The sequence below is a fragment of the Microbulbifer maximicatervae (SeqCode) genome, assembly GCF_052467955.1.
Map to the genome: position 1 here is coordinate 1,840,172 of NZ_CP174329.1, position 57,223 is coordinate 1,897,394.

The 57,223-nt window shown below is 52.1% G+C and carries 56 protein-coding genes and 1 pseudogene (2 of these 57 cut by a window edge); 33 read left to right on the forward strand and 24 right to left on the reverse strand.

Annotation, left to right across the window (positions count from 1 at the left end; all coding sequences use genetic code 11):
• On the forward strand, window positions 1-47 hold the 3' end of the coding sequence (gene guaB, locus ACJJI5_RS07765; protein WP_282933710.1) for an IMP dehydrogenase. The gene continues 1,441 nt to the left of window position 1, outside the view; 47 of the gene's 1,488 nt are visible here — the last part of the coding sequence; the start codon falls outside the window, past its left edge; its stop codon occupies window positions 45-47.
• Window positions 48-331: 284 nt separating this feature from the next.
• A complete protein-coding gene (guaA, locus tag ACJJI5_RS07770) occupies window positions 332-1,909 on the forward strand; it encodes a glutamine-hydrolyzing GMP synthase (protein ID WP_445355942.1) in 1,578 nt (525 codons plus the stop codon).
• 356 nt (window positions 1,910-2,265) lie between these two features.
• Here guaA and rlmB read toward each other — a convergent pair whose 3' ends face one another.
• The 7 genes from rlmB to ACJJI5_RS07805 all read right to left on the reverse strand — a co-directional run bounded on the left by rlmB (window position 2,266) and on the right by ACJJI5_RS07805 (window position 7,188).
• On the reverse strand, window positions 2,266-3,048 hold the full coding sequence (rlmB, locus tag ACJJI5_RS07775; protein WP_445355943.1) for a 23S rRNA (guanosine(2251)-2'-O)-methyltransferase RlmB: 783 nt from the start codon (window positions 3,046-3,048) through the stop codon (window positions 2,266-2,268).
• Entirely contained in the window at window positions 3,045-3,914 is an 870-nt protein-coding gene (locus ACJJI5_RS07780; RefSeq protein WP_445355944.1) for a Rossmann-like and DUF2520 domain-containing protein, read from the reverse strand. Before ACJJI5_RS07780 ends, rlmB begins: the two co-directional genes overlap by 4 nt.
• The gene (locus tag ACJJI5_RS07785) at window positions 3,914-4,672 is read right to left on the reverse strand and encodes a pyridoxine 5'-phosphate synthase (protein ID WP_445355945.1); all 759 of its coding nucleotides are present in this window, start codon (window positions 4,670-4,672) and stop codon (window positions 3,914-3,916) included. The genes ACJJI5_RS07780 and ACJJI5_RS07785 overlap by 1 nt, the downstream gene beginning before the upstream one ends.
• A 3-nt stretch (window positions 4,673-4,675) precedes the next feature.
• Window positions 4,676-5,266, reverse strand: coding sequence for a peptidylprolyl isomerase (locus ACJJI5_RS07790; RefSeq protein ID WP_445355946.1), 591 nt, complete (start codon window positions 5,264-5,266; stop codon window positions 4,676-4,678).
• A gap of 157 nt (window positions 5,267-5,423) precedes the next feature.
• Window positions 5,424-6,104: a TIGR04211 family SH3 domain-containing protein gene (locus tag ACJJI5_RS07795; RefSeq protein ID WP_282933705.1), complete on the reverse strand. Its 681-nt coding sequence runs from the start codon at window positions 6,102-6,104 to the stop codon at window positions 5,424-5,426.
• Between the two features lie 30 nt (window positions 6,105-6,134).
• Window positions 6,135-6,434, reverse strand: coding sequence for a YciI family protein (locus ACJJI5_RS07800; protein ID WP_108734042.1), 300 nt, complete (start codon window positions 6,432-6,434; stop codon window positions 6,135-6,137).
• Between the two features lie 34 nt (window positions 6,435-6,468).
• Complete coding sequence (locus ACJJI5_RS07805; protein ID WP_282933704.1) at window positions 6,469-7,188, reverse strand: VC0807 family protein; 720 nt, start codon at window positions 7,186-7,188, stop codon at window positions 6,469-6,471.
• A 196-nt stretch (window positions 7,189-7,384) separates the two neighbouring features.
• On the opposite strand from ACJJI5_RS07805, the gene ACJJI5_RS07810 reads away from it, so the two are divergent.
• The 5 genes from ACJJI5_RS07810 to rluB all read left to right on the forward strand — a co-directional run bounded on the left by ACJJI5_RS07810 (window position 7,385) and on the right by rluB (window position 12,164).
• Entirely contained in the window at window positions 7,385-8,341 is a 957-nt protein-coding gene (locus ACJJI5_RS07810; protein ID WP_445355947.1) for a PHP domain-containing protein, read from the forward strand.
• A 92-nt stretch (window positions 8,342-8,433) separates the two neighbouring features.
• Window positions 8,434-9,057, forward strand: coding sequence for an L-threonylcarbamoyladenylate synthase (locus ACJJI5_RS07815; protein ID WP_282933701.1), 624 nt, complete (start codon window positions 8,434-8,436; stop codon window positions 9,055-9,057).
• Window positions 9,058-9,110: 53 nt separating this feature from the next.
• Window positions 9,111-10,133 carry a segregation and condensation protein A gene (locus ACJJI5_RS07820; RefSeq protein ID WP_445355948.1) on the forward strand — a complete coding sequence of 341 codons (1,023 nt, stop codon included), beginning with the start codon at window positions 9,111-9,113 and terminating at the stop codon, window positions 10,131-10,133.
• A gap of 10 nt (window positions 10,134-10,143) precedes the next feature.
• Window positions 10,144-11,301 carry an SMC-Scp complex subunit ScpB gene (gene scpB, locus ACJJI5_RS07825; protein ID WP_445355949.1) on the forward strand — a complete coding sequence of 386 codons (1,158 nt, stop codon included), beginning with the start codon at window positions 10,144-10,146 and terminating at the stop codon, window positions 11,299-11,301.
• Window positions 11,298-12,164, forward strand: a complete 867-nt coding sequence (rluB, locus tag ACJJI5_RS07830) for a 23S rRNA pseudouridine(2605) synthase RluB (RefSeq protein ID WP_444907630.1) — start codon at window positions 11,298-11,300, stop codon at window positions 12,162-12,164. Before scpB ends, rluB begins: the two co-directional genes overlap by 4 nt.
• Window positions 12,165-12,231: 67 nt before the next feature.
• Here the strand turns inward: rluB and ACJJI5_RS07835 are convergent, their stop codons facing one another.
• From ACJJI5_RS07835 to ACJJI5_RS07845, 3 genes are all read right to left on the reverse strand, one after another.
• Window positions 12,232-12,909, reverse strand: a complete 678-nt coding sequence (locus ACJJI5_RS07835) for an SRPBCC family protein (protein WP_444933844.1) — start codon at window positions 12,907-12,909, stop codon at window positions 12,232-12,234.
• An 88-nt stretch (window positions 12,910-12,997) separates the two neighbouring features.
• The gene (locus ACJJI5_RS07840) at window positions 12,998-14,374 is read right to left on the reverse strand and encodes an ATP-binding protein (RefSeq protein WP_445355950.1); all 1,377 of its coding nucleotides are present in this window, start codon (window positions 14,372-14,374) and stop codon (window positions 12,998-13,000) included.
• Between the two features lie 10 nt (window positions 14,375-14,384).
• Complete coding sequence (locus ACJJI5_RS07845; RefSeq protein WP_413662835.1) at window positions 14,385-15,089, reverse strand: response regulator; 705 nt, start codon at window positions 15,087-15,089, stop codon at window positions 14,385-14,387.
• Between the two features lie 168 nt (window positions 15,090-15,257).
• Here ACJJI5_RS07845 and ACJJI5_RS07850 point away from each other — a divergent pair, with 168 nt between their 5' ends.
• The 4 genes from ACJJI5_RS07850 (at window position 15,258) to ACJJI5_RS07865 (ending at window position 17,589) form a co-directional block, all read left to right on the forward strand.
• Window positions 15,258-15,722, forward strand: a complete 465-nt coding sequence (locus ACJJI5_RS07850) for a Spy/CpxP family protein refolding chaperone (RefSeq protein WP_444907633.1) — start codon at window positions 15,258-15,260, stop codon at window positions 15,720-15,722.
• A 221-nt stretch (window positions 15,723-15,943) separates the two neighbouring features.
• Window positions 15,944-16,486, forward strand: a complete 543-nt coding sequence (locus ACJJI5_RS07855; RefSeq protein ID WP_445355951.1) for a flavodoxin — start codon at window positions 15,944-15,946, stop codon at window positions 16,484-16,486.
• 6 nt (window positions 16,487-16,492) lie between these two features.
• Window positions 16,493-16,861: a hypothetical protein gene (locus ACJJI5_RS07860; RefSeq protein ID WP_444907635.1), complete on the forward strand. Its 369-nt coding sequence runs from the start codon at window positions 16,493-16,495 to the stop codon at window positions 16,859-16,861.
• Between the two features lie 266 nt (window positions 16,862-17,127).
• Window positions 17,128-17,589: a Spy/CpxP family protein refolding chaperone gene (locus tag ACJJI5_RS07865; RefSeq protein ID WP_444914382.1), complete on the forward strand. Its 462-nt coding sequence runs from the start codon at window positions 17,128-17,130 to the stop codon at window positions 17,587-17,589.
• Between the two features lie 96 nt (window positions 17,590-17,685).
• Here the strand turns inward: ACJJI5_RS07865 and ACJJI5_RS07870 are convergent, their stop codons facing one another.
• The 5 genes from ACJJI5_RS07870 to ACJJI5_RS07890 form a co-directional block, all read right to left on the reverse strand.
• Window positions 17,686-19,626, reverse strand: coding sequence for an alpha/beta hydrolase family protein (locus ACJJI5_RS07870; RefSeq protein ID WP_445355952.1), 1,941 nt, complete (start codon window positions 19,624-19,626; stop codon window positions 17,686-17,688).
• 126 nt (window positions 19,627-19,752) lie between these two features.
• Window positions 19,753-21,807, reverse strand: coding sequence for a S9 family peptidase (locus tag ACJJI5_RS07875; RefSeq protein WP_445355953.1), 2,055 nt, complete (start codon window positions 21,805-21,807; stop codon window positions 19,753-19,755).
• 166 nt (window positions 21,808-21,973) lie between these two features.
• Entirely contained in the window at window positions 21,974-24,049 is a 2,076-nt protein-coding gene (locus ACJJI5_RS07880) for a S9 family peptidase (protein ID WP_445355954.1), read from the reverse strand.
• 471 nt (window positions 24,050-24,520) lie between these two features.
• Entirely contained in the window at window positions 24,521-25,387 is an 867-nt protein-coding gene (locus ACJJI5_RS07885) for an SDR family oxidoreductase (protein WP_445355955.1), read from the reverse strand.
• A gap of 19 nt (window positions 25,388-25,406) precedes the next feature.
• Window positions 25,407-26,138, reverse strand: a complete 732-nt coding sequence (locus ACJJI5_RS07890) for a cupin domain-containing protein (RefSeq protein ID WP_444896528.1) — start codon at window positions 26,136-26,138, stop codon at window positions 25,407-25,409.
• A 157-nt stretch (window positions 26,139-26,295) separates the two neighbouring features.
• Between ACJJI5_RS07890 and ACJJI5_RS07895 the strand changes: the two genes are divergently transcribed.
• Entirely contained in the window at window positions 26,296-26,439 is a 144-nt protein-coding gene (locus ACJJI5_RS07895; protein WP_413662825.1) for a hypothetical protein, read from the forward strand.
• 70 nt (window positions 26,440-26,509) lie between these two features.
• Here ACJJI5_RS07895 and dapE read toward each other — a convergent pair whose 3' ends face one another.
• The 7 genes from dapE to map form a co-directional block, all read right to left on the reverse strand.
• A complete protein-coding gene (gene dapE, locus ACJJI5_RS07900; RefSeq protein ID WP_445355956.1) occupies window positions 26,510-27,643 on the reverse strand; it encodes a succinyl-diaminopimelate desuccinylase in 1,134 nt (377 codons plus the stop codon).
• A gap of 94 nt (window positions 27,644-27,737) precedes the next feature.
• Window positions 27,738-28,769 carry a 2,3,4,5-tetrahydropyridine-2,6-dicarboxylate N-succinyltransferase gene (gene dapD / locus ACJJI5_RS07905; RefSeq protein ID WP_445355957.1) on the reverse strand — a complete coding sequence of 344 codons (1,032 nt, stop codon included), beginning with the start codon at window positions 28,767-28,769 and terminating at the stop codon, window positions 27,738-27,740.
• A gap of 21 nt (window positions 28,770-28,790) precedes the next feature.
• Window positions 28,791-29,135, reverse strand: coding sequence for an ArsC family reductase (locus ACJJI5_RS07910; protein ID WP_108734022.1), 345 nt, complete (start codon window positions 29,133-29,135; stop codon window positions 28,791-28,793).
• A gap of 2 nt (window positions 29,136-29,137) precedes the next feature.
• The gene (gene nth, locus ACJJI5_RS07915; RefSeq protein ID WP_413662821.1) at window positions 29,138-29,806 is read right to left on the reverse strand and encodes an endonuclease III; all 669 of its coding nucleotides are present in this window, start codon (window positions 29,804-29,806) and stop codon (window positions 29,138-29,140) included.
• A gap of 74 nt (window positions 29,807-29,880) precedes the next feature.
• Complete coding sequence (gene dapC / locus ACJJI5_RS07920; protein WP_445355958.1) at window positions 29,881-31,053, reverse strand: succinyldiaminopimelate transaminase; 1,173 nt, start codon at window positions 31,051-31,053, stop codon at window positions 29,881-29,883.
• 31 nt (window positions 31,054-31,084) lie between these two features.
• The gene (locus ACJJI5_RS07925; protein ID WP_445355959.1) at window positions 31,085-33,790 is read right to left on the reverse strand and encodes a [protein-PII] uridylyltransferase; all 2,706 of its coding nucleotides are present in this window, start codon (window positions 33,788-33,790) and stop codon (window positions 31,085-31,087) included.
• A 122-nt stretch (window positions 33,791-33,912) separates the two neighbouring features.
• On the reverse strand, window positions 33,913-34,683 hold the full coding sequence (gene map, locus ACJJI5_RS07930; protein WP_445355960.1) for a type I methionyl aminopeptidase: 771 nt from the start codon (window positions 34,681-34,683) through the stop codon (window positions 33,913-33,915).
• A 325-nt stretch (window positions 34,684-35,008) separates the two neighbouring features.
• Here map and rpsB point away from each other — a divergent pair, with 325 nt between their 5' ends.
• The 16 genes and pseudogenes from rpsB to rnhB all read left to right on the forward strand — a co-directional run bounded on the left by rpsB (window position 35,009) and on the right by rnhB (window position 51,616).
• Window positions 35,009-35,755 (forward strand): 30S ribosomal protein S2, encoded by a 747-nt coding sequence (rpsB, locus tag ACJJI5_RS07935; RefSeq protein ID WP_282933677.1) that lies wholly within the window; start codon window positions 35,009-35,011, stop codon window positions 35,753-35,755.
• A gap of 113 nt (window positions 35,756-35,868) precedes the next feature.
• On the forward strand, window positions 35,869-36,732 hold the full coding sequence (gene tsf, locus ACJJI5_RS07940; RefSeq protein WP_282933676.1) for a translation elongation factor Ts: 864 nt from the start codon (window positions 35,869-35,871) through the stop codon (window positions 36,730-36,732).
• 162 nt (window positions 36,733-36,894) lie between these two features.
• Complete coding sequence (gene pyrH / locus ACJJI5_RS07945) at window positions 36,895-37,632, forward strand: UMP kinase (RefSeq protein WP_282933675.1); 738 nt, start codon at window positions 36,895-36,897, stop codon at window positions 37,630-37,632.
• Window positions 37,629-38,186: a ribosome recycling factor gene (gene frr / locus ACJJI5_RS07950; protein WP_282933674.1), complete on the forward strand. Its 558-nt coding sequence runs from the start codon at window positions 37,629-37,631 to the stop codon at window positions 38,184-38,186. Before pyrH ends, frr begins: the two co-directional genes overlap by 4 nt.
• Entirely contained in the window at window positions 38,186-38,941 is a 756-nt protein-coding gene (gene uppS, locus ACJJI5_RS07955; protein WP_445355961.1) for a polyprenyl diphosphate synthase, read from the forward strand. Before frr ends, uppS begins: the two co-directional genes overlap by 1 nt.
• A gap of 122 nt (window positions 38,942-39,063) precedes the next feature.
• On the forward strand, window positions 39,064-39,909 hold the full coding sequence (locus ACJJI5_RS07960; RefSeq protein WP_444896535.1) for a phosphatidate cytidylyltransferase: 846 nt from the start codon (window positions 39,064-39,066) through the stop codon (window positions 39,907-39,909).
• Between the two features lie 109 nt (window positions 39,910-40,018).
• Window positions 40,019-41,203, forward strand: a complete 1,185-nt coding sequence (ispC, locus tag ACJJI5_RS07965; protein ID WP_445355962.1) for a 1-deoxy-D-xylulose-5-phosphate reductoisomerase — start codon at window positions 40,019-40,021, stop codon at window positions 41,201-41,203.
• Between the two features lie 60 nt (window positions 41,204-41,263).
• Entirely contained in the window at window positions 41,264-42,619 is a 1,356-nt protein-coding gene (gene rseP, locus ACJJI5_RS07970; RefSeq protein ID WP_445355963.1) for an RIP metalloprotease RseP, read from the forward strand.
• 112 nt (window positions 42,620-42,731) lie between these two features.
• A pseudogene (gene bamA, locus ACJJI5_RS07975) lies at window positions 42,732-44,009 on the forward strand (outer membrane protein assembly factor BamA); the annotation flags it as partial.
• Between the two features lie 61 nt (window positions 44,010-44,070).
• Entirely contained in the window at window positions 44,071-46,650 is a 2,580-nt protein-coding gene (gene bamA / locus ACJJI5_RS07980; RefSeq protein WP_445355964.1) for an outer membrane protein assembly factor BamA, read from the forward strand.
• Between the two features lie 68 nt (window positions 46,651-46,718).
• Window positions 46,719-47,234, forward strand: a complete 516-nt coding sequence (locus ACJJI5_RS07985) for an OmpH/Skp family outer membrane protein (protein ID WP_413662813.1) — start codon at window positions 46,719-46,721, stop codon at window positions 47,232-47,234.
• A gap of 14 nt (window positions 47,235-47,248) precedes the next feature.
• Entirely contained in the window at window positions 47,249-48,310 is a 1,062-nt protein-coding gene (gene lpxD / locus ACJJI5_RS07990; RefSeq protein ID WP_444896538.1) for a UDP-3-O-(3-hydroxymyristoyl)glucosamine N-acyltransferase, read from the forward strand.
• A 78-nt stretch (window positions 48,311-48,388) separates the two neighbouring features.
• Window positions 48,389-48,829 (forward strand): 3-hydroxyacyl-ACP dehydratase FabZ, encoded by a 441-nt coding sequence (gene fabZ / locus ACJJI5_RS07995; RefSeq protein WP_108734005.1) that lies wholly within the window; start codon window positions 48,389-48,391, stop codon window positions 48,827-48,829.
• Window positions 48,830-48,935: 106 nt separating this feature from the next.
• Window positions 48,936-49,715 (forward strand): acyl-ACP--UDP-N-acetylglucosamine O-acyltransferase, encoded by a 780-nt coding sequence (gene lpxA / locus ACJJI5_RS08000; RefSeq protein ID WP_444896539.1) that lies wholly within the window; start codon window positions 48,936-48,938, stop codon window positions 49,713-49,715.
• Window positions 49,716-49,816: 101 nt separating this feature from the next.
• On the forward strand, window positions 49,817-50,986 hold the full coding sequence (lpxB, locus tag ACJJI5_RS08005; protein ID WP_445355965.1) for a lipid-A-disaccharide synthase: 1,170 nt from the start codon (window positions 49,817-49,819) through the stop codon (window positions 50,984-50,986).
• A 9-nt stretch (window positions 50,987-50,995) separates the two neighbouring features.
• On the forward strand, window positions 50,996-51,616 hold the full coding sequence (rnhB, locus tag ACJJI5_RS08010; protein ID WP_444896541.1) for a ribonuclease HII: 621 nt from the start codon (window positions 50,996-50,998) through the stop codon (window positions 51,614-51,616).
• 12 nt (window positions 51,617-51,628) lie between these two features.
• Here rnhB and ACJJI5_RS08015 read toward each other — a convergent pair whose 3' ends face one another.
• Window positions 51,629-52,891, reverse strand: a complete 1,263-nt coding sequence (locus tag ACJJI5_RS08015; protein ID WP_444896542.1) for an HlyC/CorC family transporter — start codon at window positions 52,889-52,891, stop codon at window positions 51,629-51,631.
• A gap of 79 nt (window positions 52,892-52,970) precedes the next feature.
• Complete coding sequence (locus ACJJI5_RS08020; RefSeq protein WP_445355966.1) at window positions 52,971-53,771, reverse strand: cytochrome C assembly family protein; 801 nt, start codon at window positions 53,769-53,771, stop codon at window positions 52,971-52,973.
• Between the two features lie 205 nt (window positions 53,772-53,976).
• Between ACJJI5_RS08020 and ffh the strand changes: the two genes are divergently transcribed.
• The 5 genes from ffh to rplS all read left to right on the forward strand — a co-directional run.
• A complete protein-coding gene (gene ffh, locus ACJJI5_RS08025) occupies window positions 53,977-55,389 on the forward strand; it encodes a signal recognition particle protein (RefSeq protein WP_444893186.1) in 1,413 nt (470 codons plus the stop codon).
• 155 nt (window positions 55,390-55,544) lie between these two features.
• Window positions 55,545-55,784: a 30S ribosomal protein S16 gene (gene rpsP / locus ACJJI5_RS08030; RefSeq protein WP_108733998.1), complete on the forward strand. Its 240-nt coding sequence runs from the start codon at window positions 55,545-55,547 to the stop codon at window positions 55,782-55,784.
• A 22-nt stretch (window positions 55,785-55,806) separates the two neighbouring features.
• The gene (gene rimM, locus ACJJI5_RS08035) at window positions 55,807-56,346 is read left to right on the forward strand and encodes a ribosome maturation factor RimM (protein WP_108735295.1); all 540 of its coding nucleotides are present in this window, start codon (window positions 55,807-55,809) and stop codon (window positions 56,344-56,346) included.
• A gap of 12 nt (window positions 56,347-56,358) precedes the next feature.
• Window positions 56,359-57,123, forward strand: coding sequence for a tRNA (guanosine(37)-N1)-methyltransferase TrmD (trmD, locus tag ACJJI5_RS08040; protein ID WP_445355967.1), 765 nt, complete (start codon window positions 56,359-56,361; stop codon window positions 57,121-57,123).
• Window positions 57,124-57,196: 73 nt separating this feature from the next.
• A protein-coding gene (gene rplS, locus ACJJI5_RS08045) for a 50S ribosomal protein L19 (protein ID WP_282934563.1) crosses the window boundary here: on the forward strand, window positions 57,197-57,223 show its start. Its footprint extends 330 nt past the window's final position; the window shows 27 of its 357 coding nt (coding positions 1-27); the start codon lies at window positions 57,197-57,199; the stop codon falls past the right edge of the window.

A 57,223-nucleotide genomic window follows, 5' to 3' on the forward strand; every position in this document is an offset into this window, starting at 1 on the left:
TTCAAATTACCAAAGAAGCCCCCAACTACCCGGTGGGCCGACGCTAAGCCTTCGACCTTCTCCAGGTGAAAAACTAGGGAGCCTCTGAATAACTCCGTAATGCCTCTGCAGCCTTCAAGGACCGCCCTTCGGGGCTTGCAGAGCGATTCACACTCCGCGTTGCGACTTCTTGAAAGGTCTAGACATTCCTGCGAAGCCGCGCCTTGATTGTGAACCGCTCTGCATGCCAGAGGTATCACGGAGTTATTGAGAGGCTCCCTAAGACGGAACAAGCAGCAAGCGGACCTTTAAGGTCCGTTTGCCGTTATTTAATCCAGTTATCGAGTAAGTCATGAGCCAAGATATCCATTCCAGCCGAATACTCATTCTCGACTTCGGGTCCCAGTACACACAATTGATTGCCCGCCGTGTTCGCGAGCTGGGCGTATTTTCTGAAATTCGCGCTTTCGATATGACCGAAGAGGAAATTCGTGAGTATCAGCCCAAAGGCATTATTCTCGCCGGTGGCCCCGAGTCGGTACCGGAAGAGGGCTCCCCGCGTGCGCCGGAAGCGGTTTATAACCTGGGCGTGCCGGTACTGGGCATTTGCTATGGCATGCAGACCATGGCCCATCAGCTTGGAGGTACCGTACAGGGTAGCGATATTCGCGAATTCGGCTATGCCCAGGTAAAAGCTGAAGGCCAATCCAACCTGTTGAGCGATATCAAAGATCATATCGCTGATGATGGCAGTGCCCTACTGGATGTTTGGATGAGTCACGGCGACAAGGTAGTGGCGATGCCTGAGGGCTTTGAACTGCTGGCTTCCACTGATTCCTGCCCAATTGCCGGTATGTACCACGCTGAGAAGAATTTCTTCGGTGTACAGTTCCACCCGGAAGTGACTCATACCCTGCAAGGCATGCGTATTTATGAGCACTTTGTGATTGATATTTGCGGGTGTGAGAAACTCTGGACTCCCGCGAACATTATTGAAGACTCTATTGCTAAAGTCCGCGATCAGGTGGGCGAGGGCAAGGTGCTGCTCGGTTTATCCGGTGGTGTCGACAGCTCTGTGGTAGCCGCTTTGCTGCACAAGGCTATTGGCGATCAGCTGACCTGCGTATTTGTAGATAATGGCCTTCTGCGTAAAAACGAAGGCGACCAGGTAATGCAGATGTTCGCCGACAATATGGGCGTTCGCGTTATCCGTTCTGATGCGGAAGAGGATTTCCTTGGGCGTCTTCAAGGTGAAAAAGACCCTGAGGCCAAGCGCAAAATCATTGGTAATACCTTTATTGAGATTTTTGATCGCGAAGCTTCCAAGTTACAGGACGTGAAATTCCTGGCTCAGGGCACTATTTACCCAGACGTTATTGAGTCCGCCGCCGCAAAAACCGGCAAGGCACATGTGATTAAGTCTCACCACAATGTGGGCGGCTTACCGGAGGATATGCAGTTTGAGCTGGTAGAGCCCCTGCGTGAACTGTTCAAAGACGAGGTTCGTAAGATTGGTCTGGAGCTGGGCCTGCCTTACGATATGGTTTACCGTCACCCCTTCCCGGGACCGGGTCTGGGGGTGCGGATTCTCGGTGAGGTAAAGCGGGAATATGCCGATATTCTGAGAGAGGCGGATGCGATCTTTATCGAGGAGTTGCACAACGCCGATTGGTATCACAAAACCAGCCAGGCCTTTGCCGTATTCCTTCCGGTAAAATCTGTGGGTGTTGTCGGTGATGGCCGTCGATATGAATACGTGGTTGCTCTTCGCGCGGTAGAGACTGTGGACTTTATGACAGCGCGCTGGGCGCATCTCCCCTATGAGCTGATTGAGAAGGTTTCGAACCGCATTATCAATGAGATAGAGCATATCTCTCGTGTGGTCTACGACGTTTCCAGCAAGCCTCCTGCGACAATTGAGTGGGAGTAACTGCAGAATCGAGAGGGGGTGCTTAGCACCCCTTTCTTTTTTTGTTTTGGGCTTCGCGTCTCATTTTCCACAGCGGCCCCTTCTCTCTATTCGATCTTTAATTGGTACGGATTGTCGCTAAACGCTTAGCTAAGTTTTCTCTAACTCGTTGATTTTTTGAGCGTTTCCCGGGTTGTTTATTTTTTCTTCATATTGTCACAAAGACCAAATGGCGGGCCTTTGCGGCCTACTACTCTAAGTTAGTCACAGAGATATCCACAGAATCTGTGGGTAGTGGATAATCCTGGATAGACTGGGGTTGAACTCGTGGGATAAGTTGAGGGAGTGGGAGGCGGGTACCTCCCACAGGGGCAGAGTTAGATTTCTCGACGGAAGCTAATTAGTGCGGCCGTGACCGCCACATTCAAGCTTTCCACATCGTTTTGCATGGGGATACGCACCAGTTCATTGCACTGAGCTGCGACGGCATCGCTAACACCGTGGGTTTCATTGCCCAGCACAAAAATTGTGGAGACTTTACTGGAGACCTCTTTCAAGGTGGTTCGGGCGTGGGATGACAGCCCACAAACCTGAGCCCCCGCTTCGCGGAACTCCCCCAGGGTGGCTGCCAATTTGTCACAGCGCAAAATCCGGGTTTTAAACAGGGTGCCTGTGCTGGCTTTGATAACGAGGGGGTCTATTTGTGCACAGCCTTTCTTTGGCAGGATGATTCCATCGATGCCGCCGGCACAGGCTGAGCGAATAATCATGCCCAGGTTTTGAGGGTTGGTTATGCCATCCAGGGCCAGAAGTTCATAGGTGTTTTTGTGCTCTGGGGCTGCAACCTTCTGTAAAAAGTCCTCCGCTCTGCCGTAGTGGGGCAGGGCCAGGTCGAGGGCTACACCTTGGTCCTGACGGGAATTCTTCGAAATCCGGGACAGGCCCTTGCGATCCCAGTAAGCAATTTCAATCTGGCGCTCTTCCGCCAGGGTTTCCATTCGCTGGATTAGCTGGTCGCGCCGGTTGCTGCTGGCCAGATGTAATTTATGGACGGGTACAGATAAATCCTCGAGAGCCTCGAGCACGGGCTTGCGCCCATAAATTGTCAGGAGGCTATCGAAGAAGGCTTTCTTTTCCAGGTATTCGGAGGAGTCTTTCACCGCGTTGGCTCACTCAGCAGTTCGATCAATCTGGCTGCGCTCTCAGGTGAGAGCGAGCCGCGCCGCGCCAACTCTACACAGGCGAGGCCCAGATGGCGATAGCAAAGTGCCAGTTGGCTATCTACTGATGCAAGGCTTTCCACCTGGGCTCCAACGGTTTCCACATCCCCCCTGGCAATGGGACCTGTCAGCGACCTCTCTGGTCCCAGTTCCAAATTGTTTTGCAGAGTCTGTGAAACAATCGGCGCCAACAGGCGAAGAGCACTGTCCCGCTCTATGCCAGCGGCTGCAAAGCTCTGTAAACTCAGGTCCATTAGGGTGGTGAGGTAGTTGGAGGCGATCACTGACCCAGCGTGGTACAGAGACTTGTTAAGGGGATCAATAGCCAGTGTTTCACAGCCAATGGCTGCAAAAGCCGCAGAAATAACCTCTACCGCATGACTATCCCCTTCGACAGCGACGCTGGTTTTGGCAAATGTTTGCAGCGAGGTTTCCGGTTCGGCAAAACTGTGAACCGGGTGAGCACTGGCAACCAGAGCGGGTCCCAAGGGGGCTAGTTCTTTAGAGCTGAGAGCGCCACTGCAGTGGAATATAATAGTGCGCTCATCGACCAGCCCGCTATCGGCAAGTCTCTGCGCAAATATAGCGATTTCACTATCGATACAACCAATCAGCCATAGGTCTGCTGAAGGCATTGCTGAGAGGGAATCAACAGCATTGCCTGCACCGATAAATCGACAGGCACTTTGTCCACTTTCGAGACTGCGGTTGTAAATTGACTGCAGCCCAAATACACCGCTCTCCTGCCACAGCCGCCCCAGGGTTTTACCAAGGCGGCCTGCGCCAATAATGTTGAGGCTTTGCATCAGCTTCCAGCGAGGCAGTCGACGTAGGCGTTAACGGCATTCTCCAGGCCCATGCTGATAGCATCGACAGTAAAGGCGTGGCCTATGGAGACTTCCTGCAAGCCCGGTAATGTGCGATAGCGCGGTAGGTTAACCAGGTTGAGGTCATGGCCGGCATTAATCCCCAGCCCCAACTGATGTGCGTGCTCAGCGGCGGCACAGTGGGCAGAAAAAATTGTTTCCAGCTCTGGGCTCTGTTTGGTTACGGCTTCGGCGTAGGGGCCTGTGTAGAGCTCAATACGGTCAGCACCGACCTGTTTGGCCAGGCTGATTTGGTCCAGGTCTGGATCCATAAACAGGCTGACACGTATCCCGGCATTTTTAAGTTGATCAATTATCGGAACTAATCGATCTCCATCTTGCTTGAGGTCAAAGCCGTGATCAGACGTGAGCTGATCATTAGTGTCGGGAACCAAAGTGCATTGGTCTGGTTTGGTTTCCAAAACCAGTGGTATGAGGCCGGGGTAGTCCCCCAGGGGAGCGGCGAAGGGGTTGCCTTCAACGTTGAATTCTATGTTTTTGCGGCTGGCGCAGAGTTCTGCCAGGTCGCGCACGTCGCCGGGGCGAATATGTCGTTGGTCTGGACGGGGGTGTACGGTCAGCCCCTGGGCTCCGGCGTCGAGGCAAGTGCGCCCGTGGGCGATTACGTCGGGAAAGTTGCCTTCGCGGGAATTGCGAATTAAGGCGATTTTATTGAGGTTTACACTGAGAGCTATCACTGCTTATTCTCCCTTGCTGTGTTCAGCGACACTGTTGTCGCTGGAGGTAACTCGTTTTGCTGAAAGTATGCGGATTGGAATATTGGGGGCCTCTGGGTGCTGGCGATAGAGCCCGCGGGGTTCCCGTTCGATTTTTTCTACGATATCCATACCTTCGATGACTTTGCCGAAAACCGCGTAGCCAGGCTTGTTCTCGCTGGCATCCAGGCGGGTGTTATCGACCAGGTTTATAAAAAACTGAGACGTGGCGCTATCGGGGTTGTTGGTCCGTGCCATGGAGAGAGTGCCGCGCAGGTTTTGCAGTCCGTTAGCTGATTCATTGGCGATAGCGTCGCGAGTTTCTTTCTTCTGGAAGTCGAAAGTGAAGCCCCCAGCCTGGACGACAAATCCTGGCACAACGCGGTGAAAAATAATGCCATCGTAGAAGCCGCTATCGGTATAGGTGAGGAAATTCTCTACTGTGACAGGAGCTTTCTTGGGGAACAGCTCGACGCGAATAATGCCCAAGTCGGTCTTAAGCTCCACCTGAGGGTTTTGAGCAAATATTGGAAGACTGAACAGAGTACAAAAAAGAAAAGTGAGTAACTTACGCATCATCCGTGTCCTTTGAATGTCCGGGGTCAATCGGTTTACTACTGTGTCAGCGTATGGATAAAGAGAAAGGATAAATATTTGGGTATCGCTGCCTGCGGGGTGCTTCTCAGCACTCCCGCAGTCGTATAGTAAGCGATTTTGGTTGTAGCGAGGGAGATCAGTTGGCCCACTCGGAATTGCGTTTGCGTGGGCGCACATGGGGGGCAATCATCGCTAGAATAGCGCCTAATACAACGGATAGGGCACCGTACACTTGCCACTTGCGGGCATCGCTACCGGACAGGCGCTGAATTTCCGCTTCCGCCATGCTTTTTTCCTGTTTCAGCAACTCGTACTGATGCAGGAGCTTTTGATGGCGATCGTTGAGCGAAATTGCGTCGGCAGAAAGGGACTTCAGGCTCTTGAGTTCGGCGGCCAATTCCTGGCTCTGCTGCTGGGCAGAAGTCAGGGCGCTATTCAGTTCGCCGTTTTCTGTCTCCAGCCGGCGAACTTCTCCCCCTAGGTTACCTTCCATTTTTTCAAAGCGGGCCAGGTTGGCTTCTGCAGTTGCCAGCTTTAGTTTTGCCACGGGCTCACTGACCAAGTATTGGCGTCTGATCCAGCCCTCAGTGCCGTTGGGGGTGCGCACTTTTGCCCAGCCGTCCGAGGCGGCATCTTCGAGCAGAGCCAGTTCGGTACCACTGGCCAGGCCGCGGTGCAGAATCCGGAATTCATTGCCTTTGCCAGAGCGCATGGGCACGTGAAGTTGGTCGGTAATATAGCGGGTCTCCGCTGCAAGTGCTGCTGGCGCTGAGTTCAACAGCGCTACGGCGAGCACACCGGACAGTAATTTCTTCATTGTGATGCAGCTTGTTAGTTAGAGTTTTTATCAGGGCAGTACAAGCTTGTAGGGCTTGACTGTAACCGACGCATAGACGCCTGCTTCGATATAGGGGTCACTGTCAGCCCAGGCTTTGGCCTCCTCCAAAGAGGGGAATTCAGCAATTACCAGACTGCCGGTAAAGCCGGCTTCACCGGGCTCTTCGCTGTCGATGCTGGGGTTTGGGCCGGCAGCCAGGAGACGACCTTCATCTTTGAGAAGGTTGAGTCGGGCCAAATGACCGGCGCGGGCTTTTTTGCGTAAAGGGAGACTATCGCTAACATCTTCACTGATGATTGCGTACCACATTGTTTTGAATGCTCTTGTTAGTTTTTTTTAGGTGTTATTGCGCGACCATCACTTCTTCCAGCTTCAACCCGGTCAGCTTGCCGATACGGGAGAACAGGAAAAAGAGTGCACCCATCAGAATCAGGGTTGATGGGATCGCAATAACCAGATATCCATAGGCGGTCATTTCGCCCAGCTCGGTGTTGTAGGCCTCTGTGCCCGGCGGGCTGGTGACGATCATTTTGGCGAGAATGTAATTCAGTGCCGAGGAGAAAAAGAATGACCCGGCAACGATCCATGAAGTCTGGCGCAAGGTGCGGTCGAAGGCTGGCTGGTTACCATTGGCCTGTAATGACTCGGCGATCTTTGTCGTATTCAGGATTTGATCGTTGTAAAGCAGGGTTTTGACCAGCGGCCAGCGGGTATAAACGGATAGTGCCGTTGCAACACCCAGTAGGCCAGGGATTGCAGCTTCCTTAATCGCAATATACTGCGGGTCCAGCTTGAGCAAGCTGATGCCGCCAGTGAGCAGGATGCCAATAAACCCGAGGGCTGAGAAGAAATTGACCTTGCCCAGGCGCAGGAGGTCGCGAAGGCCATAACCCAGAGGGAAGGCCAGGGCCACTATCAATGCCCAGGTTGGGCCCAACCAGTCATCCCCGGAAAGTTTGGTCAGTATCAATGTCGGAATAATGACATTGAAGGCGATATTACTGAGAAACCCTTCCTTTTTAGGCTTCTCGGGAGATGTCGTGGTCGAATTCGTTTCGGTCATACTCAATTCCGGTGATAATGCCCGCTGGAAACTGATGGGGCTGATAGCCCGTTCAATTTCCCCGCTGACAAAACTACTGTCAGACTTCGGCCCTGGCGAGTCACCTGTGAGTGACTGCTAGTTCGGGCCTTATCCCTGAAAACGCCGAGTGCCGCATAGACAGCGCAATAGGGCGATTGTTCCTGAAAAGACGGATATGGCGATCTTTTTCATCGTCGAACTGAGTGAGAGCCTGTTGTTGAAGACCCTTTCAGCCGATTTGAATACAGACCTGGTAGATCTGCACTGCCACAGTACCGCGTCTGACGGTATTTTAAGTCCTGCGCAGCTGGTGTCGAGAGCGAAATCCCAAGGTGTGACGATGCTCGCCCTGACCGACCACGATACGGTGGATGGTGTGCCTGAGGCTCAACAGGAAGGTGACTGTTTGGGCGTAGATGTGGTTGCGGGGATTGAGTTCTCCAGTCTTTGGGGGCGCAGACCCGTACATATTGTAGGCCTGAACATCAATCCCGAATCGGGGCCTCTGCAAGAAGCCATTCAGCTGCGTGAGCAGTTGCGCGAGGAACGGGCAGAGCGTATCGCGGAGAAGCTGGAAAAGCGTGGCTTTAGCGGTGCCTTGGAGGGTGGGCGTGCCCTGGCGGGCGACTCGGTACTGGGTAGGCCCCATTTCGCACGATGGCTGGTGGAAGCTGGGCATATAGACGATACCGGTAAGGCGTTTAAGCGTTACCTGGGGGCTGGCAAAGTAGGAGATGTGAGAGTTGAGTGGCCCCAGTTGAGTGAGACCATCGCCACTATTCACAGTGCTGGTGGTTATGCGGTATTAGCCCACCCGCTTAAGTACGGATTGACGCGCACACAGTTATTGCGACTGCTGGGAGCTTTTCTTGAAGAAAATGGGGATGCGGTAGAGCTGCTGTGCGGTCGGCAAAACCCGACACAGACCCGAGAGTTAAAGAAATTGTTACTCTCGGCTGCGGAAGCAGCGGGCAAATCGATGCCATATTGCTCTCTTGGCAGCGATTTTCACCAGCCGGAGCAGCCCTGGCGTGAATTGGGTTGTGTCAGGTTGCCCGCAGACGTCGAGCCGGTGTGGAATCTGTGGCACACTCTGCACCGGGAACAGCGAGGTCACGTTTCGCTGCCCTGATTCCGGCTTGTGAATTGGGGGCCATCGTCCGGCTTTAAGCCTGGTGGATGGCAGTGAGGTATTTTCAATCGGTAAGGCTTTTGGGGGGCTTTGTGGCGCAGTTTTTTCAGATTCATCCGGATAATCCTCAAGGCCGCCTGATCACTCAGGCAGCAGAGATCGTCGCCCAAGGGGGCGTTATTGTTTTTCCCACCGATTCAGCTTACGCCATAGGCTGTCGACTGGGAGAGAAGCTGGCGGTTGAGCGCATTCGAGGAGTGCGCCAGCTGGACAAGCAGCACAACTTCACATTGATGTGCCGAGACCTATCGGAGCTGGCGACCTATGCCAAGGTCGACAACCAGATGTTTAGGTTGTTAAAGAATCATACGCCGGGTTCCTATACCTTTATTATGCCGGCGACCGCCGAGGTGCCGCGCAGGTTAATTCATCCGAAGCGCAAGACCATCGGTATTCGCGTGCCGGATAATCCCATCGCCCTGGCCCTGATTGAAGAATTGGGCGAGCCGTTGATGAGCTGTAGCCTGATTATGCCCGGCGAAGAACAGCCCCTAACCGAACCTTACGATATCCGCGATACCCTGGAGCACCAGGTGGAATTGGTTATCGATGGCGGTTTCTGCGGGTTGGAGCCCACCACTGTGATCGACCTGACGGGTGATGAGCCCCAACTGATTCGTCAGGGATGTGGGGCAACTGACGAAATACTCGGCTGAAAGCTGCGGCGCCGTGTATAATCGCGCGTTTGCACGATTAAGGGTGGGGCAGGGTGTCCAGTGATGAGTTACTAGCAGAGGTCGAGGAGCAAGTGCTGGCCGAGGTTGCGGCGAGCGATGATGAAGCTCCTGCCCAGGCTGGCGATGCGGAATCGCAGGGCCAGGACTCGGATGAGGATTCCCCCCTGGCTTTGGTGCAGGGCGAAATCTTTAACGACCTCCCGCAGGATCTCTTTATTCCACCAGATGCTTTGGAAGTTGTTCTGGAGGCTTTCGAGGGGCCTCTGGATCTCCTGCTATACCTGATTCGCCGCCAAAACCTGGATATTCTCGAGATCAACGTCTCCGACATTACCCATCAATATATGGCGTATGTGGAGATGATGACGGCAATTCGCTTTGACTTGGCCGCCGAGTATCTGGTAATGGCCGCTATGTTGGCGGAAATAAAGTCGCGGATGCTGTTGCCGCGACCGCCTGAAGCGGAGGAGGAAGAAGGCGAGGACCCCCGGGCGGCTCTGATTCGCCGTTTGCAGGAGTATGAGCGTTTCAAAACTGCAGCTGAGGATCTCGATGAAATCCCCCGTGTTGGCCGGGATGTCCATCAGGCCAATGCAGAGGCTCCCGATCGCAGTATCACACGCCCCGACCCTGAAATTGACTTGAAAGAAGTCCTGGTCGCCTTGGCTGATGTGCTGCGGCGTGCGGATATGTTTGAGAGCCATCAGGTTGAGCGGGAGAAGTTGTCCACCCGCGAGCGTATGACCCAGGTGCTGGATAAGATCCGCCACGGCCAGTTTGTGCCCTTTGTCAGCCTGTTTACCGTTGAGGAGGGTCGCCTCGGTGTCGTAGTGACCTTCCTAGCAGTGATGGAGCTGGTAAAAGAGTCTCTGGTGGAGCTGGTGCAGAATGAAGCTTTTGGCCCGATCCACGTGCGAGCTCGCGCTGCTACCCACAGCAGTGAAAGCGAAGACGGTGCTGATAGCGAGCTTGAGGATCAGACTCTCGAAGAGGTTGAAGATCCAGAGGACGCTATAGAGGCCTCGGATAAAGCGTCGGAAATGTATTCGAGTTAGAAAATAGAAGATGACAATCGCCCCCGAATTACTGCGCAAAATCGTCGAAGGCGCCCTGTTGGCCGCGGGCCAGCCTCTCAGTGAAGAAAAGCTGTTGTCTTTGCTGGACGAGGAAGAGCAACCCTCCAAGACTACCCTGAGAGATGTGCTTGAAGAAATCGCCCAGAGTTGTGCTGACCGAGGGTTTGAACTGAAGAAAGTCGCGAGTGGTTGGCGTTTTCAAGTGCCGGAAGACCTGGCTCCATGGGTGAATCGGCTGTGGGAGGAAAAGGCGCAACGGTATTCCCGTGCAACCTTGGAGACCCTCGCCATTATCGCTTATCGACAGCCGGTAACCCGTGGTGATATCGAGGATATCCGCGGCGTCGCGGTGAGTTCGCATATTGTTAAAACCCTGCTGGAGCGCGGTTGGATTAAAGTTGTGGGGCAGCGGGACGTGCCCGGTAAGCCGTCTCTCTACGCAACAACCCGGGAGTTTCTCGATTATTTTAATTTGAGCACCCTGGATGATTTGCCGACTCTGGCGGAGATCCGCGATATCGAGAGTCTGAACCAGATTCTGGAACAGGAAGGTTTGCCCCCAGAGCCGGTTCCAGAGGAGGGAGAGTCCGAGGTGGACAATGGTGCTTTGGAAGATTCTGAGTCAGAGCAAGACACCGAGGCAGAATCCTCTACTAAAGCCCCTGCGGCTGAACACGAAGATATAGACGATGCCCTGGTAGAAGCTTTGGCTGAGGAAGTTGCTGCTGAAGCATCAGGTGCCGAGACCGAGACCGAGACCGAGACCGAGACCGAGACCGAGTCTGAGTCCGGAGTAGATGCCGATGCAGTGCCCGCCGAGACGGATGCAGAGGAAGATCCAGTGGAAACTGCGGCAGCAGAGATCCAGTGGGAAATGGAGCAGGAAGACTCTGAAGGTAATTCGGAGTTGGATGTAAATGTTGATCTAAGTGAAGAGAGTGAACTTCACAGTGATGAGGGAAGCAGCGTTGAATCGCTGCAAGTAGAAGAAGAGAGCGAGAACTCTCTAACGGCAACGTTACCACCCAGCAGTATGTTTGCCGAAGACGACACAGTTGAAGAGGTCGCCGAGGAGTCGGTGGAGGCAAATGCTGATGTCGATGAAGATTCCAAAGAAGTAGTACAAGTGGAAAGCACCACCCCATGAGTGATGGTACCCCGCCAGCAGGCGAGAAATTACAGAAAGTATTAGCGCGCACCGGCCTCGGTTCGCGCCGTGAAATGGAGCGCGCAATTGATGCGGGCCGCGTAACCGTAAATGGAAAAGTGGCGGAGCTTGGCGAGCGCGTAACTGACGCGGATCATATCGAGTTTGATGGTAGCCGGCTGCCTTCGGCAGAGCAGAATCGCTGCCGGGTAATACTCTACAACAAACCGGTTGGAGAAATATGCTCCCGCCACGACCCGGAAGGCCGCCCGACGGTCTACGATCGCCTGCCGAGACTGAAAACCGGCCGCTGGATTTCTGTTGGGCGCCTGGATTTCAATACCAGTGGTTTGCTGCTGTTTACCAATAGCGGAGAGCTGGCCAATAAATTAATGCATCCCTCCTCGGTAATCGACCGCGAATACTTGGTTCGAATCCAGGGTGATGTGGATGAGGAAATGAGGCGGCGTCTGCTCAAGGGCGTGTTGTTGGATGATGGGTCGGCGCGCTTTACCGATATCGTAGAGAGTGGTGGTGAAGGTAAAAACCGCTGGTTCTACTGTGTAGTGATGGAGGGCCGCAACCGCGAGGTGCGTCGTCTGTGGGAGTCCCAGGGAGTTAGAGTTAGCCGCTTGAAGCGTGTGCGCTACGGCAGCGTCTTTATTCCCTCCCATGTGCGCGTCGGGCAGTGGATTGAGATGGAGCCCCGCGAGATCGATGACCTCTGCGTAACGGCGGGAATGCCGAAACTGGGCCAGCGCCCATTGACCCAGGGTGAGAAACAAAACCTGGAGCGCCAGCGCAGGAAGTTGCGCAAGTCGCCAGCACCGGCTGCTCGGCGCAATCGACCGAAGTCGGTTTAAACAGAAAAAGCCCGCAAATTGCGGGCTTTTTTGTATTTCAGTAATCGCTACTCTTAATTGCTGAGTGTTACTGCTGGTTTTCCTGTGTTTCTCCTGCTTCCTCTTCATTCTGGTCTCGCAGTTCACTGGGGACACCCTGAGGGCCATCACCCATTGCATCATCTACATCGGATGGAATATCTGAAACTGAATCGGTGGAGGTTCCGTCGGAGGTGCTATTTTCCGGTGCTGTTTCAACCAGGTTTTTAAGTTTTTCCAACCCTTGTTCATAAGACTCTCCCACCATTTTTTTCACTGCAAGGCCCATCCAGCGTTCTCTGGGACCACCGCCGGTATCGCTGTGGAAGTTCCAGGTAAGAAGGGTGCCGCCATCCTTTGGTTCCAGCTGGAATTCTGCCGTGGCCTGGCTGCCATCACCAAAATCCAGCTTGGTGGCGACTACAGAATCTCGCTTGCTGGCGAAGATAGTTTGACTACCGCTTCCGGCTTTGGAGTTTTCGCCGCGCCAACTCATTTTGGCGCCGACGCCTTCCTGGGGACCGCTGTACTCATAGAGTACCGAGGGGTCGATGTGGCGCCATGGGGACCACTCGTTGAATTTGTGGAAATTATTAACGTAGGGGAAAACCACTTGTGGTGGTTTGTTGATAAATACGCTGCGATGAACAGTGACTTCGCGTGGGAATAAGTATCCCGCGAGCACGAGAATTACCAGGGCAATAAGAATATAAATAATCCAGCGCATAGCGGGTTCCTTTGCTATTTGCGGGTGCAAGGAAGCAACCGCCAGAAAACTCTGGCGGTAGAGATGCTTATATTAGCTGCTGCGATGCTTAATCGTCGGCAATATGTAGCAGGGGGAGCTTAATCTCAACACACAGGCCCGCATCCCGGCTGTTTTTGGCGCTGATGCTTCCCTGGTGATGCAGGATGGTGCGCTGGGCGATAGCGAGTCCCAGTCCAAAGCCACCACTTTCCCGGGTGCGTGCACTATCTGTGCGATAGAAGGGGCGGAAAATAGCCTCCAATTCCTCATCTGCCACGCCGGAACCTGAGTCAATGACTGAGATGGTGCAGGAATCTGAGGATTCTTTAATCGACACCTTGACCCGGCCGTGCTCGGGGCTGTACTTGATTGCGTTGCGCAGGATGTTCTCCAGGGCAGCGGTCAGGGAGCTGCCCCGGGTTGCGACAAGGAGCTCTTCCCCTTCGGAGCGAATTTCAAAGGATAGCTCTTTGTCAGCAGCTTCGCTGTGGAGGTCTTCCGTCAGGGCGCTTATCAGGGCATTCACTTCCACTACGTCATCCAGGGGGCGCTGTTCCTGGCTGCTAATAGGAAGTGATAGCACGTCGGCAATAATATCTTCCAGGTAGTCCGCTGCCTTGCCGATTTTATCCAGTTCTGTGTCGAGCCCGTTTATTTGCTTTTGGCGGGCGATGGCCAGTGCCACTTGCAGGCGCGCTAGTGGCGAGCGCAGTTCGTGGGAGACATCCTTGATCAGGCGGCGCTGCTCGGACATCGATTCTTGAAGCTGGGCGGTCATGGAGTCGAAGTCCAGGGCCAGGTCAGTCAGTTCATCATTTCGAGACTTTAGGGACGGGGTCACGCGGTAGTCCAGTTCGCCGGCAGCGACGCGCTTGGTGGCGGCGCTCAGCTGTTCCAGTGGGCGGCTCAGGTAGCGGGCCAGCCAGTAGCAGGCTAGACCCGAGGCAATCATGGAGAGCAGCAACATCGGCCAGAAATTGCGCCACAGGAAGCGCAGCAATAGGCCTTCTTTGCTATCTCCAGCAACGACGACGATCCGCAGGGGGTCTCCGGTGCGCAGCGGTAGGAAGAAGCCTACAGTGGGCTTGTTATTTACCAGTTTGTGAGCTTCGCGATTGCGGTAATCAAGACTGTCGATCAACGAGCCCATATTTGATGGCACTTCGCGACCGAGGATGTCGTTGCCCTGTTGATCAACCGCATAAACCCGCCGTTTGACTTTTTTGGGGGCTTTCTCGAGCCAGTGCTGGAATTGTTCGGGACCGTGACGGCGGGCGATTCGCATATTTCGCATGACCTCGCGAAATAGGGCGGGGCCCTCCCAGCGTTCCTCTTGTCGGGGATCGCTGAATTCACCGAAGTGGGTAATGTAAATGGCGGCTACAACCATCACCATGGCGGTGATCCAGGCCCCAAAGAACATTTTCCAGAAGAGACTGCGCATCGTGGAAAACCTATTGCTTGCTCTGGGTGAGCATATATCCGGCACCTCGGATATTGATAATTAGGTCGCGGCTGGCACCTTTATCCGCGAGCTTCTTGCGAATGTTACTGACATGGACATCGATGGAGCGGTCGTAGGGCATCAGCTTACGGCCAAGGGCACTTTCAGTGAGAACCTCTTTGCCAACCACTTCGCCGGCATGCTGAACCAGTACCTTGAGCACGGCGAACTCTGCGCCGGTCAGAGCCAATGCCTGATCGTTCCAATAACCCTGATGCTCTGCAGGCAGTAGTCGAATCTGGCCGCTGCTAAGAGTGTCGTCGCTCTCTTCAGCTTCGACTCGGCCGCGGCGGAGTACTGCGCGCAGTCGGGCCGCCAATTCCCTGGGATTGCAGGGTTTGGGCAGGTAGTCGTCGGCACCCATTTCCAGGCCGACGATACGATCCACAGTGTCCCCTTTTGCAGTAAGCATCAAAACCGGTAGGGAGCGGCTTGCTGCTGACGCCTCCTCCCTAAGTTTGCGCAGTACTTCAAAGCCATTGTGAACGGGCAGCATGACGTCCAGAACCAGAGCGTCAAAGCTCTCGCTCTGAGCGAGCTCTAGTCCCCGGCCACCATCATTGGCTGCGGTTACCTGAAAACCCTCTCCGGTAAGGTACTCCCTTAGCAAGTCGGTGAGTTCGGTGTCATCGTCGATTAAAAGGATGCGGCTCATGGCGTTCTCTCAGTTTCTGTGTGGCCATTATATGCAAAGCGCTGGCGCTGGTTACCGCTGGCGATAGGGCTTTTTACCGTTCTTAACAAATGTTTACCGGTGTTTTCCCCCGTTTACACAAGCTGGGCTTACTATGTAGTCACTGAACGCGAACATGAGGACGTAGGAATGAAACACTGGAAACAAGCAATGGGAAGCTTGGCCTTGGTAGGTGTTCTGGTTGCCCCTGCGGCACTTGCTTTCGGCGGTGGTGAAGGTGGTCAGGGGCGTGGATTTGAATATATGGTCCGCCAGCTTGAGTTGACCGAAGGCCAGCAGGCACAGTTAAAGGCCAACCGGGAGAGCAACCGCGAGGCGAGAATGGCACAGCGCGAGCAAATGATCGAGCTGCGCAAGGAATTAAATGCGGCGATTGAGTCGGGCGCTGACCAGGCGACACTGGATCAATTGGGCGAAGAGCTAGGCAAGCTAAAGCTTCAGGAGATGCAGAACCGCAACGAAATGAAAGAACAGTTTAAGGCCATTCTGACTGATGAGCAGAAGGCCAAGCTAGAGCAGCTAAAGAGTGAGCGCAAAGCGCGCCAAATGAAACGGCGCGATGAAAGCTCTGCAAGCCAGGATTCAGAGTCCTAGGCCCCCCAACCAAAGACTCCTTGTGCGATCCGCTGGGTGCACCCTTCCCCAAGGCCCAGCAGGTTCATAACCCTTAGCCCCCGCTGCCCCGGGGGCATTTTTCTTTATTCCTGCCGAAACCTGATCAGATAGGTAACTTGCTGAGCCCGGTTATTGCTGGGAGAATACGCCGCCTTGTAATTTAGTATGTAGCGGCCCGGATTGGGCGGAGAGGGTTGACTGTGAGTAAAATCGGCTTGTTCTATGGCAGTGATGAGGGTAATACCGAGTCTGTAGCTTTGCGCATCCGCGCCCGCCTTGGCGAAGACAATGTAGACCTGTTTGATATTGCCGATGTCACCCAGTTGGATATTGCTAATTATCAGTATCTTATCTTTGGAATCCCTACCTGGGACTTTGGTCAGATTCAATCTGACTGGGAAGAGTTCTGGGAGGATGTGCAGGAAATCGATTTTAGCGGAAAGACCGTCGCTTTATTTGGCCTGGGAGACCAATTTGGGTACGGCGACTATTTCTTGGATGCGATGGGCATGCTCCACGATGTTATTGTGGAAAAAGGAGCCACTATAGTCGGTCACTGGTCCACTGAAGGCTACGAGTATGAAGCCTCAAAAGCTGAAGTCGAAGGTGAAGCAAAGTTTGTCGGCCTGGCTATTGATGAAGACCAGCAGGAAGAGCTGACCACAGAGCGGCTGAATCGCTGGTGTCAGCAAATAGCTGAAGAGCTTGCGCTTGACAGTGATGTTCTTGAGCTGGATGACTAATTCGTTATGAAAAGCTCCCTGTTGTTCAGCGAGTTTTGGCCCTGGCTGGCAGAGCATACAAATTGCATCGTCAGGGCCGGAAGTAGTGATTCGGTAGTATACGATGATGATGACTACCACTGGCGCTTCACCGCTGAAGATGCCCGTACCAAGTTGGTTCAGGTAATGCGCGGTAAACGACCCGTCGCCGAGCTGTTTATTGAGCCTGAACATATAGCCGCTGTGCGTATTTCTCCCGGGGAGCGGGGAGAGTACAACTTTGACCTGGTAGCAGAAGTCCAGGGGCGCGAGCAGGTTGTTTATTACTTTGTTCTGACTCACTCACTGGAAGATGTGGATACGAAACAAAATCCCTCCTCAGCCGCTCTCCATTAAAAACTTTTCGATGTTGTGGAAGTTATACTGGTCAGCCCTGTATAACTTCCGGATTAAATTTCTAATTTAAATTCTACCCCTCTCTTTTATTTCCCTTCACAACCATTAATTTGAAAGTTTTTTTACAGTCGGTGCATTTTGTAAGCTGTATTTATTATAAAAAGCGCTTGTTGTGAGTTCTTAACAAAGGTTTACCACAGTTATCCCCCATTTACACGGCGCCCACTTACTATGTACTTACTGAATGCAAACGAGAGGGTTGAACGATGAAAAACTGGAAAACTGTAGTAGGTAGTTTGGCTTTGGCTGGCGTTGTAGCAGTACCAGCCGTTGGCATGGCATGTGATGGTAAAGGACGTATGGAAGGTCGCGGCCATGGACCAGAAAAAATTGCTAAAGAGCTGGACCTGACGGAAGCTCAAAAGGATCAACTGAAGGAGCTTCGCGAGTCCAACCGTGAAGGAAAAATAGCTAAGCGCGAAGAAATGCACAAAGCGTATGAAGAGTTGCGTGAAGCAATTCGTTCCGGTGCCGATCAGCAAACACTGGCAAGCCTGGGGGCGGAGATTGGCAAGCTGGAAGTCGCTAAAATGCAGAGCCGCAACCAGATGCGTACTCAATTTGAGTCTGTATTAACAGATGAGCAGCTCGCCAAGCTGGAAACCCTGAAGGCTGAAAAAAAGGATCGTCATATGAAGAAGTGGAAGGCGTATCGCGATCATGGTTGAGTGGGTAGTCTGCTTGAGGTGACTGAGCAATTGAAAATATGTAGCCCCTAATTTACTGGGGCTACATTTTAATTGTATTCTTTACCCTTCGTTAGACTATTTTTCGCTAGCTCCAATACCAATATGTTGATCCAGGAATTCTAATAGTTCTGTATAGAGCTTCATTCTATTTTCTTCGGTATAAAAGCCGTGTCCTTCTTTTTTTACAAATAGAGTTTTAATCGGTTTGTTTTCTTTTTTAAATTCCTTTACTAGCATTTCTGCATGCTCTATAGGGGCTCGCTCGTCCTCCTCTCCATGAATCAAGAAAACTGGCAAATTAAGTTTGCCGGCATTGTGTACAGGAGAGTTGACTTTTAGAAAGTCCTTATCTTTACTAAGTGTCTTTTTAAGGTAAGAAATGCCGCGATCTCTTCTCTTAATATCCCCTTTTGTGTACATCATCTCCAAATCGTATACGCCTACATAACCTACAGCACATTGGTATAAATCAGGGTTGCGGATAGGATTCATCAGAGCCGAATAACCCCCAAAGCTAGCGCCATAGATGCAAATTCGTTCAGGGTCCGCATATCCTTTCTCTATGGCCCAATGAACGGCGTCGGCAATATCTTGTTGAATTTTTCCTCCCCACTCCCTGAGTCCTGCTGAATAAAATCCCTGGCCATATCCAGTGGAGCCACGAAAGTTAACTTGAAGTACAAGATATCCATTTTGGGATAGAATTTGTGCATTGCGATCATACCCCCAATAATCACGTGAGTGAGGGCCGCCGTGAGGTAATACAACCATTGGATTTCGCTGATCTGGACCTTTTGGGAAGGTAAGGTAAGTTCCTATTTGTAAGCCGTCTTCTGAGGTGAAGCCATCGGCAAGCATAGGATTGAGTTGATCGGGGTGCAGCCAGTCTGCAGACGAAGTCAGAAAATCAACTGACTTGGTTTTCAAATTTACAAGATAATAATCCCCTGGCAAACGATCTCCATGTACTTTCAATACGCCAAAATCCCCGCTGGTTGTAAAGCTTGTGAAAGATATATGAAATCCTTGAAAAGCTTTTTTTAATCCCCTAAAAATAGGAGCAAAACCACTCCCTTCATCAATGAAGTGCTCTGTGGGGTAGTCTGGTTGCAAGTATACTCCTAGTGGTTTATATGAGGTTGGGGAGTAAATAATGTCATATATATCTGACTTTTCATGTTGAAAAATTCGAGAGAAAGCTTCAGATCCTGGCTTTAGTTTGACTAAGGTTTGGGTTTTGGATTCTTCAGTAATGGTTAGGTAGGCTTCACCGGTTTCTATGTCAAATCCTACTGGAGTGCCAGAGTTAAGAGACGGATTTTTAACTCTATGCCACTTATTTTCCCCTCTATAAAATAGCTGATGGTTATTGTTTTCGTCAGTACCATCTGCGAAGAGGAGGTTACCTGCTCCGTCTGTGTATGCGCGGCCGTCAACTTGTGGTAGTCTTATAGATCCTCTTTTGATACCTGTGTATATGTTGAGCCTTGCAACCTCACCCTTCGATTCTTGGTTTTTTGCCCACGGGTAGGTGGATATTAAGATTTCTTTTTCTTTGTGGATTAGAGGGTCTATAATCGTCGCATGAGCATAGGTTGTTTCGGTTTTTTTGAGTCTAGAGCCAACTTGGCGTTGGCCAGCAAGGTGTCCAAAAATATTTTTCCCTTCTGAGCCGTCGTAATTAATTGCGTAGAGAGAGCCGTAGTTTACAGGCGTTTCTAGAGCTGCCCTCCGTGATATCACTTCAGTTACAACTCTTTCATTGTTTGCCCAATAAAAGTTGCCAACTTCCTCCTTTCCCCTAAAGCGTAAAAAGCCAGTTATTTTTAGAGGGCTAATTGACATGAAGACTAATACTCTCTCCCCTTTATGTAGTTTTCTAACGGCTAGGTGCGAACCAGTTGGTGATATTTTTACCTCTTCAATGTCTGTATGTCGTATAAGGTACTCTAGTGGTAACTGGCTTGAAGATGCAAAGGTGGGCCATAAAAAGAGTATAAGTAAAATTTTACGCATAATTTCTTCCTTATGAATAATGCCGTTGATTATGCGTTAGATTGGGAAAGGAAAATAGAGAAATAGAAAGGCGGGCTTTGAAAGCCCGCCAGGGAGGTTATGGTTTAGGTTAGTTGGTACGGGTTATTAATTTTTCGCTAAGTCTTCACTTTCCCGATAAGGCTTGTGCTGATCAAACCAATATAAAATCGATGCAACTTTTGCCACTAACTGACTTGGCCTGGCAGCGATACTGTGGGATGCCCCTGGAATGCGAACCATGGCAGCGTCAACGTCATTAAGTTTTAGTGCTTGATAAAACTGTTCTGTTTCTGACATCGGTGTGCGGTAGTCCTCTTCCCCGGTTAAGAGCATGGTGGGAGTGGTAACGTTTCCGACATAGGTGAGCGGTGAGCGACGGCGGTATTCCTCAGGTTTCTCCCAGGGCATACCTGAGAACCAATAGTTGGTAAAGAACCTGGAATAATCGGCAGTTAAGACAAAGCTTTCCCAGTTGATAACAGGCTTGGCAACAACAGCGGCCCTAAAACGGTCAGTTTTACCAATGATCCAGGCTGTCAATGTGCCTCCGCCACTGCCACCAGTAACAAACAACTGTTCTTCATCAATATAACCTTGAGAAATTACAGCGTCGACGCCAGAGATCAGGTCGTCGTAATCCTGGCTCGGGTAGTTATGGTGAATTAAGTTGGCAAATTCATGGCCGTAGCTGGTGGAGCCACGGGGATTAGTGTACAGAACAACATAACCAGCAGCGGCAAATAACTGGACTTCGGCGGCAAATCTGGGGCCGTAATTAGAGAAGGGACCACCGTGAATTTCCAATAGAAGGGGATACTTCTTCTCGGGGGCGAAATTGGGTGGGTAAGCGACCCAGCCCTGAATATCTTGGCCGTCAAAGCTCGATTTGTAGTTGATCTCCTCAATCTTTGCCATCTCGCGCAGAGGCATCAGGTCGCCATTGAGCTCGGTGAGAGCCTGGGTTTTGCCGTTGCGCGCTAAAGCCAGCTCGGCGGGATTCTGAGGGGTTGTTTGTGTGTAGGCGATGTCCCCGCGTTTGGAGACTGCAAAATTGGCACCGGAGTATGGGCGTCCCAGCGAAAGGCCTCCAGCGTCGCTGGCCATCAGGATTTCGCTGGAGCCAATTTTCTTGATGGCTATTTTGGTGGAGCCGTGATCGTCGTAGCTATAGGCAATTCGCTTGCTATCGCCCAGCCAGTGGAAGTTGGAGATGCTGCGATCCTTGGCAGTTTTTATTTTACGGGACTTCCCGCTATTGAGATCCAGGACGCGCAGAGTATGTTGTTGGTATCCGAGCTTTTGATCCTCAAAGCCTAAATAGGCCAGCTTCGTACCATCTGGAGACATCTGCGGGTGATGGTCGGGACCATAACGTTCGGTAATCTGCTCGATACTGCCGTTTTTTAGGCTTACCTTGTAAATTTCCGAGTTCATCAGCTCGATTTCGTGATCGGGATGACGATTGGCTGAGAAGTAAATTGCATCGTTATTTTTACTCCAGGCGAGACTGCTGTGATGATCATACTCGCCTTCGGTAAGCTGGCGAGGGGTACCGCCCTCTCGAGGGATCACAAAAACCTGTACATGCCCCTGCTTTAAATAGCCCATGCCATCTGAACGATAAATGCTGCTGTCGATAAACTGTGGTGGCTTAGCCCACTCTGCGCCTTCCGGGGCACTGGGGAGCTTTACTGGCAGAGGTTTGCTTTCCGGTACGAACATAGTGAAAGCTATTTGCTTACCATCCCGTGACCACTGGATATTGGAGGGGGATTTTGGCAGGTGAGTAATCTGCAGATTCTGGCCATTATCTAACCACAGTAGGTGGATCTGCGGGCTGCCACTGCGGGTGCTGATAAAAGCGATGGTCTTCCCGTCTGGGGATAGCTGTGGGGAGTAATCGGAGTAGTCTCCAGAGGTCAGAGGGCGGTGATCTTTGCCATCGGTACCGATACGCCAAAGGTTCGCGCGCTTGCCGTCTTTCATTTTGTTCATTGAGTTGCGGACGTAATAAATACTTTTCTCGTCACTGCTGAACTGAGGGCTACTCGCGTATTCGAGGTTAAATACATCCTCGTAACTAAAATTAGGTAGTTGGTTATCAGCGAGCGCAGGGCTGGCGATAAACATCGCTGCGACAATTTTTATTAGCCGGTTCATGATCTTTAGGCTCCTCCTTCTTGTTTCCTAGAGGATACCTGAGGAAGGGGGGACAAAGGGAGTGATCCGTTGACTGGTGTGCTCGATGGGATAATCCGTGATGGAGCAACAGGGTGGCTGACCTGCTACTCCGTTATTTGGCCGAATATACCTGTAAAATTTTGAATTAGTTGGTTGCCAAGTCCTCGCTTTCATTTTCTCTATCGGGTTTGTGTTGATCAAACCAGTAGAGGGTCGAGGCTACTTTAGAGATTCTCTTGCTGGGTCTATCGGAAAAGTTATGGGATGTGTTTGGAAGGCGCACCATAGCTGCCTCTACATCATTTAACTTTAGTGCTTGGTAAAACTGTTCGGTCTCAGATATCGGAGTGCGAAAATCGTTTTCGCCAGTCAATAGCATGGTCGGTGTAGTGACATTGCCAATATATGTGAGTGGAGAGCGGCGTCGATAATCCTCGGGGGCCTCCCAAGGCATCCCGGAAAACCAGTAGCGAGTAAATATTTTGGAGTAATCGGCAGTTAGAACAAAGCTCTCCCAATTGATTACCGGTGCGACAACTACCGCAGCCCTGAATCGTTCAGTTTTACCAATAATCCAGGCTGTCAGTGTGCCGCCGGCACTTCCACCTGTGACAAATAATTGATCCTCATCGATATAGCCTTGGGCGATAACTGCATCGACACCCGCCATTAGGTCATCGTAATCCTGGCTAGGGAAGTTGTGATGGATCAGGTTGGCAAACTCATTGCCGTAGCTGGTAGAGCCACGAGGGTTAGTGTAGAGCACGACATAGCCTGCGGCGGCAAAGAGTTGCATTTCGGCAGAAAAGCGAGGGCCGTAGTTAGATAGTGGGCCACCGTGAATCTCAAGTAACAGGGGGTATTTATTTTGGGGGTCGAAATTTGGGGGGTAGACTATCCAGCCCTGGATATTGCGGCCATCGAAGCTGGATTTATAGTTGATCTCTTCCACATGGGCCATATTGCGTAGAGGCATCAAATCACTGTTGATCGCCGTGAGAGTTTTTATCTTGCCGCCACGGGAAATTGCAAGTTCTGCGGGAATTTGAGGTGTGGTTTGTGTATAAACTACGTTTCCACGTTTGGAGACAGCAAAATCTGAAAAACTATAGGGCGCGCCTAGTGTCAGTCCACCGGCGTCATCCGCTATCAAGGTTTCCTTTCCGCCAATTTTCTTAATGGCAATTTTGGTTGAGCCATGATCGTCATAGCTGTAAGCAATACGCTTACTGTCAGCTAGCCACTGAAAATCGGAAACGCTACGATCGCTGGCAGTTTTTATTTGCTGGTTTTTTCCACTAGCGAGGTCGATCACTCGCAAAGTGTTTTGGTGGTAGGAAAACCGCTGATCTTCATAGCCTAAATAAGCCAGCTTTCTTCCGTCGGGTGAGATTTCAGGTTGAAAATCGGGGCCAAATCTTTCGGTTACTTGCTCAATATTTCCATCGTTGATATTTACCTTGTAAATTTCTGAATCCAGCAGTTCAATTTCATGATTTGGGTGGCGATTTGCTGAAAAGTAAATCGCCTTATTATTTTTGCCCCAGCTGAGTTGGCTGTTGTGCTCGTAGTCCCCACTGGTGAGCTGACGGGGAGTGCCTCCTTCACGGGAAATCATGAAAACCTGTGAATTGCCCTGCTCTAAGTATCCCTGGCCCTCAATGCGATATAAGCTCTTGTCGATAAACTGAGGTGTTTCCTCCCACTCGCCCCCTTCTGGTGGTGTGGGAAGCTCCACTGGCAGCGGTTTGCTCTCGGGCACGAACATGGTGAAGGCGATATGCTGACCATCGTGGGACCACTGGATATTTGATGGGACTTTGGGTAGATGGGAAATTTGCTCGCTTTTACCATTGTCCAGCCACAACAAATGTATCTGGGGCTTTCCACTCTTGTCGCTGATAAAGGCAATGGTTTTTCCATCTGGAGATAGAAGTGGGGAGTGATCGTGAAAATCTCCCGAAGTTAGGGGGCGATGATCTTTGCCATCATCGCTGATATACCAGAGGTTTGCCCTTGTGGTATCTGCCATTTTGTTCAGGGAGTTGCGCACGTAATAAATATTTTTATCGTTAGTGCCAAACTGTGGGTCGCTGGCGTACTCCAGGTCGAAGATATCCTCGTAGCTAAAATTGGGTGAATGTTCATTTGTATTTGCGTGGGTGGAAAATGCCGGGCTTGCAATAACTGCCGCAGCGATAAACGTTTTAAACCTATCCATGGTCTGTGGGCTCCTTTTTATTGTTGGATTCAGCATACCGAAGGGATTGTGTCAGAGGGGATAAATACGCTGAAATGCAGTATTGAGGGGATAGTCAGTTTATTTGGCGTATAAACCTTTTGGAGTTTTACTTTCCCAGCGAGGAAAGCCGGGGCAAGTCAAAAGTAAACTTGATACTTTCGCCTTTTTTGAGCCCACAAACTAAGCCAGGTTAATCGAAATGGTAGCTCTGTTAATACTTTCCGATAAATATCTTTGAGGGTATCAAACTGGTAGGCCTCAACCATTTCGTCACACTGTGTGAATAGCAGTTTTTTGGGTTCTAGTTCAGTAACCACAATTCTGGTGGGCACAGTATTAATGAGAGCTGGGGGCAGGGTGTGTATTGGGCTAACGGCACAAAGGGCGACCTACCACTACGATGATTGCGGCTGTATTGAAAAAGGGGGTGAGCTACGGTACTTGGTGGCTTTAGGTTTCACTCTGCCATGTGTTAGCCGTCTCCTCTACGAAACTTTGATAGCTTCGCGGCCCCTGGGGCAAAAGTGCGGCCTGAGCCTCAAGATCTTCCTGATTTACTGGGTGGCCGTTTGTTTTGAACCAGCGATGCATGACCAGAAGATCGAAATTCAGCCACGGAGGCACCATGGTTTCGATGCTGTTGGCAAATTCTTCCGGCGTTAGGTCAGGGTAGATGACGGCGTGACCAAGTGCTGTGGACCAGAGTGCAGCGGTTTCATTACCGTTAGGGGCATCCAAACTCGACAAAAGAAATACTTCGTTCTTCGCCCTTATGTCTAAGAGTGCTGACGCTGCTGCGAGCGCAACATCACGGATATCAATACGTGCAACGGGGTGGGGGCCCAACGGCGTTGCATAAGCACCTGCAGTGATCACATCCTTCTGAACAAGATCATTCTGAGCGAAGTAGGTGGGCCGTAGTATCGTGTGCGCGATCCCACTTGCTCGCAGCGCTGTTTCAATAGCGAATTTTCCACCCGCATGGGGAATCATCGGTGCGCGAACTGCAAGATCACTCGATAGATAAACGATGTGCCTGGGGGGTGATTCAGCGGCGATCGCCAGTGTGGAGAGGCCTTGATGGGTCTCCTTGGGACTATTTGCGATGAGTAGAAAGACACTCTCAACTCCCTTAAATGCGGACCTCAGGGTGGGAGGGGCGTCCATATCGGCAATGACTGTATCAATATCATCGGGGAGACTTGCGGCATAGGCAATCGATCGTGTGGCGACCCGGATTTTTGCTCCACTCGCATACAAGATCGGAATGAGGGCCCGACCGACGTTTCCTGAGCCGCCAAAGATGAGGACAGTCATCGATGTGATCCATTGATGCTCAGGGCCAGACTGCGCAAAAGAATGCGCGAAAAGGTTTGTCGGCGTGCCACCCTACCGGGGCATTCAATGGTGCGAAGAAGCTGTCGCCGGCGTGGAAGGCCTCCTCGCCGTTTGACGTTGTGACCCGTACCGACCCCTCCAGCATACATATCAGCTCGCTCCGACTGAAATCTGTGATATCGCAACGACAAGGGCCGGATATTAATGTGCCGACCTGGATCCTGCCATCACCAGACTCGTATGCCAGATGCCGGGCTTGGTGTGGCTCTAGAGTGCTGAGACTGGTCTCTTTGCAGTCGTCTTCTGAAATGTTTGGAAGCGGGCGCACGACTCTCAGCTTAGACGGATCAGTCTCTGCAGGATACTCATCATTGAATAAATTGATAAAGTACTTGCGGTAGTATACCGGCATGTCCCATGCGCAATTAAGGCCTTGCGGGAGGAAAAACGGCTCTCCAGCAGAGATAACTTCTTTGTGTCCTGTTTCGTCGATAATGCCGACGTGGCCCTCGATCAGAAGCATGAACTCAAAGAGTGGATAGGGATTGAGCCCTGTGCTGCTTCCGCCAGAGCAATCCCAGGTCCCAGTGCAGAGGCCGTTGCGCTCAAAGGCTTTATACCCTCGCTGGATAGGTGTCGGGCCGGTAAGAAAAGAGGGAGGGATGACAGCCCAGGACTCAAGGCCTTCGCCACTTGGGTTGTGCGGGTCCAACTTGATTACGCTTTTCATGGCGTCTTTCTCGAGGGCTCGAGTTGGTGGCAGGAGCCGCGCGACTCGAGAATCCGTGAGCGGTTGGTGGTCGTCGGCGCGATTCACTAAGTATCTCTGCCGCAACTCATTTAGTAGTCTAATCCAACTTGGCGATAGATGTTGCTCTCGATAAATTGTGTCGGCCCGAGCCACCCTGCACGGTCTGGAGCAATGGGATGTTGTATTGGCAGAGTTGGCAAATACGCTGAATAGTAATATTCAAGAGGTAGCCAGTTTTTGGCAAGATAAACCTACTGGAGTTTTACTGCCCCAGCCATGAAAGCCGGGGCCTCGCAAAAGAATACTTTGAGCTTTCGCCCTTATGAGCCTCTAGGTTGAGTCGGATTAATTTAAGTGAGTAACTCTTTTAAGACTTCCCGATAAATATCTTTAAGGATATCCAAGTGGTCGGCCTCAACCCTTTCGTCCACTTTATGGATAGTGGCATTTACTGGTCCCAGTTCTACGACCTGGGCTCCGGTAGGGGCAATAAAGCGGCCATCGGAAGTGCCGCCGGCGGTCGATAGCTCCGTTTTTTCCCCAGTGATGGTGAGAATTGCCTGCTGAGTTGCCTGAACCAGTGGGCCTGCGGCAGTGAGAAAAGGCAATCCGGATAATTTAAAATTCGCCTCGTACTTGAGGTTGTGCTTATCCAGGATTGCGCGGGCCCGAGTCTCAAGGTCTTCGGCGGTTAATTCAGTGGAAAAACGCCAGTTGCAGAGTAAATCCACTTCGCCGGGAATAACATTGGTTGCGCCGGTGCCGCCATTGATATTGGAAACCTGGAAGCTGGTTGCGGGGAAGAATTCATTCCCCTGGTCCCACTCTTCGGCAGCGAGTTCAGCGAGAGCGGGGGCCAGGGTATGTATCGGATTCTCGGCCAAGTGAGGGTAGGCTACATGGCCTTGGGTGCCGAGAACTTTTAGTTCCAGGCCGAGTGAGCCCCTGCGCCCATTTTTTATAATATCGCCAACCCGTCCACTACTGGATGGCTCGCCGACGATACAGCAGTCAATCTTTTCTCCCTGTTCCTCGAGCCACTCGACAACCTTAACGGTACCGTTTGTTGCGGGGCCCTCTTCGTCGCTGGTGATCAGAAATGCTATGCGACCACTGTGGTCTGGGTGTGCCGCAACGAACTCCTCACAGGCGACCACCATGGCTGCCAGGGAACCTTTCATGTCCGCCGCACCGCGGCCATATAGAAAACCGTCGCGAATTTCAGGCTCGAAGGGGGGGCAGCTCCAATTTTCTTCTGGGCCTGTGGGTACGACATCGGTGTGTCCGGCAAAGGCGAGCAGGGAGCCTTCACTAGAGCTATCGCGTACTGCCCAAAAATTATCGGTGTCACCTCTGCGCAATTTTGTTACCTGGAATCCTATTTTTTCCAGGCGCTGGATCATAAGGTCCATACACCCCGCATCTTCGGGGGTGACAGAGCGGCGGCGAATCAGGTCGAAAGCGAGTTGGAGGGTGGGAGTCACTTGGGCTTTCCTTGTATAGGGAGATGGGCCGCAAAGAAGCGGCTAGAGGGGTAGGGTGCAGCGGTGCGGAACTGAAGTTCCGCACCGTGCAATTTTAATTGCTGTGTAGGGCTTCATTGAGCTCGATAGCACTCTTGTTGGTGAGACATTCCACTGCACCATTAATGGAGTTGCGGCGGAAAAGTAAATCGGATTTTCCAGCCAGGTCTCTGGCCTTGATGTGCTCTACCAGCTTGCCGCTGTCATCCAGCAGGGCGATTTTAGTTCCAGCTGTAATGTAGAGCCCAGCCTCGACAGTGCAGCGGTCGCCTAGAGGAATACCGATGCCGGCATTAGCCCCGAGCAGGCAGTTATCGCCTACCGAGATAACGATATTCCCGCCGCCGGAAAGCGTGCCCATGGTGGAGCTGCTGCCACCGAGATCGGAACCGGCGCCGACAAATACCCCGGCGGAAATACGGCCTTCAATCATGCCGGGCCCTTCGGTGCCAGCATTAAAGTTAACAAAGCCCTCGTGCATGATTGTGGTGCCTTCCCCAAGGTATGCGCCCAGGCGCACTCGAGCGGTGTGTGCGATACGAACCCCAGCGGGTACTACGTAGTTGGTCATTTTGGGGAATTTATCCACGCAGGAGACATCCAGGTACTCACCTTTGAGTCTTGCATCCAGTTGTCGCTGCGGTAATTCCTCGAGATCAATGGCTCCCTGGTTGGTCCAAGCGACATTAACCAGCTTGCCAAAAATACCGTCGAGTTTGGTCTCGTGGGGTTTTACCAGGCGGTGGGAGAGAAGATGTAGCTTTAGGTAGGCCTCGGGCACTGACTGCGGGGCTTCGTCGGTAGCCAAAATAACTACCGCGAGAGGTCTTTGGGAGTTGGCGAATTGCTGCAGGATTTCCGCCTGGTCAGCGGCGCCTGCACTGTGGAGAGCATCGGCTAATTTCTGTAGCTGGGTGGAGTCCAGAGGCAGACTGTGATTTCCCTCTGCCACGCCGAGAGTTTCAGTAACCGCGTTAGCGATTTCTGCGCTGGGTTTAAACAGGGGTTTGGGGTAGTAAACTTCGAGCCAGTCGCCCTTGCTGTTACAGGTGCCGACACCAAAACCGATGCTGTAAATATTGCTCATGGTGGTTTTCTCCTAATTCGACTAGCTTTGCAGTTGTTCGAAGGTCGCCTCTTTAAAACCGAAAAGGGTTTCCTTTGAAGTGGTGGTGACCGGGCGTTTGATTAAGGTAGGGGTCGCACTGGCCAGATCTAAGGCGAGTGCATTGTCCATTTCGTTTTTCTGTTCATCGCTCAGTTCACGCCAGCTCGTTGAGCGGCGATTCAGGACCTCCTGCCAGCCAAATTTATCCAGCCATGCTTGTAGGGGGACATCTTCCATGCCGTCTACGCGAAAATCGTGAAAGCGATAATCGACTCCATTTTTCTCCAGCCATTTGCGGGCTTTTTTTACGGTGTCACAGTTTTTAATGCCGTACAGAGTAATCACGGTTACGCCTTTTTGGTTTTCTTTGGGTTTTTACGGTTGGGGTAGCAGGTTGTGCAGATTTCACAGACGGTGCCGTCGCAGCCCCGCGCAGAGCAGAACTCGCGACCGTAGAAAATAATCTGCAGGTGCAATTTATTCCACTTGTCTCTTGGGAACAGCCGCTTCAGGTCTTTTTCGGTCTGGGTGACATTTTTGCCATTCGTCAGGCCCCAGCGCTGGGCCAATCTGTGAATGTGGGTATCGACGGGAAAAGCCGGGTGCCCAAAAGCCTGTGACATAACCACGCTCGCCGTCTTGTGTCCGACCCCGGGCAGGGTCTCCAGCGCGGCCATATTCTCGGGCACTTCGCCGTGGTATTCGTTGATCAGGATCTGCGAGAGCTTGCTGATGGCTTTGGATTTTTGCGGTGAGAGGCCGCAGGGGCGAATGACTTTTTGGATCTCCTCTACTGGGACCTGCGCCATATCCCTGGGGTTGTCTGCCAGCTGCCAGAGCGCAGGGGTTATCTGGTTGACACGCTCATCGGTGCATTGCGCGGATAGGAGTACCGCAACCAACAGGGTATAGGAGTCTTTGTGATCGAGAGGAACGGGAGTTTCCGGGTAGAGTTCCTCCAGGCGCTGCAAAATATAAGTAACGCGCTCTTGCTTGAGTAGATTTTTTACTGCCATTGTTAAGATATGCCTGGGCGTGGAGTTCCTGTATGTGCTCGAGTTGTCAGTTGTTCTTGAAAAGTGAGTTGGCCTTACCTGCAAAATGCCTTTATACGGTGCGCTGCGTCGATGCACTCTTGCAGTGTCGCTACCAGTGCCAGACGCACATACTCGCGACCGGGGTTCAAGCCGATGCTATCGCGGGCGAGAAATGAACCGGGAAGTACCGTGATATTTTGCGCCTCGTAGAGTTCCTTGGCAAAACGCTCACCATCCCCGACCTTGGGCCACAGATAAAAGCTTGCCTGTGGCTGTTGTACCTCTAGGCAGCCGTCGAGAATTTCGAGAACTGAAGAAAACTTTTCACTGTAAAGCGCACGATTCTGGCGGACGTGCTCCTCATCCTGCCAGGCTGCGATCGAAGCATATTGATTGGGCAGCGGCATGGCGCAGCCGTGGTAAGTTCGATAGAGCAAAAACTTTTGCAGCAGATCGGCATCACCGGCGACGAAGCCCGAACGAAGCCCGGGTAGATTAGAGCGCTTTGATAGGCTGTGGAATACTATACAGCGGCGAAAGTCTGTTCGCCCGATTTCCTCACAGGCCTGTAATAGCCCTGTCGGCGGTGATGACTCGTCAAAATACAGCTCCGAATAACACTCATCGGAGGCGATGGTGAAATCGTAGCGATCTGCCTTCTCTATCAGCTGTTTGAAATCTTCAATTTCGAGAAGGGCGCCGGTGGGGTTGCCGGGAGAGCAGAGGTAAAGCAATTCGCATTGCTGCCATACGGATTCCGGCACCGAGGTGAAATCTGGTTTGAATTGGTTTTCTGCCACACAGTTAATAAAGTGCGGCTGCGCCCCGGCGAGAAGGGCCGCGCCCTCATAGATCTGGTAGAAGGGGTTGGGCATCAGGACTTTGCTGCCTGCGGAAACGGTCGCCTGGGCGAATGCAAAAAGTGCTTCCCGGGTCCCGTTGACCGGCAGCACCTGGTTATCTGCGCTCACATTGGATAGCTGAAAACGCTGGCTCAGCCAATTGGCGATCGCCTGCCGCAGGGGCTCTATTCCCTTGGTCAGTGGGTAGGCGGCAAGCTTGTCCAGGTGTCGAACAAGCTCTGCACTGACAAACTCCGGTGGCGCATGCTTGGGCTCACCGATGGATAGTGCAATATGCGGTTTGTCCGCCGCTTGGAGGCCCTCTTTCAGGGCTTGCAGCTTGGTAAATGGATAGGGCTGCAGCTGTTCCAGATTTGGGTTCATGGTCGTGAGCGGGCCTCGGGCGTTTTTTCGGTTAGGCGTCTTGGTTGTTCAGTTCCAGGCAAATGGCTTTTTCCAGTGCGCCGTTGGCCTCGATGTCGGTAAGTGGTGATCCCTCGGCGTCGGTAATGTGAAAAATATCTTCGACTCGTTCGCCGAGTGTCGAAATTTTTGCATTGTGCAGGCGCAGATCGTGGGAAATAAAAATACGCGCGATGCGGGCCAGCAAGCCGGGTCTGTCGGCACTGGTAATTTCCAGGGTGCTGTAATGATCGCCGGGCTCAGTGGAGAGATGAGCCTGGCTCTTCAATTCAAACATTTTAAGGCGGCGGGGCGTACGTCGCTGAATGATCTTTGAGTAGTCCTCAACCAGGGCCAATTCCTGCTGTAGAGTGTCGCGAATCTGCGCTAGGCGCTGGGGTTCGTCCAGTAGCGGTTGGCCCGCTTCATCCAGCACGTAAAAAGTATCCAGCGTATAACCAGAGGCAGAATTGTACAGGCGCGCATCGTGAACGTTCAGGTTGAGCATATCCAGCCCGGTAACCGCTGCGGCAAATACGTTGGCTCTATCAGGCGTGTAGACAAAAACCTGGGTAGCGCCATCGTGCTCGCCGGGCCCCGAGTTTCGCGTTAAAACCAGGGTGTCTTTTTGGCTGGTGTCGGGGCTGCTGTGCAGTTCGTGGATGGCTGAAGTGTGCCAGGTGATATTGTCAGCGGTCTCGCGAACAAAATAGTCATCCCCCATTTGTGCCCAGATATTTTCCACCGAAGCTTGCGGAAGTCCCATAGCGTCCAGTTTTTCCATTGCCTGGCAGCGGGTTTCCTCGATGATTTCTTCCCGGTCGATGGGGTTTTCCAGGCCTCGGCGCAGGGCGTGCCGGGTGGCCTGGTAGAGCTGGCGCATCAAACTGGCCCGCCAGCTGTTCCAGAGCTCCGGGTTGGTGGCATTGATATCTGCGACAGTGAGGGCGTACAGGTAGTCCAGGTGTTCGCGGTCACCCATCTCGCGGGCGAATGCGTGCACGACTTCGGGATCACTGATGTCCTGCTTCTGAGAAACCTGGCTCATCAATAGATGCTTTTCTACAAGCCAGCAAACCAGACGCCGGTCGCGGGCGGGCAGGTGGTGGCGCTGGCAGAATTCCGCTGCATCCACAACGCCCAGTTTGGAGTGGTCGCCACCGCGCCCTTTGGCGATATCGTGGTAGAGGCCGGCGATATACAGCAGTTCCGGTTGGCGCATGCGCTCGAGAATGTCCGCTGCAATCGGGAATTTTTCCCGCGCCTCGGGGCTCCGGAAGCTGCGCATATTGCGCACAACTTGCAAGGTGTGGGCATCCACGGTGTAGATATGGAATAAGTCGTGCTGCATTTGCCCGGTTACCTGCCCAAATTCTGGTAGGTATCGCCCGAGAATGCGGTAGCGGGTCATTCGGGATAGCTGTGTCGACAAGCCCCGGGGTGAGCGAAGCAGCTGCATAAACAACTGGGTATTTTTCGGATCTGCGCGGAACTGGTCGTCGATCAGGTGTCGGTGCTCGCGAATCAGGCGGATGGTGGAGGCACGTACCCCGCTAATATCCGGGTTATTGGCCATCAGCACGAAGATCTCGAGCAGGGCCGAGGGCTCCTGGTTAAATACCTGGGGGTGGGTAACCTCAATATTGCCGTCGCGCAGTTGGAATCGCTCATTTAGCGGAATGACCAGCTGGCTGCCTTTGCGCTGAAGGATGGCTTCACCGAGATATTGGAGAAGTACATCGTTCAATTCCTGCAGTGCCATCACGATGCGGTAGTAGTTGTGCATAAACTGCTCAACGGCGAGCTGGGTGTCGCTATCCACATAACCGAATTGCTTCGCCAGTTCTCTTTGGTAGTCAAATAGCAGTCGCTCTTCCGCGCGGCCGGCGAGCAGGTGCAAGCCGTAGCGCACACGCCAGAGGAAGGTTTCCCCGGACTGTAATATGGCGAACTCTTCCTCGGTAAAAAATGCCTTGCCCTGCAGTTGCTTCAGGGTGCGCACTTGGAAAAAATATTTGGCAACCCAGGCAATTGTCTGGATATCCCTCAGACCACCGGGAGAGTTTTTAATATTGGGTTCGAGAATATATTCAGCAGCCTGCTGATTGCTGTGCCGCTTTTTCTGTTCGGCGAGCTTGGCTTTGAAGAATTCTTCGGTAGGCCAGAGCCTTTTGTTTTCCATTTGCGCAGTTAGCTGCTCGCCAACAGTACTGTCGCCGACAACTGTGCGGGACTCAGTGAGGTTGGTGGCCACAGTGATGTCCTTCGCGGCCAACTCCAGGCACTCTTCGATATTTCGTACAGAGTGGCCGATATCCAAGCCCAGGTCCCATAAAAAGGCTACCAGGCGCTCTATGTTGTCGATGGTATCCGGGGCAGGGTGATCGCTGGAGAGGATGAGTAAATCGATATCGGAGTGGGGGTGCAGCTCTCCGCGCCCGTAGCCGCCCACAGCGAGAAGCCCGATACCGTCTCTCCACTCGAACTGGTGCCAGGCGTAATGCAGAAGGCAGTCCACAAACAGGGCGCGCTCGTGTACCAGCGTGACAACGTCCTCTCCCTCGCGAAAGCGCTCTGCCATTTGCCGTTCGGCTGCGCCGACAGCATCTTTGAATATCTCCAAAGTGGGTTTGTCGCTGGAGCTTAAATCCCTGCGAAAACGAGACTGATCAAAGAAAAACAGGGGGCGTTCAAAGTAGGGAGGGCTGACCGGCTGCATGGGAAGTCCGTTTTGCTCTTGGGCTGCCGCAGTTGGGGGCGGCTTGGGTTCGGTTTGCGGAGATTCGCTACTGAGGTGCCGCGAGTAACGTACTTATTTCCCGCGGCACTGTCAGTACCGCTTTAGAAGTTCTCCTCGCTGCGCGCTGTGAGTACTTCTACACCGTCGCTAGTCACTGCCATGGTGTGTTCCCATTGAGCGGAGAGACGACGGTCCTTGGTTACCGCAGTCCAGCCATCTCCCAGCACGCGCGTGGCCGCTTTGCCTGCGTTAATCATTGGTTCAATGGTGAAGGTCATGCCTTCTTTGAGCACTTCACCAGTTCCCGGCTGACCGTAGTGAAGAATTTGTGGGTCTTCATGGAAGACGTCGCCGATGCCGTGTCCACAGAAGTCGCGTACCACTGAGTAATAGTTTTTCTCAGCGTGCTGCTGGATGACGTGGCCAATATCGCCGAGGGTAGTGCCGGGGCGGACAATTTCGATGGCCTTGTACATGCACTCCTGGGTGATTTGTACCAGGCGTTCAGCGTGGGCGGTGGGCTTGCCGGCAAAGAACATCTTGCTGGTGTCACCGTACCAGCCATCTTTGATAACGGTCACATCGATATTAATGATGTCGCCCTTCTTGAGAATTTTGCTCTCGGAGGGGATACCGTGACACACCACTTCGTTGACGGAAGTGCATATAGATTTTGGGAAGCCGCGATAACCGAGGCAGGCCGGGATCGCTTTCTGTACCTTCACGATGTGTTCGTGGCAGCGTCGATCCAGTTCTTCGGTAGTGACTCCTGGAACGACATACTCGCCAATCATTTCCAGCACCTCTGCGGCGAGGCGGCCTGCGGTGCGCATCTTGGCGATTTGTTCTGGGGTCTTAATGGCTGAGGTCATGCGTATCCTTTGTTTCTGGGTTGGGGCGGGTAGCGCCCAAGAGGCGGGCTATTGTAGCGGATTGCTGGCTGTAGGACACATTTTGCCGCTATTGGCGCAAGGATGGCCCAGGCGTCCCGCCAATAGCATTGAGGCGTGATCATTTGCGCGAAATCGGTGCCAATTCTTCACTATGGGGTGCACTTGTGGTATAAAGCGCGCCGCCTGGGGATACTCCCTGGGCGAGTAAAAGCCGCACACGCATCGACACATGTGTCTGGGTGCCCTGAAAGGGGTTGACGCATGGGATACGTGGAGGACTAACCCGTATATATAGAGGTTTATTATGCCGCAAGTAAGTATGCGCGATATGCTGCAGGCTGGTGTTCACTTTGGTCACCAGACCCGCTACTGGAACCCGAAGATGGGTCAATTCATCTTTGGTGCCCGCAACAAGATTCACATCATCAACCTTGAGCACACTGTACCGGCTTTCAACGAAGCCCTGCAGATCATCAAGGGCATGACTGCTCAAAAGAAAAAGATTATGTTCGTTGGCACCAAGCGTGCTGCACAGAAGTCTATCAAAGAGCAGGCAGAGCGTTGTGGCCAGCCTTACGTCAGCAACCGCTGGCTGGGTGGTATGCTCACCAACTACAAAACCATCCGCGCTTCCATCAAGCGTTTCCGTGAGCTGGAAGCCCAGTCTCAGGACGGTACTTTCGAGAAGCTGACCAAGAAAGAAGCTCTGATGCGTACCCGTGCCATGGATAAGCTTGAGCGCTCCATCGGTGGTATCAAGGATATGGGTGGCCTGCCTGACGCGATCTTCGTAATCGACGTTGAGCACGAGCGCATCGCTATCCAGGAAGCTAACAAGCTGGGTATCCCCGTAATCGGTGTTGTCGACACCAACAGCGATCCCGCTGGTGTTGATTACGTGATCCCCGGTAACGACGACGCTATCCGCGCAATCAAGCTGTACACCACAGCTGTAGCCGACGCAGTACTTGCTGGCGCTGCAGAAGCTGGTAACACCGTTGCGAAGGACGAGTACGTCGAAGCTAACGATGACGAAGCCGCTGCAGAGTAATTTGCAGGGCTAAGTGGTGTAACACAGTCGTTTTACACTGCGAACTCAAAAAGGGGCCCGAATTACGGCCCCTTTTTTCTAATTTTTAGTGACAGAACCCCGAGGATTGAATCATGGCGATTACCGCGTCTATGGTAAAAGAACTGCGCGAGCGCACCGGCCTGCCGATGATGGAGTGTAAGAAAGCTCTGACGGCTGCTGACGGCGACATCGAAAAGGCGATTGAAGACCTGCGCAAAGCCTCCGGCCTGAAGGCCGCCAAGAAAGCTGGCCGCACCGCTGCTGACGGCGTTGTTGCCGCTAAAGTTGCAGAAGATGGCAGCTACGGCGTACTGGTTGAAGTGAACTCTGAGACTGACTTCGTTGCTCGCGATGAAAACTTCCAGGCGTTTGTTGCCAAGGTTGTAGAGAAGGCATTTGCCGATCGCCAGCAAGACGTAGCTGCCCTGATGGAAGGCGAGCTGGAAACTGCTCGTGAAGCACTGGTTCAGAAAATCGGTGAGAACATCGGCGTGCGTCGTATCGAGCTGGTTGAAGCTCCAGTTGTAGGTGCTTACGTTCACTCCAACAACCGCATCGCTGCCCTGGTAGCTCTGAGCGGTGGAGAGATCGAGCTGGCCAAAGATGTTGCCATGCACGTGACTGCGGTTAACCCGCAGGTGAACAAGCCGGAAGATATGCCTGCTGACGTTCTGGAAAAAGAAAAGGACATCATCAAGGCTCAGCCGGATATGGAAGGCAAGCCGGCTGAAATCGTAGAGAAAATGATGGGTGGCCGTATCAAGAAGTTCCTGAAAGAGAACAGCTTGGTAGAGCAGCCTTTCGTTAAGAACCCGGACGTAAGCATTGGCAAACTGGTTAAAGATGCCGGTGCCGATGTGGTTTCCTTTGTTCGCTACGAAGTGGGTGAAGGTATCGAGAAGGAAGAGGTGGATTTCGCAGCGGAAGTTGCGGCCCAGGTTAAATCCTCTTCTTAATCGCATATTATTGGGTGCCCTCGGGCACTCAATCGCAGTGGGGTGCTTCCGCTGGGGTTTCTTACCTACAGCGGAGCACCCCTCTGTGTAAATGACTGAAATTGTTGTAATGTTCAGCGGCAAGGCCTGGCCACTAACAGGTACATTGAAGGGGACTAACGAATGCCCGGTATTAAAGACCGCAAGTATAAGAGAATTTTGTTAAAGCTCAGCGGCGAAGAGCTGATGGGTGATCAGGGTTTCGGTATCAGTCCCAAGGTGCTGGACAAAATGGCCCTGGAAATTGGGCAGCTGGTTGGTATCGGAGTCCAGGTGGGCCTGGTTGTTGGCGGTGGTAACCTGTTCCGTGGCGCTGCGCTGAGTGCGGCCGGCCTCGATCGTGTTACTGGTGACCACATGGGGATGCTCGCTACGGTGATGAATGCACTGGCGCTGCGCGATGCCCTGGAAAGATCTGACATCTCCTCGAGAGTGATGTCCTCGATTCAAATGAGCGGTATTGTCGATCACTACGATCGCCGTGCGGCTATTCGCTACCTGGAGCGTGGCGAAGTTCTGATTTTTGCTGCCGGTACCGGCAACCCTTTCTTTACTACTGATTCTGCAGCTTGCCTGCGTGGTATCGAAATTGAGGCTGAGCTGGTTCTGAAGGCCACCAAGGTCGATGGTGTCTACTCTGCTGATCCCAAGCTCGACCCGACAGCAACTCGCTATGACCAGTTGACTTACGATGAGGTTCTCGACAAGAAGCTCGGCGTGATGGATTTGACCGCTATCTGCCTGTGTCGCGAGCACAATATGCCTGTACGTGTATTCCGCATGGATAAGAGCGGGGCGCTGTTAAATATTGTGGTTGGCGGCGTGGAAGGCACCTTAATTGAAGAGGAAGTGAAATCGTGATTGAAGATATAAAAACAGACGCGAAAGCTCGTATGGGTAAGGCACTTGATGCCCTGGCTGGAAATTTCAACAAGATTCGCACCGGCCGTGCACACCCGAGTATTCTCGATGGCATCCACGTCTCCTATTACGGTTCTGATACTCCGTTATCTCAGGTTGCCAATGTTACTGTTGAGGATGCGCGCACTCTCTCCGTAACTCCCTGGGAGAAAAATCTGGTCCCGGATATCGAAAAGGCCATTATGAAGTCCGATTTGGGCCTCAATCCCAGCACAGCTGGTGCGGTTATCCGTATTCCAATGCCTATGCTGACCGAAGAGACTCGCAAAAACTTCACTCGCCAGGCAAAAAGTGAGGCAGAGACAGCGCGGGTTTCCATTCGCAATATTCGTCGCGATGCGCTGGCGGACGTGAAATCACTGGTCAAGGATAAGGAAATTTCTGAGGACGATGAGCGTCGCGCAAGTGACGACATTCAGAAAATTACCGATCAGTTTGTCGCTGATGTGGACAAAGCACTGGCAGCGAAAGAAAAAGACCTGATGGAAATTTAATGAGCATCGGTGGTACCGAGCTACATGCTCCCGGCCCACGTCACATCGCCATTATTATGGATGGCAATGGGCGCTGGGCTGCCCGAAAGGGCCTTTCCCCTTCAGCCGGCCACAAGGCCGGTGTCGAGCGTATCCGCGACCTGCTTTCAGCTTGTAAAGCTCGCGGCGTTAAAGCGCTTACTCTGTTCGCCTTCTCCAGCGAGAACTGGCAGCGCCCTCCGAAGGAGGTCGAGCTGCTGATGAGCCTGTTTAATTCCTATTTGCGCAAAGAAGCCCGGCGGATGCGGGAGGAGGGGGTTCGCCTGAGAGTTATTGGTCGACGGGACCGATTCTCTCCTCGCTTGCAGCGCGCTATAGCCGAAGCGGAAGATATCACCCGCGAAGGGGCTGAGGGCGACCTGATAATTGCTGCTGATTACGGCGGGCGCTGGGATATTGCCCAGGCGGCCCGTAGATTGGCTCAAGAGGTTGCCGATGGTACGCGCTCCCCAGAGTCGATTACTGAGGATGTACTTGGTAAGTACGTACGGCTTCAAGATCTGCCGCCGGTAGACCTTTTGATCCGCTCCAGCGGTGAGCAGCGTATTAGCAACTTTATCCTCTGGCAGGCCGCTTACAGTGAATTCTATTTTACTGATACGCTTTGGCCCGACTTTGACGAAGCCGAACTGGATAAGGCTATCGCAGAATATGAGTTACGTGATCGCCGCTTCGGCGGTCGCGCGGAGGGGGATGACGCGATCGCTCAGGCGTGATCCGGGCAAGTCTGCGGCGCCAGGCTTGCGATACAAATTGGTTGGAAATCTTTGCCGACACGCTCTTGATCTGTACAGAGTATCCAGACAGAGTGGTCAAGTTACTAACAAAGGGGTTTGCGGTGCTAAAACAAAGAATAATTACTGCTTTGGTGCTATTGGCACTGTTTATGGGGGTATTGTTTTTACTTCCAATGCAGTGGTTTTCACTGATATTTGTGGCGGTTATCTTGCTGGCGGGCTGGGAGTGGGCCAACCTCTCGAATTTGAATCGAGCCTTGCGCTTCGTTTTTTTGGCCGCATTGGGGTTAACCCTAATGGTCACGGCTCAATACGTCTTTTCAATGAATTTTGATGATCCAGATATCGACCGCGGCCGCCAGATTCTGGCCGTGGCCTGTGGTTGGTGGGCGCTCGCTTTCTTGTGGGTGCAGAGCTACCCGTCCAGTGCTGCTCTGTGGGGCAACCGGTGGGTACGCGGCCTGATAGGCCTTGTTGTGTTAGTTCCAACCTGGTTGTCACTGGTAGTTTTGCGGGGCTTGGATCACGGCGCCTGGCTGGTTCTTTATGTGGTAGCGATCGTTGCAGCGGCGGATGTCGGTGCTTATTTTGTCGGCCGCAAGTTTGGTAAGCGGAAGTTGGCTAGAGAAGTTAGTCCGGGCAAGTCCTGGGAGGGCTTTTTCGGTGGCTTGGGTGCTTGCTTGATTTTGGCCCTCGTAACTTCCTACCTATTTGAGCTTCCACTGAAAAATACTGTCTTATTCACTTTTGGTGTCTTGGTTACTGCACTGGCTTCAGTTATTGGGGACCTGGTGGAGAGCATGTTTAAGAGGCACAGAGGGGTTAAGGACAGTAGTCATATGTTACCGGGGCACGGTGGCATCCTCGATCGGATAGATAGCCTTTCCGCGGCTCTTCCAGTGTTTACGATGGCCGCACTTGCGAGCGAGCTGCCGAAATACTTGTAGAGGCGTTTCCGCTCCAGTTTTGTGTTTTATTCGCTAGCGCCCAGCTTAATGCTGGGCGTGCAATTGTTTGGTGGCAGCAATATTGCTATCAGAGGTACGAAAAGGGCCTATGCAAGTAATTCCCCCGCAACAAATTACCGTTCTCGGCTCCACTGGTTCGATCGGCGTGAGTACTCTGGATGTGTTGGCGCGACACCCGGAAAAATATGCTGTTTTTGCCCTTACCGCCCGTGAAAGGGTTGCCGACCTTGCTCAGCAGTGTCGGCGGTTTAAGCCTCAGTATGCTGTTGTTGTCGATGAGGCGCGAGCTGAAGAGTTGCGAGTATTGCTTGGCGATGAAGTGGATACGGAAGTCCTAAGTGGGGTGGAGGGCTTGTGTCGTGTTGCCTCCGATACTCAGGTCGATATAGTCATGGCGGCGATCGTGGGAGCTGCGGGATTGCGCCCAACCTTGGCGGCAGTAGACACGGGCAAGAAAGTGTTACTGGCGAACAAAGAAGCGCTTGTTATGGCGGGCCCAATATTTCAGAGGGCCTTGAATAAGAGTGGTGCGCAACTGTTGCCGATTGATAGTGAGCACAATGCAATCTTTCAATGTTTGCCATTCCCTTGTGAGGATCTCGAAGCTGCGGGCGTGGAAAAAATACTGCTTACGGGCTCGGGCGGGCCATTTCGCACACGGGCTGCGAGCGAGTTGGGGGCGGTGACGCCGGATGAGGCTTGTGCACACCCCAATTGGTCGATGGGCCGGAAGATCTCTGTTGACTCCGCCACAATGATGAATAAAGGGCTCGAGTTTATAGAAGCGTGCTATTTGTTTAATGCGCGCCCTGAGCAGATTGAGATAGTCGTGCACCCCCAGAGTATTATTCACTCGATGGTGCAGTACCGGGATGGCTCTTTACTGGCGCAGATGGGTAATCCGGATATGCGCACGCCTATTGCCCATGCCCTGGCTTTTCCTCGGCGCATTGATGCAGGGGTGCCAGCTTTGGATTTGATTGCGCAAGGCAGGCTGGATTTTGAGGCTCCGGATTTTAATCGTTTTCCTTGTCTGCGTTTGGCGCGAGAGGCTGTTAATGAGGGAAAAAGTGCTCCAACAGTCTTAAATGCAGCGAATGAAATTGCAGTAGAGGCCTTCCTGGGGAGGCGTCTAGCATTTACTGATATTGCATTGGTGGTAGAAAAAGTGATGAATAGAGCCCCCGTTGTTGAACTGTCGGGACTCGAGGCAGTCGAAGCCATTGATTTCAATGCGCGAGAACTGGCCAAGCAGGCGCTTGCCGCCCTCTAAACACATTGCCCGGCGTATAATGGCCGCTAAATTGCGTATGACAAGAAGTTGTAGCTGAGTATGGATCTAATTCAGACGGTAATCTGGGCCTTGGTGGCTCTCGGTGTACTGGTATCTTTCCACGAGTTTGGGCACTTTCTTGTAGCACGTCTATGTGGTGTGAAGGTGCTGCGCTTTTCTGTGGGGTTCGGCCGCCGGTTGATCTCCCGCTATGATCGCCACGGTACCGAATTCACTATTTCCGCTATCCCCCTCGGTGGTTACGTAAAAATGCTCGATGAGCGCGAGGGGCCTGTAGCGGCTGAAGAGCTGGATCAAGCGTTTAACCGCAAGAGCGTATGGGCGAGGATGGCGATTGCCGCTGCCGGCCCTGCCGCTAACTTTCTTTTGGCGATAGTCTTTTTCTGGGCTGTGTTCCTCGGTGGAACAGCGGGCCCGGTTCCTATTGTGAAATCCGTTGAGCCTGGGAGTATTGCTGCGTCGGCAGGCCTTGAGTCCGGGCAGGAAATTGTTGCTGTTGATGGTGAGGCTACCCCTACTTGGCAGGCCCTCAATTGGCGCCTGGCAAACCGTCTGGGTGATAGTGGCACCATAGAATTCTCTGTTCGCTATCCGGATTCCAACCTCGAATACCATATGGTGGCGGATATCAATCGCTGGCTTGCCGGCCGCGAAGTTCCCGATCCGCTCGGGGAGATTGGTCTGCAGCTGTGGACTCCACCGGTGAGTATGACTCTTCATAATGTGGTGGAGGGAAGCCCGGCAGCCTCAGCTGGGCTCAAGGCTGGAGACAAGATTGTCTCGACCGATGGCCGTGACTTTTCATCTTTTCAAAGCTGGACCGATTATGTGAGAGCCCGCGCTGGTGTTCCAATGGATATCACTGTCGAGCGTGGAGGCGAACCGCTGACGGTGTCCGTAACACCGGCGGAGATCAAGCTGGACAGCGGTGAAACCATAGGGCAGGTCGGAGTGCAGCCGGTATCAGAGACTTGGCCGGATGATCGAGTACGGATTTACCACTATGGGGTGGGTGGCGCTTTAGTTAAGGGCTTGCAGGAGACCTGGGATAAAACAGTCTTTACCCTGAATAGCTTGAAGAAACTATTATTTGGTCAACTTTCGACCAAAAACTTGAGTGGCCCCATTACCATTGCTAAAGTGGCGGGTACTTCCGCGGAAGCGGGATGGCAGTCTTTCCTGTCATTGCTGGCGTTGCTCAGTATTAGTCTTGGTGTACTCAATCTGTTGCCTGTCCCGGTACTCGATGGTGGTCACCTCCTTTACTACGGTATTGAGGCGATCAAGGGGTCCCCTGTGTCAGAGAGGGTGCAGGTGATTGGTTTACAAGTGGGCATGGCCCTGGTGCTCTGCATTATGGGGCTGGCTCTGTACAACGATATTTTACGTTTGTAGTGCCCTGGATTGGCTTTTTTCCGGGCTGATAATGTGAGTGAGATTTTTTGTAGGTGTGAGACGTTTTGTCTTGGCACGATTTTGTTGTGAGTAAAAGCGACTCGGAAGCGGTATGAAGTATTTGCTGAAAGCGATCTTTCTGGGCCTGGTGCTGCCTCTCAGCGCTTTGGCACAGTCGTTCGTTCTCAGCGATATCCGAGTAGACGGGTTACAGCGGGTTTCTGCAGGTACAGTTTTTTCAGCACTTCCGATTCGGGTAGGCGACGAAGTTGAGCCTGGCGAGATTCAGGATGCAACCCGAGTATTGTTTCGCACTGGTTTTTTTGAAGATATTCAGATTGGCCACGAAAACAGCGTTCTTGTTATTACCGTGAGAGAACGACCGGCTATATCAAAGATAGATATATCTGGGAACAAGGCGATTGCCACTGAGGATCTACTGAAGGCGATGAAGGAATACGGTCTCGCCGAAGGCCAGATTCTAAAGCGTTCGACCCTTAGGGGATTGACCCAGGAGTTTGAACGCCAGTACGTAGCGCAGGGTCGATATGGCGCTAGTGTCAAAGCGGAGCTCAAGGAGCTGCCGCGCAACCAGGTTGAACTGTGGGTTGCTGTCGATGAAGGGGCTGTTGCTGCGATTGAACATATTAATGTCGTAGGAAATCGTGCCTTTTCTGATAAAGAGCTGGAAGAGATTTTTGAGCTTAAAACTACTGGCTGGCTCTCTTGGTTGCGCAGTGATGATAAGTATTCTAGTGAGAAACTCACTGGTGATTTGGAGCGCTTAAAGTCCTATTACCTGGATCGTGGATATCTTGATTTCCAGATTGATTCGACTCAGGTATCTCTAGGGCCGGACAAGAAGAGTGTATTCATTACCATTAACGTGGTTGAGGGTGGTGTTTACACGGTTAGTGAGGTGGAAATTGCTGGAAACCCGGTAGTAGCGGAGGAGGAAATCAACCGCCTGCTATTGGTGCGAGAAGGTCAGCGGTTCTCGCAAGCGAGGGTGACGACTACTTCAGACTATATTGCTAAACGCTTGGGCAACAAAGGTTACGCTTTTGCCGAAGTGAATGGTGTTCCTGAGGCCAATGAAGAAGAGAGTACAGTAAAAATTACCTTCTTTATTGATCCGGGAAAGCGCACTTATGTGCGACGTATTAGTTTTCGCGGGAACACTCGCACCGCAGATGAAGTCTTGCGGCGTGAACTGCGCCAGATGGAGTCAGCTTTGGCTTCCTCTGCGCGTATAGAGCAATCCAAAGTGCGTCTTGAGCGCCTTGGATACTTGAAGGTAGTGAAAGTTGAAACAACTAAGGTGTCCGGCACCTCAGACCGGCCCGATGTTGATTACATGGTAGAGGGGCAACCCTCTGATTCTGGGGGAGCGGGGCGCTAGTTGGCGCTGTAACTCCTGGATTGCGAATAAAAACACCTGGAATTAGTAGATGAAACATTTCCTGAAAGCGGCTTCTCTTAGCCTGGCACTGCCTCTCAGTGCTTTAGCACAGTCATTTGTAGTTGATGACATCCGTGTGGAAGGGCTGCAGCGCGTCTCTGCCGGTACCGTATTCTCAGCTCTCCCTGTGCGAGTGGGGGATGAGGTGGAGACTCTGGAAATCCAGAGCGCCACTCGGGCGCTGTTTCGCACTGGTTACTTTGAGGATATTCAAATCGGCCAGGAAAATGGTGTCCTGGTTATCACTGTGCGCGAACGGCCTGCAATTTCCAAGATCGAAATTACAGGCAACAAGGCGATTGCAACAGAAGACTTGTTGAAGGGCATGCAGGAGAATGGCCTTTCAGAGGGGCAGATCTTCAAGCGCGCTACCCTTGAGGGGTTGGCCCAGGAGCTACAGCGCCAATATGTTGCCCAGGGACGCTATGACGCCAGTGTTAAAACTGAAGTAAAAGAGTTGCCGCGCAATCAGGTTGAGCTTCGCGTAATTGTCGATGAAGGTTCAGTGGCCGCAATTAAGCACATCAATATTGTTGGTAACAAAGCGTTTTCCGATGAAGAGCTTGGAGAGATTTTCGAGCTGCAAACTACCGGTTGGTTGTCGTGGTTGCGCAGTGATGACAAGTATTCCCGAGAAAAATTGACCGGCGACCTGGAGCGTCTCGAATCTTATTATTTGGATCGTGGGTACCTGGATTTTAAAATTGATTCCACACAGGTTTCCCTGAGCCCCGATAAAGAGAGTGTATTTATCACCGTCAATGTGTTTGAGGGCGATGTTTATACCATTAGTGAAGTGGACCTGGCCGGTGATCCTGTAGTTCCAGAGGAAGAAGTTAAGCGCTTGCTACTGGTGCGGGAAGGGCAGACCTTCTCCCAGGTTCGCATGACAACAACCTCGGATTATATTACCAAGCGCCTGGGGAATGAGGGCTATACCTTTGCTGAGGTTAATGGCATCCCCGAGCCGAATAAAGAAGAGAAAACGGTAAAAATTACCTTCTTTATCAACCCCGGCAAGCGGGCTTACGTTCGCCGAATTAATTTCCGAGGTAATACTCGCACTACGGATGAGGTTTTGCGCCGCGAGATGCGTCAGATGGAGTCAGCTTCTGCTTCCTCTGCCCGTATAGAGCAGTCTAAAGTCCGCCTTGAGCGCCTGGGTTACTTCAAGGAAGTAGAGGTGGAAACCAGTGAGGTGCCGGGTACTTCTGACCAAATTGATGTTGAATACACGGTTGAAGAGCAACCCTCAGGCTCTATCGGCGGCACTATAGGCTGGGCCCAGAGCAGTGGCTTGGTACTGGGAGCCAATGTCCAGGAAAATAACTGGTTAGGTACGGGTAAATCCGTAGGTATTGGGTTAAATGCTTCTACTTACCAGACCTCTGTTAATTTCTCTTACCTCGACCCATATTTCACACCGGATGGTGTGAGTCGGGGCTTTAATGTTTTCTATACAGAGAACGATTACTCTGAGGTTAACCTCTCTGATTACAACACTACGACTTATGGCGGTGGCGTTAATTTTGGTTACCCGATGTCAGAAATTTCCCGTGTCGGCTTGAATATTAATTTCAGTCACCTGGAATTGTCAGCTTCGAGTTCTTCCGTTCAAGAAATAGTAACTTCTCCTACTCCTGTGGATGGGGTTACCAAAACCGTTACTTTAGATGATTACGAGCAAATCCTTTTAGATGAAGAAAATGGAGTTACAGCTGATCTCTCCATGACTGCGATGGAGGATCTTTTCCCTACCGCTAATGGTTTTATTGATCGCTATGGGGATGCGTTTAATAATCTTGGATTAACAGCTTCTTATGCGCGTTCTACCTTGAATCGAGGTATTTTGGCAACGCGAGGTGCGTCCCAGAATCTATCTCTCGAGTTTACGCTTCCGGGTAGTGACCTTGAGTATTATAAGCTTGTGTATACCGGCCAGTATTTCCGTCCATTAACGAAGAGTTTGACTCTGCGTTTACGTACGCGTTTGGGCTATGGTGATGGTTTTGGGGATCTTGATGAGCTGCCGTTCTTTAAGAACTTCTATGCCGGTGGTTTTGGCTCAGTGCGCGGCTTTGAACGCAACACTCTGGGCCCTCGTTCAAGCCCGGCTGAATTTCTCTCCGGACTTAATTACGAAGGCCAGGTGGATGGCACCTTGCCCTGTGCGACGGCGGATGGAGAAATTACCGAATATTGTTATTTAGTAGACTCTGATGGGGATCTACTTGTTACTGATTTTGGCGCTGATGCCGACCCCGCTGGTGGAAATATCTTAGTTGAGGGTAGTGCAGAAGTTATATTCCCATTGCCCTTTGTTAAAGATCAGCGCTCCTTACAAACCGCTTTCTTTGTTGACGCGGGTAATGTATTCGATACCAACTGTGGTGATACCCAAATCAACTGTTACGATGTGGACTTTGGTAAGATGAATGTCTCTGCGGGGATAGGCTTGACCTGGATTACCGGTTTTGGCCCGCTGACATTTAGCTTGGCGAAAGCCCTCAAGAAAAATGATGATGACGATGTGGAAGTATTCCAGTTCACTCTGGGTAACAGCTTCTAAATTTGTCAGATAAAATGAATTAGGCGTATATCAGCGCAATTAAAATAAAATCTATTGGAGAGACCGACGTGCTTAAGAATGTAAAAATTGTTGCAGTATTACTTGCAGGTATGACCTTGTCCGGCGCAGCGCTGGCGCAAACCAAGGTCGCGGTACTTAACCTACAGGCTGCGATCATGAGCACTGATGCAGCTAAGACCAAAGTAAACTCCCTGAAGACCAGCTCTGAATATTCGAAGCTGCAGAGCAGTGCCGAGTCAATTCGTTCTGAACTGCAAAAAATGGCTGAAGATGCCAAGAAAAATAGTGTGACCTGGTCCGATGAGCAAAAGACTGAGTACCAGCGCAAGATGAATTTCCAGCGCTCAGATTTTGAGACAACGGTGAAAAAATTGCGTGCAATGGAAGCTCAAGTGGGTCAAGAGATCCAGGCTTCTATGGGACCAAAGGCCAGAGATGCCCTGGACGCACTGATTAAAGAGCAGAAGCTTGATGTAGTGCTCGATTCCAATACTGCCTACTATGTAAGCCCCAGCGTCGACTTGACAGAGGCTGTTGTTAAGCGTATGAACGCAGCCAAGTAAGTCGATAGCCTTCTATGAAAGATAGCTTTTCTCTTGCCCAGTTGGCGCAAGAGCTGGGGGCCGACTTGCGGTTGGCGCCCGGTTCAGATTCCAATCAAAAAGTTCAGGGTTTAAATACACTGCAGGATGCCGGTGCAGAGCACTTGGCTTTCCTCGCAAGTCCCAATTATCGACGCTTTCTGAAAACGACCAAGGCCGCCGCAGTGCTGGTGTCGGAAGAGTTTGTTGAAGAGTGCCCGGTAACGGCTTTATGTGTTGCGGACCCCTACCTGGCCTTTGCTCGAGCAACAGCCCTGTTCGATACAACTCCCGAAGCCCCCATTGGTATTCACCCCTCTGCAGTAGTTCACCCTACGGCAGAGATTGGTGCTGGTGTCAGCGTGGGACCCGGCTCTGTGGTCGAGGCCTTCGCAAAATTGGAGCCTGGAGCGATTGTTGGTGCTAACTGCTATGTTGGCGAGGGCAGTTTAGTCGGTGCAGGAACACGCCTGTATGCCGGCGTTGTTTTTCATCATAACTGCTCTATCGGTGCACACGGTATTATTCACAGCCAGACGGTTATTGGAGCCGATGGTTTCGGGTTTGCGCCCAATAAAGGCAGCTGGGTGAAAATTCACCAGCTTGGTGGAGTGCAAATTGGCGAAGATGTGGAAATTGGAGCCAATACCTGTATAGACCGTGGGGCTTTGGGCGATACGGTGATTGGGCGAGGAGTCAAGATCGACAATCTGGTCCAAATCGCGCACAATGTGAAGATTGGTGACTACACGGCCATAGCTGGGTGTGCCGTAATTGCCGGTAGTGCTGAGATAGGGAAGCATTGTCTTCTCGGTGGCTGTAGCCGTATTAACGGACACATAACGATTGCAGATGGCAGTCAGGTGTCGGGTAACACGTTTGTTACTAAGTCGATAAAGGATACTGGTAGCTACTCTGGAGCGCTATCCTTTGCCGATAGTTCTACCTGGCGTCGTAATGCTGTGCGTTTTGGTCAGTTGGATCAAATGGCGCGCAGATTGAAAGATTTGGAAAAACAGGTTCAGGCATTGTCCCAAAAGAGTGGGACAGACGATTGAACTTTAGTTATTAATTAATTTGGCTTTGTTGTTTTCGGGGCGTTTTACGCCCCGAAGTGGTTTCTGGGGGCATTTGGAATGATGGATGTACGTGAAATTCGCGAGTATCTGCCGCACCGTTATCCTTTTTTGTTGGTGGATCGTGTAGTAGAACTCGAAGAAGGGAAGTATATAAAAGGCTATAAAAACATTTCTGGAAATGAAGAAGTTTTTAATGGCCACTTTCCGGAAATGCCTATTTTCCCGGGAGTGATGATTGTTGAAGCCCTGGCTCAGGTCTCGGGAATCCTCGGCTTTAAAACGTTTGGCAAAAAACCGGAAGATGGATATCTGTATCTGTTCGGTGGGGTTGATAAGGCGCGCTTTAAGCGTCAGGTGATCCCGGGTGATCGCCTTGAGCTCGAGTCTGAAGCGGTATCTGTTCGCAGAAATATCTGGAAATTCGCTTGTAAAGCCAGTGTTGATGGCGAGCTGGCGGCTTCTGTTGATATCCTATGTGCCGTCAAAAAGGTTCAGTAATTCTGTAAAGCTCGCTGGAGAGTTAGATTCAGGATTTTCCGGGTAGCCTTTGTTTTTAAGGGTACAGGTTACCCAGTACGATTAATGCCGAGGAGTAGATCCCAGAATGCAGACAAGTATCCACCCTACAGCTATTGTCGACTCTACGGCAGTAATTGGTTCCGGGGTGAGTATTGGTGCTTACACCATTGTTGGAGCCGGCGTAGAGATAGGTGATGGCTGTGATATTGCCTCTCATGTGGTGCTTAGTGGGCCGACCAAACTGGGGAAGAACAACCGAATCTACCAGTTTGCTTCCGTAGGGCAGGATACCCCGGACAAAAAGTATCGTGGTGAAGAGACGACACTCGTTATTGGCGACAATAACGTGATTCGCGAGGGGGTTACGATCCACCGTGGTACCGTTCAGGACCGAGGTGAGACCACTATTGGTGACGAAAACCTGATCATGGCCTATGCCCATATTGGCCACGATAGCGTCGTTGGTAATCACACTATTATGGTGAATAACTGTGGTTTGGCCGGTCATGTTGTTGTTAAGGACTGGGCGATTCTGAGTGGTTATAGTTTGGTTCACCAGAACTGTACTGTGGGAGAGCATGCTTTCCTGGGAATGGGCGCTGCTATCGGTAAAGACGTTCCTGCTTATGTTATGGTTGCCGGAAACCCTGCCGAAGCAAAGACCATTAACTCAGAAGGGCTGCGCAGACGGGGCTTTTCTAGAGAAGATATTGCCCTGATCAATAAGGCTTACAAGACCGTTTATCGTCGCGGTCTCACTATGCAAGAGGCGCTGCAGGCCTTGATGGAGTTGCGCGAACAATCTCCAGTTATTCAGCCGTGGATAGAGTCTTTGCAGTCTTCCACTCGCGGCATTGTTCGCTAATTCACTTCTCTTTGGAGCTGTTTTGTGCAGCTCCGATTGCACTTTATGCAACTCCCATTTAATTCCAACATAAACAGCTCCCCAAGAGGAGGGATATAGGCGTGTCAGAAAAAAATAAGCCGATACGAATTGGTATCGTTGTCGGTGAGGCGTCAGGAGATATCCTCGGTTCTGGTTTAATGGCCGCATTAAAAACTCGGCTTCCCAATGTAGAGTTTGGGGGGATTGCCGGGCCGCGCATGCTGGAACTGGGTGCTAAAAGTTTATTTCCTATGGAGCGGCTGTCGGTAATGGGGCTGGTAGAGCCTTTGAAGCGCCTTCCGGAACTGTTGAAAATCCGCAGATCTCTCCGTCGCCACTTTACTGATAGCCCGCCCGATCTATTTATTGGTATAGATTCCCCGGACTTTACATTGACTCTTGAGGCTGGACTCAAGGCTGAGGGTATCCCCACCGTCCATTATGTCAGTCCTTCGGTTTGGGCCTGGCGGCAGGGTCGAATTAAAAAGATTGCGCGGGCTGTCGACCATATGTTGACCCTGCTTCCATTTGAAGCGAATTTCTACCGAGATAACCAAGTACCGGTGACCTTTGTTGGCCACCCTTTGGCTGATGAAATTCCCCTGCAAGTGGATGTCGCCGGCGAACGCAAAGCATTGGGCTTTGAGAAAGACGACCGGGTAATTGCCCTTTTGCCTGGCAGCCGTGGAGGTGAGGTTCGCATGCTGGGGCCGTTGTTTCTGCAGACGGCCCGATGGTGCCACCAGCGTCACTCGGATATTAAATTTGTTATTCCCGCTGCTAACAAGCAGCGTATGGATGAGATTCAAGAGCAGCTAAAAGATTATCCAGAACTCCCTATTACTTTACTTGAGGGGCAATCGAGACGAGCCGTTTCTGCGGCAGACTGTGTGCTCATTGCATCGGGTACAGCAACCCTAGAGACAATGTTGCTTAAAAAGCCCATGGTCGTTACCTATAAGCTGGGCAGGTTGACGTCATTGATCGTCTCACGGATGCTGCACACCCCATGGGTTTCGCTACCAAATTTATTAGCCCAAAAAGAACTGGTGCCAGAAATTTTGCAGAATGATGCCATTCCAGAGAATCTTGGTGCGGCAGTGATGCAGTACTTTGAAGACCCGCTTCTTGGGGATCATTTAGAGCGCGAGTTTTTCGAGATGCATCAACAGTTGAGGCGAAATGCTTCTGAGCGGGCTGCCGATGCCGTGGTGGGGCTACTGGAAGCTAAGCCGGAATCTGCCGAGTAGTAATAAATTATGAGTAGTAAAACAGAATTGCCCCCCTATGTCTGCCCTTTCAAGGGTGATTTGATTGCAGGTGTCGATGAGGTTGGGCGCGGCCCTTTAGCTGGTGATGTGGTTGCAGCTGCTGTGATCCTTGATCCCGGCAAGCCAATTGCCGGGCTTGCAGACTCCAAAAAGCTGACTGAAAAAAAGCGCGAGCAGTTATTTGATGAGATTTGTGAGCGAGCACTCAGTTACTCCATAGCTCGTGCAACAGTTGAGGAAATTGACCAGCTAAATATTTTGCAGGCAAGTTTACTGGCGATGCATCGTGCAGTTGCACAGCTATCCGTGCAGCCTGAATTTGTGTTGGTGGATGGCAATAAAAAACCGAACTGGGATTACCCTTGCGATACCGTTGTAAAGGGCGATGGTCGTGTCGCTGCAATTGGGGCGGCATCTATTTTGGCTAAGGTGACCCGTGATAGGGAAATGGTGGTGCTGGACTCTGAATATCCCGGTTACGGCCTTGCAGGTCATAAAGGGTATCCCACCAAGGCGCATATGGAAGCTTTACAGTTGCAGGGGCCCACTCCAATACACCGCACCAGCTTTGCACCGGTAAGGCGCTTGCTAGAAGAGGTTGAGAGATAAACGGTTGTAGCGCTATTTATCGATTCGCTTGATTCTGGCCCGGGTAATCATCTTGTCTGAGACCTCCTCAATTTCCACCAGGTAATTGAGGATGTACAGGCTGATATTGCCGTCGGGGATGCTCTCCAAGTGTTCCATTGCCAGGCCGTTAAAAGTTTTTGGCCCGTCAGTGGGCAGTTCCCAGCCCAGGGTACGATTAATATCGCGAATAGAAGTGCCGCCTTCGATCATGTACCAGCCATCTTCTATGGCGACTATCTCCTCGTCATCGCTGGGTACTGGACTTGCGGTGAAGTCGCCGACAATTTCCTCCAGCAGATCTTCTAGGGTAACGATACCCATTACCTCTCCGTACTCATCAACTACCAGCCCCATGCGGCGCTTGGTTTTCTGGAAGTTCATCAGCAGTGTGGGGAGTGGTGTTGCCTCGGGTACGAAGTAAGGTTCATCGGTGAAGGAGTGGAGCCGCTCTGCTGTTAAATTTTCCGGTCCGTCGCGCAGTATCTGCGCCGCTTTTCGCAGGTGAAGTATGCCTACTACTCGATTGATGTCACCGCGATATACGGGGAGGCGAGTGTAGGAACTTTCCGCTAGCTGCTGCAGGATCTGTTCGGCGCTGTTTTCCAGGTCAACGCCCATGACTTCATTGCGCGGAATCATGATGTCTTCAACGGTTGCCTGGTCCAGGTCCAGCACGTTGAGCAACATGCCCTTGTGCTTGCTGGGAAGCAGGGCGCCTGATTCGAATACAACGGTTCGGAGTTCTTCGGGGGCCAGGTGTTCCGCTTCGCTATTCGCTTTTGTTTCGACTCCCAACATACGCGCCAGGCCGTTGGATATGCCACCAATCAACAGCACCAGGGGAGTGAGCAGCCATTGCAGTGGGCGCAAAATAAATGAGGCGGGGAAAGCAATTTTTTCCGGGTGTAGAGCGGCAATAGTCTTTGGTGTGACCTCAGCAAAAATCAGCAGGGCAAGAGTTAAGACTATGGTGGTGAGTATTTCTCCATAAATTTGCGCGAATACCGAGCCGGCGATTACAGACACAAGAACGTTAACGAGATTGTTGCCGATTAGAATTGAACCGATCAGCTTGTCCGGGCGTGCGAGTAGCTCGGTGGCGCGCTTTGCCCCGCGGTGCCCGCTTTTGGCTTGGTGCCGCAGACGATAGCGGTTAAGCGCCATCATGCTGGTTTCGGAGCTGGAGAAGAAGGCGGATATCAGTATCAATAGGGCCAGCAAACCGAATAGCAGGCCCGTGGGCATCTCGTTCAAGGGAGAACTCTTTTTATTTCCAAGCGGAGATATTGGAACATATTGCCGACCTCCGCAAGCTTTGCAGTCGTATATTCGATTACCCGCGCTGGAGAATGACTTCCATAACCAGCTTACTACCAAAATAGGCAAGTAGTAGGGCGGCGAAAGCGCTTAAGGTCCAACGCACAGCGGTATTGCCTCTCCAGCCCAACCTCCAGTGTCCCCATAGGAGTATGGTGTAAAGAACCCAGGCGACCATAGAGAGGATGGTTTTGTGTATTGGCCCCTCTTCAAACAAATTGCCAACAAAGACGAAACCGGTCAGCAGGGAGGCGGTGAGCAGTAGTTGCCCGAAAGTGATCAGGCCGAACAGCAGTGATTCCATACTCTGCAATGGTGGCAGAAGACGGGTGGCGCCTACCGGCCTGTGGTTGTGCAGCTGCTGGTTAAGGTAATAGAGATAGATCGCCTGCAGGGTAGCCAGGGTCAGCAGCGAATAGGCAGAAATAGACAGTAGAGCGTGTATCGCAATGCCGGCAGAGATCTGTTGATGTGGCGTTACGGTGCCCCAAATATGGGATGCGGCAAATTCGGTGGCGGCTCCCACAGGTGCAAAAATAAGAATAAGTAGCGTAAGTGGCCGGCCAACGGCCAGGATCAATAATAGAAAGTTAACTACCCAGGAAATCAGCGAGAGCATTGCCAGCAGGTCAAAGCGATAGCCCTCGGGTGAAAAGAGAACGTGTCCCAGGGATATTCCGTGGGTAACAAGTGCACCCGCCAAAAGGCTGAGAAGCAGCTTGGAATTCGGCTGTTGACTTCGGGCCAGAGCCGCACCTGCAACTATGGTTGTGGCCAGGTAGAGAGCGATAGCTGTCCAGTGGGCGAAAGCCGCCATGGGTAAATCCGTGTCTTCATTATTGCGTTAGGGCAGGAGTGTGTCATAGCCAGTTGAAACAAGGAAGACTTGCGATATTTCGGCTGTGGCGAGACCTGGGCTATACTGCCGCGCCTCAGAGAGGGAGTTGCAGTTTGCTCCCCCCTAATTTCGCGCCCCTCCGCACTGGGGTTGAGTCCGTAAACGGAGAGATCGAGACGAATTTATGTTCGATAACCTGAGTGACCGCTTATCGGCGGCCTTAAAGAAAGTTACCGGTAAAGCGCGCCTTACGGATGACAATATCCGCGATACTTTGCGCGAAGTGCGCAAGGCGCTGTTGGAGGCGGATGTCGCTCTGCCAGTGGTTAAGGCATTTGTTCAGCAAGTGCGCACCGCTGCGGTAGGACAGAAGGTTAGCAAGGCTCTCAACCCGGGCCAGCAGTTCGTCAAGATTGTTCAGGATGAGCTGGTTAAGGTGATGGGTGCGGCTGCAGAGCCTCTCAACCTCGCCGTGCAACCTCCGGCGGTAATCCTGATGGCGGGCCTCCAGGGCGCTGGTAAAACCACCAGTGTGGCCAAGCTGGCCAAATACCTACAGGAGCGTGAAAAGAAAAAAGTCATGGTGGTGAGTGCGGACGTCTACCGCCCCGCTGCTATCAAACAGCTGGAGACCCTGGCCGGTGAAGTGGGGGCACAGTTTTACCCCTCTACAGCTGAGCAGAAACCGCTGGATATTGCCAAGGGTGCTGTGGACGCTGCCCGCAAACAATTTGCCGATGTGCTGATTGTGGATACTGCTGGTCGACTGCATGTGGACTCCGAGCTGATGGATGAAATCCGTGAGCTGCACAGCGAGTTGGACCCGGCGGAAACCCTGTTCGTGATCGATGCAATGATCGGTCAGGATGCGGTAAATACCGCAAGTGCCTTTAATGATGCACTGCCGCTTACCGGTGTGATTCTCACCAAGGCCGATGGCGATGCCCGTGGTGGTGCCGCTCTCTCCGTGCGTCACGTCACCGGTAAGCCAATCAAGTTTATCGGTGTTGGTGAAAAGACCGACGCCCTGGAAACCTTTCACCCGGATCGTATCGCCTCCCGTATCCTGGGTATGGGTGACATTCTGTCTCTGATTGAAGAAGCAGAGCAGAAGATTGATAAAGAGAAAGCCGAAAAGCTGGTTAAGAAGGTCCAGAAGGGTAAAGGCTTTGACCTGGAAGACCTGCGCGATCAGCTGCAGCAAATGCAAAACATGGGTGGCTTTGGCTCCCTGTTGGAGAAAATGCCCGGCATGGGCGGTGTAGCGCAGGCTGCACAACAGGCCGATATGGGTAAAGAATTTAAGCGTATGGATGCATTGATTTCCTCCATGACGCCGGCCGAACGCCGCAATCCTGACCTTCTTAACGGTTCGCGCAAGCGCCGCATTGTCGCCGGTTCCGGCACCCAGCTGCAGGACTTGAATCGCCTGCTCAAGCAGCACAAGCAGATGGGCAAGATGATGAAGAAGCTCAAAGGCGGCGGCATGGGTAAAATGATGCGCGGCCTCGGCGGTCTGCCCGGTATGGGCGGTGGTATGCCTGGCGGTATGGGCGGTATGCCCGGAGGTCTGCCACCGGGCCTCAAAAAGAAGTAGAGAACCACGGTTCTCCGGGCGGCTTGGCGACCCTATACAAATCTGGGGTGGTACATTAGAATACGCCGCCTTTCTGCCGGCCCTGCTGCCGGTAAAAAGTTGTTGTGGTGACTGCTTAGTGCGGTTGCCTAGTGTTGAACCTATAGGAAAGTTACATGGTAACCATTCGTTTGGCCCGTGGTGGTGCTAAAAAGCGCCCGTTTTATCATCTGACCGTTACCGACAGCCGCAAATCTCGCGACGGTCGTTTTATTGAGCGTGTTGGTTTCTTCAACCCGGTTGCCCGTGGTCAGGAAGAGCGTCTGCGTGTTGATCGCGAGCGTGTTGATTTCTGGCTGGGTCGTGGCGCACAGGTTTCTGACCGCGTCGGCAAGCTTCTGAAAGAATCTGCTTAATTTGCGCGTAAGTGGTGCTCCTGTGACAGATAACGGAAAACCTTCCGAAGAGTTGGTCACGGTTGGGCGCGTTACTACCGTTTATGGTGTGCGCGGCTGGGTCAAGGTTCACTCCTATACCGAGCCGATGGACAACATCCTGCAGTTCCCTAATTGGCGCTTGCAGGGGCCGAAAGGTTGGGAAGCTCTCGAAATTGACGCTGGTAAGCGTCACGGCAAGGGCTTGATCGTACATGTGAAAGGCATTGATGACCGCGATTTGGCGGCTCGACTTTGCCAGCGCGATATTGCTGTAGCTCGTGAACTGATGCCTGAGCTTGAGCACGGTGAGTATTACTGGCACCAGCTCGAAGGGTTAAAGGTTGTCAGCCATTTCGATGGCGAAGATCACGACTTTGGTACCGTTGCTCGCATGATGGAAACTGGCGCCAACGATGTAATGGTGGTGCGCGGTGGAGCGGATAAGCGCGAGCGCTTGATTCCCTATCTACCTGATCAGTTTATTACCAATATTGACCTGGAAGTCGGTGTAATAACCGTCGACTGGGACCCGGCTTTTTAAGGCATAGGAGCGATGACAAAACGAATCGCTCTGGTAAGCATTTTTCCGGAAATGTTTGCCGCATTGACCGAGTATGGCGTCAGTGGACGGGCTGTGAAAGATGGCCTTTTAGAAGTTCGCTGTTGGAATCCTCGGGACTTTACCAGTGACAGGCACCGGACTGTGGACGATCGCCCTTACGGCGGCGGGCCGGGAATGGTGATGTTAGCTGAGCCCCTTTACCAGGCTCTCGAGGCTGCTCGAGCTTGGGCTGGTGAAGATGGTGAATCTGTACGCAGTATCTACATGTCTCCCCAGGGTCGACAGCTCGATCAGGGTGGAGTGGAGCAGCTGTCTGCAGCTGGCAACCTGGTGTTGTTGGCGGGGCGCTATGAAGGTGTGGATGAGCGTATCGTCGAATCTATGATCGACGAGGAGTGGTCCATTGGTGACTATGTCCTCAGCGGTGGCGAACTGGCTGCTATGGTGATGGTGGATGCTATTACCCGCTTGATTCCCGGCGCACTTGGACACAACCAATCGGCGGTTGAGGACTCTTTCTCCTCTGGCCTGCTGGACTGCCCACACTACACCCGACCGGAACAATATCGGGGAGTAGCGGTACCGGAAGTTTTGCTTTCCGGCAACCATGAAAGAATACGCCGCTGGCGCCTGAAACAGGCATTGGTGCGCACGCAACAGCGACGCCCGGACTTATTGCAAGGGTTGGAGCTGAGCGATGAGCAGAAGTTGTTGCTGGATGAGATCCAGCGGGAACAGAAGCTCGAAGAAAATTGAGGCCGAATTCGCCGGGAGGCGCGAGTAGTTCGGTGAACTAGCTGAGAAGCTACACAATCTGTATTTGGGAGCGATCCAAATGACTAACAAAATTATCCAG

Excerpts from the sequence above, each read along its gene's own strand:
- guaA (WP_445355942.1), top strand. The coding sequence starts at position 332 with ATGAGCCAAGATATCCATTCCAGCCGAATACTCATTCTCGACTTCGGG.
- ACJJI5_RS07780 (WP_445355944.1), bottom strand. The coding sequence starts at position 3,914 with ATGCAAAGCCTCAACATTATTGGCGCAGGCCGCCTTGGTAAAACCCTG.
- ACJJI5_RS07790 (WP_445355946.1), bottom strand. The coding sequence starts at position 5,266 with ATGCGTAAGTTACTCACTTTTCTTTTTTGTACTCTGTTCAGTCTTCCA.
- ACJJI5_RS07795 (WP_282933705.1), bottom strand. The coding sequence starts at position 6,104 with ATGAAGAAATTACTGTCCGGTGTGCTCGCCGTAGCGCTGTTGAACTCA.
- ACJJI5_RS07800 (WP_108734042.1), bottom strand. The coding sequence starts at position 6,434 with ATGTGGTACGCAATCATCAGTGAAGATGTTAGCGATAGTCTCCCTTTA.
- ACJJI5_RS07805 (WP_282933704.1), bottom strand. The coding sequence starts at position 7,188 with ATGACCGAAACGAATTCGACCACGACATCTCCCGAGAAGCCTAAAAAG.
- ACJJI5_RS07810 (WP_445355947.1), top strand. The coding sequence starts at position 7,385 with ATGGCGATCTTTTTCATCGTCGAACTGAGTGAGAGCCTGTTGTTGAAG.
- scpB (WP_445355949.1), top strand. The coding sequence starts at position 10,144 with ATGACAATCGCCCCCGAATTACTGCGCAAAATCGTCGAAGGCGCCCTG.
- rluB (WP_444907630.1), top strand. The coding sequence starts at position 11,298 with ATGAGTGATGGTACCCCGCCAGCAGGCGAGAAATTACAGAAAGTATTA.
- ACJJI5_RS07835 (WP_444933844.1), bottom strand. The coding sequence starts at position 12,909 with ATGCGCTGGATTATTTATATTCTTATTGCCCTGGTAATTCTCGTGCTC.
- ACJJI5_RS07840 (WP_445355950.1), bottom strand. The coding sequence starts at position 14,374 with ATGCGCAGTCTCTTCTGGAAAATGTTCTTTGGGGCCTGGATCACCGCC.
- ACJJI5_RS07845 (WP_413662835.1), bottom strand. The coding sequence starts at position 15,089 with ATGAGCCGCATCCTTTTAATCGACGATGACACCGAACTCACCGACTTG.
- ACJJI5_RS07850 (WP_444907633.1), top strand. The coding sequence starts at position 15,258 with ATGAAACACTGGAAACAAGCAATGGGAAGCTTGGCCTTGGTAGGTGTT.
- ACJJI5_RS07860 (WP_444907635.1), top strand. The coding sequence starts at position 16,493 with ATGAAAAGCTCCCTGTTGTTCAGCGAGTTTTGGCCCTGGCTGGCAGAG.
- ACJJI5_RS07865 (WP_444914382.1), top strand. The coding sequence starts at position 17,128 with ATGAAAAACTGGAAAACTGTAGTAGGTAGTTTGGCTTTGGCTGGCGTT.
- ACJJI5_RS07870 (WP_445355952.1), bottom strand. The coding sequence starts at position 19,626 with ATGCGTAAAATTTTACTTATACTCTTTTTATGGCCCACCTTTGCATCT.
- ACJJI5_RS07875 (WP_445355953.1), bottom strand. The coding sequence starts at position 21,807 with ATGAACCGGCTAATAAAAATTGTCGCAGCGATGTTTATCGCCAGCCCT.
- ACJJI5_RS07880 (WP_445355954.1), bottom strand. The coding sequence starts at position 24,049 with ATGGATAGGTTTAAAACGTTTATCGCTGCGGCAGTTATTGCAAGCCCG.
- ACJJI5_RS07885 (WP_445355955.1), bottom strand. The coding sequence starts at position 25,387 with ATGACTGTCCTCATCTTTGGCGGCTCAGGAAACGTCGGTCGGGCCCTC.
- ACJJI5_RS07890 (WP_444896528.1), bottom strand. The coding sequence starts at position 26,138 with ATGAAAAGCGTAATCAAGTTGGACCCGCACAACCCAAGTGGCGAAGGC.
- dapD (WP_445355957.1), bottom strand. The coding sequence starts at position 28,769 with ATGAGCAATATTTACAGCATCGGTTTTGGTGTCGGCACCTGTAACAGC.
- nth (WP_413662821.1), bottom strand. The coding sequence starts at position 29,806 with ATGGCAGTAAAAAATCTACTCAAGCAAGAGCGCGTTACTTATATTTTG.
- dapC (WP_445355958.1), bottom strand. The coding sequence starts at position 31,053 with ATGAACCCAAATCTGGAACAGCTGCAGCCCTATCCATTTACCAAGCTG.
- ACJJI5_RS07925 (WP_445355959.1), bottom strand. The coding sequence starts at position 33,790 with ATGCAGCCGGTCAGCCCTCCCTACTTTGAACGCCCCCTGTTTTTCTTT.
- map (WP_445355960.1), bottom strand. The coding sequence starts at position 34,683 with ATGACCTCAGCCATTAAGACCCCAGAACAAATCGCCAAGATGCGCACC.
- rpsB (WP_282933677.1), top strand. The coding sequence starts at position 35,009 with ATGCCGCAAGTAAGTATGCGCGATATGCTGCAGGCTGGTGTTCACTTT.
- tsf (WP_282933676.1), top strand. The coding sequence starts at position 35,869 with ATGGCGATTACCGCGTCTATGGTAAAAGAACTGCGCGAGCGCACCGGC.
- pyrH (WP_282933675.1), top strand. The coding sequence starts at position 36,895 with ATGCCCGGTATTAAAGACCGCAAGTATAAGAGAATTTTGTTAAAGCTC.
- uppS (WP_445355961.1), top strand. The coding sequence starts at position 38,186 with ATGAGCATCGGTGGTACCGAGCTACATGCTCCCGGCCCACGTCACATC.
- ispC (WP_445355962.1), top strand. The coding sequence starts at position 40,019 with ATGCAAGTAATTCCCCCGCAACAAATTACCGTTCTCGGCTCCACTGGT.
- rseP (WP_445355963.1), top strand. The coding sequence starts at position 41,264 with ATGGATCTAATTCAGACGGTAATCTGGGCCTTGGTGGCTCTCGGTGTA.
- bamA (WP_445355964.1), top strand. The coding sequence starts at position 44,071 with ATGAAACATTTCCTGAAAGCGGCTTCTCTTAGCCTGGCACTGCCTCTC.
- lpxD (WP_444896538.1), top strand. The coding sequence starts at position 47,249 with ATGAAAGATAGCTTTTCTCTTGCCCAGTTGGCGCAAGAGCTGGGGGCC.
- fabZ (WP_108734005.1), top strand. The coding sequence starts at position 48,389 with ATGATGGATGTACGTGAAATTCGCGAGTATCTGCCGCACCGTTATCCT.
- lpxA (WP_444896539.1), top strand. The coding sequence starts at position 48,936 with ATGCAGACAAGTATCCACCCTACAGCTATTGTCGACTCTACGGCAGTA.
- rnhB (WP_444896541.1), top strand. The coding sequence starts at position 50,996 with ATGAGTAGTAAAACAGAATTGCCCCCCTATGTCTGCCCTTTCAAGGGT.
- ACJJI5_RS08020 (WP_445355966.1), bottom strand. The coding sequence starts at position 53,771 with ATGGCGGCTTTCGCCCACTGGACAGCTATCGCTCTCTACCTGGCCACA.
- ffh (WP_444893186.1), top strand. The coding sequence starts at position 53,977 with ATGTTCGATAACCTGAGTGACCGCTTATCGGCGGCCTTAAAGAAAGTT.
- rpsP (WP_108733998.1), top strand. The coding sequence starts at position 55,545 with ATGGTAACCATTCGTTTGGCCCGTGGTGGTGCTAAAAAGCGCCCGTTT.
- trmD (WP_445355967.1), top strand. The coding sequence starts at position 56,359 with ATGACAAAACGAATCGCTCTGGTAAGCATTTTTCCGGAAATGTTTGCC.